Origin of the sequence: Candidimonas humi (assembly GCF_019166065.1) — a bacterium.
Classification (GTDB): domain Bacteria; phylum Pseudomonadota; class Gammaproteobacteria; order Burkholderiales; family Burkholderiaceae_B; genus Candidimonas; species Candidimonas humi.
In genome coordinates, this window is the sequence record NZ_JAHTBN010000005.1 from 113,701 (window position 1) to 170,783 (window position 57,083).

Consider the following 57,083-nt stretch of genomic DNA (forward strand, 5'->3'; position numbering starts at 1 on the left):
GCCAAGGCCCGCATCGCCGAGCCCGGTTCGCGCAGTATCCAGCGCGCGCCCTTGAAGTGGCGCGGCGCGAGCCGCGGCTGGCTGCTCAAGGGGTCGTCGCGCGCGGCGCACACCACCATGTCGTCCTCGCGCCAGGGCAGCACGTCCAGTTGCGGATGATGCACGGGGCCTTCCACGCAGCCCACGTCCAGGCGGTGTTCCAGCAGCCCGGCGACGATGGTGTCGGTGTTCTCGACGCTGACGGTCAGGGACACCGCGGGGTGGGCCGCCATATATGGCCCGAGCAGTTCGCCCACCAGGTAATTGCCCACGGTATTGCTGGCGCCCACGCGCAATTCGCCGGCCAGCGCCGCGGGCCCGCTGCCGGGCGGGCGCAGCATTTCGTGCACGCGCTCGATGACTTCCCGCGCCATCGGCAGCAGTTCCTTGCCGCGGGCGCTCAGGCGCAGCCGCCCGCGTTCCCGGTCGAACAGGGGCGCGCCGATATGCCGCTCGAGTTCGGCCAGGGCCATGCTGACGGCCGGCTGGGTCAGGAACAGTTGCTGCGCCGCGGCGCGCACACTGCCCGCCGCGGCGATTTCCACGAAGGCTTCGAGTTGCTTGAGGCTGATTCCTATCATCAATTTATTTTATTCTATGAATAAGAATTTATGAATTTTTTTATACTGATGGGAACCCTAAAATCACTGAAAGTCATATACAAATGAGTATTCGTGATGTTTCCTTGCATGGATTTCCTGGGTTTTCGTGGCGTGGCCGGCCAAGCTGGCCGCATGGCTTTCATAGGTGGCGCGGCCTCGGGCGGCGCCCCAGCCGCCGGCGGGCAGGACGCCGGCATCATGGCCTCGACGGGCCATGCCTATGCGCCGGCCGTCCCGTCCGTTGCGGGCCGGCGCGCGCGCAGCGGTTCGGCGGCGCCGCGAGATCCTTCCCGTGTCTACGGGTTGCTGCTGGCCGCGCTGGTCGGCCTGGCAGCCTTGTTCCTGGGGCGCTGGATGCCCATCATCGGCGGGCCGGTATTCGGCATCGTATTGGGCATCATCATCCGCAATGCCTTCGGCGTTTCGCCGCTCTTCAAGCCGGGGCTGGCATTCGCGTCCAAGCAAATACTGCAGTGGTCCATCATCGCCCTGGGCTTCGGCCTGAGCATAAGCCAGGTGGCGCACACCGGCGGCCAGTCGCTGGCGGTCACGGCGGTGACCATGACGACCGCCTTCGTGTCGGCCTGGCTGCTGGGCCGCTGGCTGAGCATCCCTTCCAGGCTCAAGACGCTGATCGGCGTGGGCACGGCGATCTGCGGCGGTTCGGCCATCGCGGCGGTCACGCCCATCATCAAGCCCGACGACCATGAAACCGCCTTCGCGATTTCCACCATCTTCATCTTCAACATCATCGCCGTGCTGAGCTTCCCGCTGCTCGGCCACTGGCTGCACATGAGCGATGCCGGCTTCGGGCTGTGGGCGGGCACGGCCATCAACGACACTTCCTCGGTGGTGGCGGCCGGCTACAGCTACAGCCACGCCGCGGGCGACTACGCCACCATCGTCAAGCTGACGCGGGCGACGCTGATCATCCCGGTATGCCTGGTGCTGGCCCTGTACCAGGCCTGGCGCCACAAGAAGCAGGGCGCGGGCGACTTCAGCCTGGCGCGCATCTTCCCCTGGTTCATCCTGTGGTTCCTGGTGGCTTCGGGCCTGCGCTCGGCCGGCCTGGTGCCCGAATCCTGGAACGGGGCCATACATTTCATGGCCGAGTTCCTCATCATCGTCGCGCTCACTGCGATAGGGCTGTCTTCCGACTTGCGGCGCATGGCCAGGGCGGGCCTGCGCCCGGTAATGCTGGGTTTCGGAGTATGGATGGCGGTGGCGCTCAGCAGCCTGCTGGTGCAGCACTTGATGGGAACCTGGTGATAGCGGCGGCGTCACGCCGCGCGCTGCCATGCGCCCGTGACGCTATTGCCTGCGCGTGCCGCCCTGGCCGCGATGCGGGCGGTCCTTGATCACTTCGGCCTGCAGCAGGCTTTGCGAGCGGCGCATGATCTTGTCCAGCGCGGCGTTCAGCACCCGGCGCTCTTCGGCGTCCAGATCCTGGGCAACCTGCTCGTTGAGTTCGACGATGATGGGCATGATGCGCCGGTAGAGTTCCAGGCCCGCCGGGCTGGCCTCTATATAGATGACGCGCGCGTCTCGTGTGTCGCGCTGGCGCTGCAGCCAGCCTTTTTCGCACAGAGCCGTGATGGTGCGCGAGGTGCGCACCGAATCGAGCATGGCGGCTTCGGCCAGGGCGGCCGAACCGAGCCGGCCGTGCACCACCGATGTGGCCAGTATGCGCCATTCCCTGCGCGTGATATTGAAGCGGCCCTCGCACAGGCGTGTGAAGATCGGGTTGGCGGCCGACCAGGCGCGATAGATACGGAACACCACCATATCGCGCAGGGAAGTCGGTTCATCAAGTTGCGCGCTGCCGGCCGAGGCATCCACGGTGTCATCTGCGCCGGCCTGGACGGGCGCCACGCATGCCTGCGCCGCATCGCCTGGCTGCGGCTTGCGGCGGACACGGCGCTGCGCGCCCCGATCTGGCCCGGCCTGGCTCATATTGGTAATTTCCCTTGTTTGCCCGATACTTGATTAGATCAATTAAAAGAGTGCTTGTTAAGCTCTGCGGAATTTCTTATATGGACCGGAGACAATCATGCAGGCTATGGGCACACTCTGTAAAGCATTTGCGGCCGCACTGGCGCTGGGCGCGGCCTCGATGACCGCGCACGCCGCGGCGGCCAAGCTCGACGGGCCGCTCACCGTGGTCGTGGGCTACGCCCCGGGCGGCGCCTCGGATCGCGCCGCACGCATCGTGGCCCATGAATTGCAGAACCGGCTGGGGGTGAACGTCATCGTCGAGAACAAGACGGGGGCCGGCGGGCGCATCGCGGCCAACTACGTCAAGGCCACTCCCAAGGGCAAGAACGTGCTGCTGCTGGGCAACCCCACCTTGATGATGAGCGCACCTCTGGTCTACAAGAACATCGGCTACGATCCCGAGAAGGACTTCAAGCCTGTGTCCATGGTGACCGAATACCGTTTCGGCATCGCGGTGTCGGCCAGCAATCCGATCAAGACGCTGGCCGAGCTCATCGCCTGGGGCAAGGCGCATCCCAAGCAGTTCAACGTGGGCGTGCCGGCCACCGGCAGCCTGCCGCATTTCTTCGCCTTGATGCTGGCCAGCAAGATCGGCATCAAGGGCCAGGTGGTCGGCTATCGCGGCTCGGCGCCGCTGCTGACCGACCTGATCGGCAACTCCGTTCCCGTGGCCATCGATACGCTCGACGTGCAGGCGCCGCAGCATGTGGGCGGCAAGATCCGCATCCTGGCGACGTCTGGCCCGAAGCGCGAGGCCCTGACCCCCGATGTGCCCACCTTTACCGAGGCCGGCGTCAAGCTCCAGGCCTATGGCTGGGGCGGCTTCTTCGCGCCGGCCAGCATGCCCGACGCCACGGTGGATATGCTGGGCAAGGCGATCGCGGCATCCGTGGCCACGCCCGCGGTCAGCAAGCAGATCGAGCAAAGCAACCTGATCCCCGTGGTGGCCGATGCGGCCAAGACTGCCCAGTTGCTGCGCGATTTCCGCGCCCAGTGGGTGCCGGTGGTGAAGAATTCCGGCTACGTCGTGGAACAATAGCGGTCGGGCCGAGCCGGCCGGCGTGGCCGCGATGCCGCGCCGGCCGGCAGGTGAGTGGGCTTGCAAGCCGCAAGCCGCAAGTCCGCAACCTAAGTGCGCAAGCCGCAAACCCGCCAGGCGCCGTCGCCGTCATCCAACCGAAATCACCGATGAGCCGCATCCGCAATATCCTGTTCATCATGGCCGATCAGCTACGCGCCGATCACCTGGGCTGCTACGGGCATCCGTACATCCGCACCCCGAACATCGACGCGCTGGCCGCGCGCGGCGTGCGCTTCGACCGCGCCTTCGTGAATTCCGGCGTATGCGGGCCGTCGCGCATGAGCTACTACACCGGCCGCTATCCGTCCACGCACGGCGCGACCTGGAACCGCGTGCCGCTGTCCATCGGCGAAGTCACCATGGGCGAATACCTGCGCGAGCAGGGCCGCAGGCTGGTGCTGGCGGGAAAGACGCACATCATGCCCGACCACGCGGGGCTGCAGCGCCTGGCGATCGATGGCGGCAGCGAACTCGGGCGCTTGCTGCACAGCGGCGGCTTCGAGGAAATCGACCGCTACGACGGCCATCACGAGCCGGGCGAGGAAAGCGGCTATCCCGCCTACCTGCGGCGCAACGGCTATGTGTCGGACGACCCCTGGACCGATTTCGTGATCTCCGCGCGCGACGAACGGGGGCAAGCGGTCAGCGGCTGGCACATGTGCAATGCTCGCTACCCGGCGCTGGTCGACGAGCCGCATTCCGAGACGGCCTACATGACCGACCAGGCCCTGGCCTTCATGCGCAAGAAGGGCGACGAGCCCTGGGTGCTGCACCTGAGCTACGTCAAGCCGCACTGGCCTTATATCGTGCCGGCCCCCTATCACAATATGTACGGCATGGACCAATGCCTGCCGGTGGTGCGCAACGAGGCGGAGAGGCGCGATGCGCATCCGGTGGTGGCGGCCTATCGCCAGCAGGAAGAGAGCCAGAGTTTCGCCATGGACGAGTGCGTGCGCACCGTGCGCCCCGCCTACCAGGGCCTGATCACGCAATTGGACGATCATCTGGGCCGGCTGTTCGAATACATGGAAGACGCGGGCCTGATGCGCGATACGCTGATCGTGCTGACGGCCGACCATGGCGATTTCCTGGGCGACCATTGGCTGGGCGAGAAAGAGCTGTTCTACGAAACCATCCAACGCGTGCCTTTTATCCTGGTGGATCCGTCGCCGGAGGCGGACGCTACGCGCGGCCGTGCCGAGGCCCGCATGGTGGAGTCGGTCGACGTGCTGCCGACCTTTCTGGATGCGCTGGACCTGCCGCGAGCCAGTCATCGCCTGGAAGGACACAGCCTGTTGCCGCTGCTGCGTGGCGAGCCTGGCGGGCAGTCTGGCGGGTCGTCCGGCGGGGCGCAGGGTCGATCGGCCGAGCTGCCGTCCGGTACATCGGGGGGCGCATCGGCAAGCGATCCGGCGCGTGAACTGCCGCGCGACGCCATGGGCGAGAGCCTCGGGGAATCCGGAGCCTGGCGCGACTGCGTGTTTTCGGAACTGGACTACAGCTACAGGCTGGCGCGCCTGTTGATGCACAAAACGCCGCAGACGGCGCGCGCCTGGTCGGTGCGCACCGAGCGCTGGCGCTATGTCTACTGGATGGGCGAGCCCGAGCAGCTCTACGATCTGCAGGCCGACCCGGACCAGTTCCAGGACCTGGGCCGCGAGGCCACGCACGCCGCCGTGCGCGCCGAGTTGCGGGCGCGGCTGTTCGACTGGTTCACGCGCCTGAAGCGCCGCACCACGGTCACCGATGCGGCCATAGAAAAGGGCACCAACGCCCACAAGAAGGCGGGGGTGTTCTTCGGCCAGTGGTAAGTGGCGCCGCGCCGCCGCGGGCCTCAGCTCAGCCAGGACATGGGGTTGTGGTGCAAGGCCACGCCTACTATATAGAAGAAGATGGCGATCGCCACCAGCGCCGCCAGCCCCCGTGTGCCGGCGGTCTTGCCGCGCTTGATCGCAATGGTGCCGATGCCGATATACAGCACCAGCGCTATCAGCTTGGCGACGATCCAGGATTGCAGGCTGCCCAGCATCACGGTCAGCGCGATGCCGCAAACCAGCAGCACGGTGTCGATGATGTGCGGCAGTATCTTTACCACGGGCAGCCGCAGGCGGGCCGAGCCGGTCACCGACCAGTAGGCGCGCAGCACGAAGAAAATGATGCTGAGCGCGGCCGCGGTGACGTGCAAGTGTCTGATTGCCAAATAAGTCATTTCAATCGTTTGTGTCGAAGTTCGAGTCTGGCTGGTTGGAAAGAAATCAGTAGAAGGGAGCTAGTAGAAGGATACTAGTGGAAATCGGCCGGTTTTTTGCGCGAGCCGCCTTGCGTGCCGGATTCACCCGCTTTGGGCCGCATCGGCGTTCTGTTCAGGTCAGCTCCCAGGCGCCGCCGCCCTTGATGCTGAGGCAGCGCGGGTGGAAGGCGAGCAGGGTGCTGCGGTGGCCGACGCTCACCAATATGGTGTCGGGCAATTGTTCGCGCGCCAGCCGGTACATGGCTTCTTCCAGACCTTCGTCCAGGGCCGACGTGGCCTCGTCCAGGAAAGCGGCCACCGGGCGGGCCAGCAACAGGCGGCCGAAAGCCAGGCGCTGCTGCTCGCCCAGCGACAGGATGCGGCCCCAGTCGGCCGACTGGTCGAGCTGGTCGACCAGATGGCCCAGTTGCACCTGGCGCAGCACTTGGCGCGCCGCGTCGTCGGCGCCGGCCGTGGCGGGGGAGATCGCCTCGCTGCGGCCGGCGGCCGCCAGCAGCGCGTCCAGGTTCTGTCCGGCATTGCGCGTGCGCGTGACTGTGTCTTCCTGCAGGCGTTTGGAACTGTTCACGTCCAGCACGGCGGGGCTGGCCAGATAGGGCGGATGTCCGGGGTAGTACAGCGCCTCGCGCAGGCTGCCCAGCGGCAGATAGGGCTTCTGCGACAGGAACAGGACATCGTTCTCGGGCCGGATGATGCCGCCTTCGCAATAGGGCCAGAGGCCTGCGATGGCGCGCAGCAGCGTGGTCTTGCCCGAACCCGAAGCGCCGCGGATCAGCAGCGGCGCGTGCGGCTCGACTTCGAGCGAGACGCGCTCGAGCAGCGGTTGGCGATCGGGCCGGCGCACGGTCAGCAAGTCCAGCGCGACGCGCCCGCCGTCGGCGCGCACATCGGGCGCGGGCAATTCTTGCGCAAGGGCGATGGCGGTAGTGAAACCCGTCAAACGATCGAGCGTTGCGCGATAGGCGGCGAAGCTGTCGTAGGCGTTACGGAAGAACGACAGGTTGTCCTGCAGGCGCCCGAAGGCCTGCGCGGTCTGGATCAGGTCGCCCAGGCTGATCTGCTTGGTGAAGAAGCGCTGCGCCTGGATGATAAAGGGGAACACCACGGCGGCCTGGGTTACCGTGAAGTTGAAGCCCAGGAACTTCAAGGACCGATAGACGATAGCCCATGAGTTGGCGATGACTTGCGCGAACCGGCTGCGCAGCAGCGCACCCTCGACTTTCTCGCCGGCATAGAAGGCCACGCTCTCGGCGTATTCGCGCAGGCGCACCAGCGCGTAACGATAATCGGCGTTGAAGCGTTCGTTCAGGAAGTTCAAGCTGATTAGCGGCCGGCCGATGCGGATGGCCAGCACCGTGGCCACGATCACATAGATGAACACCAGGAACACCATGGCGCGCGGAACCTCCACGCCCATCACAGCCAGCGGGCCGGACAGATTCCACAGGATCAAGGTGAACGCATAGGTCGACACCAGGGCGTTGATCACGCCCATCGACAACGTCAGCGAGCTGGTGACGAAGACGTTCACGTCTTGCTGGATACGCTGGTCCGGGTTGTCCACGGGGCGGCCCAGGTATTGGGTCTTGTAGTAGGTCTGGCCGTCGATCCAGCGGGACAGCATGCGCTCGTTCAGCCATACCCGCCAATGTATGGTGAAGGCCTGTTGCACATAGAATTCGATCAGCGAGCGCACCACATGCACTGTGGCCAGTATGGCGAACAGCACCATCGCGAACCAGAACCCGGCCTCGTCGAGCTTTTGCAGCGAGGTGTACATGCTGTTGTACCAGGACGAGAACAGCACATCCAGGCGCACCGCGATAAGGGTCAGCAGCAGGATGAACGCCAGCACCACCAGCGGCCGCCAGCCGCGCCGGGTCATGAAATAGGCGCCGGACAAGTTCCAGAACTGCCGCCCCCACACCGTGTAGCGGGCCAGGCCCCAGATCGCCGCAACCGCCAGCACCACGGTGATGGCATACGCTTTCAGTACCCACAGGGCGCTAAGCAGCAGTTCGTGATTCCAGTTCATTCATGCTCCGTAGTGGGCGCGCACGGGGCGCGGGGTCGGCGTGCGCTTCGGCCGCCCGGCGTGCGAGGCGCCCAAAGTATACGTGGAATTTCTCTATAGGATCGACGCCGCGGCGCTAGGTTCCGCAGCGGTTTGCTGCCATTGTGCCGGACGACGGTCTTTCGACTGCGCCGGCCTTTCGGCGGCGATGCCCGGATGGCGGCGGCTTGGTTATGGTAGCGGCGCGTGGATTGCAAGGGTTCATGGATGCCGATGTCCCACGGATGCCAGGTCCCACGGATGCCAGTGTCCCATGGATGGCGGTGGCGCCCGGGATTATTTATGATGGGGCGTGCCGGGCCTCGATCGCCGGGGCCCGGCTTGGCGTTTGTTTCGATCAACCCGTTTTCTTATTTACGAGAATCCGTATGCCTTACTTGACTATCACCGCGACCCAGGGTCTGTCCTCCGACCAGAAAAAACAATTGCTCGAACGTTCCAGCGATGCTGTGGTGCGCAGCATCGGCGCGCCCTTGAAGAGCGTGCGCGTCCTGCTGAACGAGCTGAGCCCTGATTCCTATATGGATGGTGGCCAGTTTGGCGGGCAAACCGTGATGTACGAAGTCGATTTCATCGAGGGGCGCAACGAAGAGCTCAAGTCCGCCCTGATTGCCGCCTTGAGCAAGACCGCTCACGAGGTGACCGGACTGTCGGAGCAGGACATCCGCGTGCGGCTGAGCGATTTCCCCAAGACGAATATGGGTATGGCCGGCGGCATCACCGCCAAGCAGGCCGGACGCTAAGCCGGATCGCCGCGTCGCTGCGGCTTGCACCGGTAGGCCCGTGGTGGCCAGGAAGTTGCGCCTGGCTGCTGCTCGTGCCTGCCGCATGTGCCTTCATCGCGCTTCCAGCGTGCGCCTCGACTGCACAAGAAGAATTTAAGAGGCCGATCGATCTTCAGCACGCACGGATTCAAAACCCACGAGCATCGAAGGGTTTTGAGGCTACTTAAACCTTTAAGTACATAAATCAAGAAGTTACATAGGCCTTGATGGCAGGCTGGTTTTGCTAGTGAAGACACCTGCAAAGTATCGGGTGGAAAGTTTTTTGCACAGGAAGAGCTACAAATAGGATCGAATGCGCATATTGGATGATGATTGAAGAAATGATATGTTTCTATTGTTACTATAAAAATAGCTGAATGTTGCTTAAATTGGTCAAAATAATTGGGGTTTACCCCTAAATATGCTACGTATTTGGTAATGAAGTTTACAAAAATTTAATCAATAGATATGATTCCAAACGAAAAGAGAGCGTTTCCAAAGTTCTGATTACGAATACGCTGGTAACGGCGCGTATATAGGGGTTTTGGCGGCGCGGGCCGAGTGAGGCGGTACGCGCATAAAAGTAGTAAATCCGAACCCCCTACCTCCAGAGCATCTTGTTTTTACCGCGGCGGAAGGGCAGCGCGCATACGCACGTCTGTTTCAAATAAAGTTCCGCCGCGGATCACGGCAGCAGTGGTGTGCAGGGCAAGTCGCCGTAGCGCACCGATCTTGACGCAAGGGGCAGCAATGCATACGGTATCGAATCGCGGGACAGCAAGGCGGAATACGGCGACACGCCATGCAACGAATGGGGCCAGGGCCGCAACAAAAAGCTCGCCAGGAGGCGGCGGCTCGCGCGCCTTGCGCGCAACCCTGCTGGCTTCAGCGCTGCTGGGGGTTTATGGCGTAGCGGCGGCCGCCGAGACCTTGACCTGCAGCAGTTCCTGTGTCCTGGATCCTGGCACCACATACACCAGCGTGGTGGTCAATGCGCCGGGCGTAGCCTCGGGCAGTGGATCCGTCATCAGCGGCTCGGCCTATGAGCTCACTAAAATCAACGCCGGCGGCAGCCTTACCCTGGACGGGGCGTCGATCAGCAACGACGTCAGCACGCCCAACGGCCAGAACGGCCGGTCGGTGACCGCGAGCGGGGCCGGCGCCACGGCTCATATCACCAATTCCGTCATCGATCTTACGGCGAATTCGGACAACAACTATGCCCATGCGTATGCCGCGGCGGTGGGCGCAGACGGCGGTGGCCATGTGGTGGTCGACGGCGGCTCCATCACGGCCACCGGCAGCAAGCGCACGGTAGGCATCGAGGCCAATGGCGGTGGCTCGATCATCGACGCGAGCAACCTCACGATCGACACCTACAGCACATTCGGCCATGCGGTGAACGCGTACACCGATCCAAACGGAGCGCCCACTACCGCGACAGTCAACCTGGACCATGTAGTGATCACCACCCACGACCCGGTCTATGCCGACGGCATCCAGTCCGCGAATGCGGGCGCAAGCGTCAATGCCGTCGATACCGATGTCGTCACGTCAGGTGCCGGCAGTTTCGGCGCCGAGGTGTTCAACGGGGCCACGGCCTCGTTCACCAACGGCAGCATCACGACCGCGGGGGCCGGAGCCGCGGGCCTGCGGGCATACAGCGGCGGTTCTCTGGGGCAAGGCAGTATCACGGCTTCGGGCACGCACATATCCACCAGCGGCAGCAACGCCGCGGGGGCGCTGGGCGGCGCCGAGAACTCGGCGGGTAACGTCACCCTGCACGGCGTAACCATCGATACGGCCGGAGACCATTCCCCGGCCCTGGAATCCGCCTACGGCGGCACGGTCAGCGTCGACAATTCCAGCCTTACCACCCACGGCTTGTACAGCTACGGCGCCTATGCGCACAACGGCGGCGCGATCACGCTGAACGGCGGCTCGGTGACCACCGCCAACGCAACGGGCCAGGTTATTCAGGACGGCGACGGCTCGCGCGCCTACGCCCTGTATGCCGACGGCACGGGTTCCAGTGTCTCGGCCACCAACGGCACGACCATACTGACTAACGGGCAGCGGGCCTACGGCGGCTACGCCCTCGGCGGCGGCAACGTAAATATTAGCGGCGGGTCGATTACGACCAACGGTTTCATGGCCTATGGCGTTTATGCCAGTGGCGCCGGGTCCACGCTGACCACCAATGGCACCAATATCACCACGACGGGCGATTCCGCCGATGCGGTCTGGGCGTACCAGGGCGGTGTGACGAATGTGAATGGCGGCGTCATCGATGTGGGCGGGGATCCCAACATCAATGCCCCGCACGAAACCGCCAATGGGCTCGTAGCCGTAGGAGGCGACTCCAGCAATAGCGCGGGCACGATCAATGCAACGGGCATCACCCTGACGACCCGGGGCGACAACAGTATTGGGGCTTTGGCTGGCGGCGATATCGGCACGGCCCAAACGTCCGGCATCATCAATCTGAATAATTCATCGATCACCAATGTTGCCACGTCTGGCGCAGGCCGTGGCATTCTCGCGTCTTACGCAGGCTCCAGCGTTTCGGGCTCCAACAATACCATCAGCATTACGGGTGCGGGCACGGGATGGAGCGACATGCCTGTGGCGGTGGCGGCCGAAAGCCAGGCGCAAGTCAATCTGACGGGCGGTTCGATCTCTGCCACGGGTGCGCAATATACGCGGGGCATCCTGGCCACGACCGGCGCTTCCGTTACGACAAACGGCACCGCTATTTCCACGACCGGCAACAACTCGCACGCGGTGCATGCCTGGGGAGCGACGTCCGGTGAAGCGCTGGTGCCCACCATTACCATCAATGGCGGCACCATTACGACCACGGGCGATAATTCCTGGGGCCTGTATTCCCAGCGTACCGGCAATATCACGAGCACGGCCGACATCACCACCAGTGGCCTGGCCGGTTTTGGCGCGTTTGCGGAAGAGGGCGCCGGCATTACTTTGAACGGCGGTTCCATCACTACTACCGGTGGGGCACTCAACGGCACGATAGGCAGTTTCGGCGTCCTGGCCAAGAACGGCAGCACCGTAAATGTGAACAACGTCGCCATCAATACCAGCGGCGCCTTGGCCGATGGCTTGCGCTCGGACAGAGATGCCTCCGAGGCGGGCGGCATCATCGTCGCGTCCAATACCACCGTCAATACGAGCGGCGCCAACGCCAATGGCGTCAGCGTGTATGGCGGGAATGGCTCGGTCACCATGACTGGCGGCAGTGTCACCACTACCGGTGCTGGCTCGTCGTCGGCGTACTTGCAAGATAACGCTACGGCCAGTTTCACGGGTACCAGCCTGAATTCCGCCGGGTCGACTTTTTCGTCGGCATTTACCCAGGCGGGCCAGTCACAGAACATTACGCTGGGTAGCGGCACCTCCGTGGCTAGCAACAACGGCACGCTGCTGGGCGTGACGCGCAGCGGTGGCGGCGCGGACGGCACGATCGCCCTGGCGTTGCAAGACGGCTCGTTTGCCCAGGGCAATGTGTACGACCCGAGCGGCGCCGATCAGGTCACGGTCACCAAGGGGGCCAATGCGCACTGGGCTGGCCTGGTGGTGGATTCCACCACACAGACTGTTGACCCGGACAGCAATCCCACGCAGACCGGCTTCAGCAGCGGCGGCAATGTCGTCGTCGACAGCACCACACCTGTGAACTTTACCGGTACGACCAGCGTGGGCGGCGATTTCTCGGGCGCCACGGGCGGCAGCACGACGTTCTCGGGCCCCACCGATATCGCCGGCAACCTGGTCGGCGCCCAAGGCTCGACGACGAACTTCACCGGCTCGGCCAATATCGGCTCGGTCACGGGCGGTTCGGGCTCGAACATCAACTTCACGGGCTCGTCGACCAATATCCAGGGCGATGTGTCGGGCAACCAGGGCACCCAGATCAGCTTCAGCAAGGGCGGCAGCACCAATATCGGCGGCTCGATCAGCCTCAGCGGCGATGGCACCAGCACGCACGGCGGCACGATCGGGAACCCCATCATCGTGCAGGGTGACGTGACTGTGGGCGATGGCGCCTTGCTGGGCGGCAACATCACATCCAATGGCTCCTTGGGCGGTTCGGGCGGTACGGTAGGGCCGGGCAATTCGGTGGGCGTGCAAAGCTATGCGAGCAGCGCAGGCTTTACGGGCAATTACTTTGCCGAAGTGAACGCGGCGGGCAAGTCCGACTTGTTGATCATCCGCTCGGGCAACTTCGATCTGTCGGGCATAGGCCTGACCGTCGGCCAGGAAAACCGCAACGGCGGCTACGTGCTGAACCATCGCTACACCATCATCCAGACCCCGGGCGGGTCGGTGGTGAACAAGTTCGCCAGCACCGGCCTGGATTCCAGCTTCGACGGCACCTTGGTCAAGCTCGATCCGGTCATCTACGACCCCCAGGACGTGCAGGTGACGCTGTCGGTGGACAATTCGGCCGTCAGCAACAAGCGCGCGGGCCTGAGCAAGAACCAGAACGCCACGCTCGATGGCGTGCTGTCGGTGGCCGGGGCAAACGCTGCGGCCGATGCGGCCCTGCAGTCCACGGATACCGGCGGCGCGCTGAACCAGTTGTCCGGCGAAGTCCATGCCAGCACGCAGTCGGCACTCTTGAGCACCGGCGACCTGCTGGTACGCACCTTGACTGATCGCATGCGGGGCAATCTCGGGGCTCCCATGGTCGCGGGCGCACCCGTGGCCGCCGCGGGCGATCTGCCAGCCGGCGCAATGCCACATTCCTCGGCGCTGCCGTTGTGGGCCCAGGTAGTGGGCGACTGGCAGACCTTCAAGGGCGGCGACGACGGTACGGCGCGCAGCAAGCTTTCGCTGGGAGGCCTGTATCTGGGCGGCGATACGCAAGTCGGCGGCGGCTGGCGTGCCGGCGGCGCCCTGGGGTACACCAATGGCCGCCTGAACGTGGACGGGCGCGACTCGCGCAGCGATCTGCAGAGCTACACCGCTTCGATATACGGCGGCAAGAGCTGGCAGACGAGCAAAGGCCGTGTCAACTTCCTGGCCGGCGCCGCCTACACCCGCAACAACGTGGACACGCGCCGCAACGTCACCGTCGGGGGCAACGAGACACTCAAGTCCTCCTACCATGCCGATGCCGCGCAGTTGTTCACCGAACTGGGCTATGCCATGCCCATGGGCCGCAGCTCCAGCATAGAACCCTATGCGCGGCTGGCCTGGATCAACCTGCGTACCCAGGGCTTCAATGAATCGGGCGGCGCGGCCGCACTGCATGGCGATAGCAGCACCGACAGCCTGACCACGACGACTCTGGGGCTGCGTGGGGCGACCGAGCTTGCCATGGGCGCGCATACCGCCCGCCTGACGGCCGGCCTGGGCTGGCGCCATGCCGGCGGTGATGTGAATCCCAAGACCAGCCTGGCGTTCATCCAGGGTTCGGGCTCGAGCTTCAACGTTTCCGGTGCGCCCATCGCCCGGGATGCGGCGGTGCTCGACCTGGGCGCCGAAATGGCGGTCGGCAAGCGCACCACCGTGGGCTTGTCCTACGGCGGCCAGTATGGCGCAGGCAATTCCGATAGCGCCGGCAACCTGTATCTGAAGATGCGCTTCTAAGCGTCTTCACTGGCCGAGCCTGCAATGGGGCGCGTCGCGAGACGCGCCCCGTTGCGTTCCAGGGCATGCGGGGCGCATACCGTTGAAGTACCGGTTGGGGGGCGATGCAGCCATACAGTAGAATAGCCAGGACAGTGTGCGGCTTCGCTGTGTCGCGGTGTCCGCGCCGCTATCCTTGTGTCCCACGCCGGAGCTCGGAATGACGCGCAGCAACCCAGCAGTATCCATCACCGATCCGCCGGCTTCGAACCCGGCGGGCCAAGCCGGTTCGGCCCATCCCGAGGCCGACGCTTTCCTCGAATTCTGGCGTCGCGCCGGAGCAGCCGCCTGGTTCACCAAGAATCCCGATTTCGACGCAGCCTTGCGCGAGCGCTTCATGGACTCGCATTGGTCCGTGGCGCGCCGCGAGCGCGAGGCGTGGCTGGACAGCGCCTACGGCGGGCTGGCGCTGGTCATGCTGCTGGATCAATTCCCGCGCAATGCCTTCCGCGGTACGGCCCACATGTATGCCACCGATCCGCTGGCGCGCCGTTACGCGCGGGCGTCGATCGCGGCCGGCGCCGTGGCCGCGGTCGACGAGGTGCTGCGGCCTTTCCTGTTCCTGCCCTTCATGCATTCCGAGTCTATGCACGACCAGCACTACAGCCTCGAGCTGTACCGTGCGTATTGCCCGCAGAACCTGGAATTCGCGCTGGAACACTGCGACATCATCGAACGGTTCGGGCGTTTCCCGCACCGGAATCCCGAACTGGGCCGCAGCACCACGCCGGCCGAGCAGCGCTACCTGGAATCCGGAGGTTTCTCCGGCTAGGCACGACGGCGCCGGCCTTGCGGCCTCGCTTGCGCCTGGCCGGGAGTTCGTCAGTCCGCCGCTGTGGCGCTTTTTTCTGGGTGTACAACGCTCTACACGGAAAGCACAAACATGGACCATCTCGATTCTTCGCGCCGCAGGTTCCTGAAGACTACCGTGATAGCCGGGGTCACCGCGTATATCGCGCCTTTCGGCTCGCAGGCCTATGCCGCGCTGTTCGACGAAAAGCTGCTGCTGCCGATTTCTTGGGATGCGGCCGCCGGGCGAGCGCGTTTCCGCGTCGACGGCATCGCCAAGGTGACGGGCTCCAAGATCTTCGCGCGCGACATCCGCGCCCGCGACCTGCCGCACTGGCCGCAGCAGCAAAGCCATGCCTTTTTCCTGCGCGCTACGCGCGCCGATGCGGTATACGAGGGCTACGACCTGGGCCGCCTGGGCGAGGCGCTGAAGCCGGACCGCATCGTCACCGCCGATGACTTGAAGCGCGATGGCGTGGCCTTCACCGATTTCTATGGCGACGACATGCTCTTGCCGGCCGGCAAGACGCCGGCGTATCTCGGCCACGCGGTGGCGATCCTGATCTATCACGACTTCGGGCGCTACAGCCAGGCCCGCGGCGCCCTGCAGTTCCGCAACGATGTGCTGCGCTACGGCAAGCAAACCGGGCCTTTGCAGCGCGACCCTTGGGGCGTGTTCCGTTTCGTGCGCGTGGGCGGCGCCACGCCGTACGCCGATGACGTGTTTTCCAGCCTGAAGGATGCGCCGGTGTTTCCCAGCCAGATGCGCAAGCACTTGCCGGTATGGCCGGACGGCAAGGATCACGGCAAGCTCGACGAAGAGGGTATGTACCACGCCCAGCGCATCCGCGACGAGCTCGATCACCCGCCCGGCGACTGGCTGGTGATGGAGCGCCGCTACCAGACCCAGTCGGTCGATACCGCGGCGCTGGAACCCGATAACGCCAATTGCTGGTACGACGCCCAGGGCCAGGCGCTGCACATGGTGGTGCCCACACAGTCGCCCACCGAGGTGGCCGAGACGGCGGCGGCCATGATGGCCAAGACGAAGTTCCCGGTGCGCAGCATCTTCCTGCATCCTTGCTACACCGTGGGCTACGGCTCCAAGGATCACTGCAATATGCCGTTCTACGGCCTGGCCTGTGCGCTGTATGGCGACGGGCGCCCGGTGCGGCTGGCCAACGACCGCTACGAACAGTTCCAGACGGCGCTCAAGCGCCATGCCTTCGACATGCGCTACCGCCTGGCGGTAGACCGCAAGACCGGCATGTTCCAGTCGTTCGCGGCGGACCTGGTGGCCAACGGCGGCGGCCGCTGCAATTTTTCGCCCTCGGTGGCGATGGTGGGCGCGACCGCGGCGCAGTCGATCTACTATCTGCCCAAGTCGGACCTGACCGCCCGGGCCGACGCCAGCCGCGCCGTCGACGCGGGCTCGGCGCGCGGCTACGGTACCTTGCAGTCCATGGTCGCCACCGAACTCATGGTCGACGAACTCGCGCAGCAACTGGGCATGGATCCTATCGAGCTGCGCCTGAAGAATGTGTTGAAGTCGGGCATGAAGAACACCCAGGGCGCGATTCCCGCCGGCGAGGTGCGCGCCGACGAGGTGTTGCGCAAGGCGCGCGCGCATCCGCTCTGGGCCGGACGCGAGCGGCGCAAGAAGGAATACGAGGCCGCTCATCCCGGGCGTTTGTACGGCGTGGGCTTCGCCTGTGTGCAGAAGGACTTCGGCACCGGCGCCGAGTCTTCGTTCGCCAAGGTCGAGATCGACCCCGATGGCAAGGTGCTGCTGCGCCATAGCGGCACCGAGATCGGCACCGGCATGAGCACTTCGCAGGCCATCGCCTGTGTGCGCTGGCTGGGCTCGCCCGCCACCGACCTGGGCTATGCCATCACCCAATGGCCCGAGCTGCCCATGAAGACCAGCGGCGACCCCTACATGATGAGCCAGGCCGACCAGGACAAGGCCCAGGCCGATCCGCTGTGGACGCCGGCCATCGCCTCGCCGGCCAGCGCGTCCAATTCGGCGTTCTACTACACCCACAGCACGCGCGAGGCCTGTCGTTTGATCTTCCGCCATGGCCTGTGGCCGGCGGCAGTGGCCTTGTGGAGCCGCGGCACGGGCGGCGGCAGTGCCGCGCCGTACGTGGTGCGCGAGGAAGACGCGCGCTGGGAGCACGGGCTGCTCACGGCCAACGGCATGCCCGGCCTGAGCCTGCGGCAACTGGCGCGCCAGGCCCACGAAATGGGCGGCGTGACCGGTGCCGTGGTGCATGCCTTCAACCGCTGGCAGTGGGCCGAGTCTGATTTCACGATAGACGGGCAGGCCGAGCGCCTGCCGCTGGACGGCATCGCGCTGCGCCATGGCGCGGGTACGGCGGCCGCCGGGGGTACGCCGCCGCCGGCACAGCCTGCGGCGCCCGCCGCGGCCGCGGCATCCGAGGGCCAGGCAAGGCCGTCCGCCGCCGCCGCAAACCCGGAACAAGCCGCGGGCCCCGGCGGCTACCGCGGCATCGGCCGCAACGCTGCCCACTATCCGCCGGTACAGCGCAATAACGCGGGGGTTACGTACTACAGCGCCATGGGCACGCTGGCCGAGCTGTCGGTGGACACTGCCAGCGGCAAGGTCGAGCTGCTGACCCATCATTCAATTATCGAGTGCGGCAGTCTGCTGTCGCGCGACCTGGTGGCCGGACAGGTCGAGGGCGGCATCGCCATGGGCATAGGCCACGCCTTATACGAATACCTGCCGCTTTACGAGGACGGGCCGGGCAACGGCACCTGGAACTTCAACCGCTATCACTTGCCGCGCGCTTCCGAGGTTGCGCTCTGGTCGCAGACCCACGAGATCCTGCCGCCGCTGTCGGACACCGATCCGCCCAAGGGCATGGCCGAGGTGGCGATGATCCCGATTGCGGGCGCCATCGTCAACGGCCTGGCGCATGCCGTCGGCCGCCGCTACGCAAACCTGCCGGTCACGGCCGACCAGATCATGGAGGCGCTGGCATGATCGCGTCCGTTTGCCCATCCACAGGATATTCCCCGGAGAGGATGTCGCGCAGCGACAGGAGGCTACACCCATGAGCGAAGCATCCAGATCCATGCCTGCCGCGACCGCAGCGGCGGATTCCGCCCCTGTTTCCGCGCAAGCCGTCGCGCCGGTTCCGAACCGCGCCGTTTCCATGACGATCAACGGCCGGGCCGTGGGCCCGTTCGAGGTTCCCGAAAGCCTGATGCTGATCGACTTCCTGCACGAATACGCGGGCCTGACAGGCTCGCGCCTGGGCTGCGGGCAAGGGATCTGCCACGCCTGCGTGGTGATCCTGGATCATCCCGACGGCACCAGCGAAGAAGTGCGCAGTTGCATCACCGGCGCCGCATATTTCCAGGGCCGCAAGATCCGCACTATAGAGGGCCACGCGCAGCGCAACGCGGCCGGCGAGCTTGTGGCGCTGTCGCCCGTGCAGCAGAAATTCCTGGAGTTCTACAGCTTCCAGTGCGGCTACTGTACGCCGGGCTTCGTGAACGCGGCCACGGTGCTGCTGGAACGTCTCAAGCGCCAGCCGGTCGAAAAAGAGCGCGTGGAAAGCGTCGTGACCGACGCGCTGGACAGCCACATCTGCCGCTGCACCGGCTATGTGCGCTACCACCGGGCGGTGCGCGAGCTGATCCTGGCGACCCCCGGCCTGACCAAGGAGAGCGGCCATGGCAAGTAGCGATAGCGCGGCGGGAAGCAAGGCCAAGGCGCGAGGCCCGCGAAGCAAGGCGCGCCGCAGGTGGCGCATAGGAAGCATCGTCATCGTGGTGGTGCTGATCGGCGCCGCCGCATTGCTGGGCGGCGCCTTCGACCCGTCGTATCAGACCTCGGACGTGGACCACAACACACCGGACGCTCAATTGCTGGCCCGCGGCAAATACCTGACGGCCGCGGCCGATTGCGCCGCCTGCCACACGGCCCGGGGCGGGGCGCCCTATGCTGGGGGCGACGCCCTGGCCACGCCTTTCGGCACCATCCACGGTTCGAACATCACGCCCGACAAGCGCTACGGCATAGGCAAGTGGACTTCCGCCGATTTCTACCGGGCGCTGCACGACGGCCTGGGGCGCGATCATCCCCTGTATCCGGCCATGCCGTATACCTCGTACCGCGGCATCACGCGTGCCGACAGCGACGCCATCTATGCGTATCTACAAAGTATCAAGCCCGTAGCCCAGCCCGACAAAGGCAATGATTTCGCCTTCCCCTTCAACCTGCGCCTGCTGATGCGCGGCTGGAACCTGCTGTTCCTGAAGAATACGCTGCCCGATGTCTCGGTCGGCGCTTCGCAGCAATGGACACGCGGCCGCTACCTGAGCAACGCGCTGGGGCATTGCACCGAGTGCCATACGCCGCGCGGCGCGCTGGGCCAACTGAAGCTGGGCAGCACGCTGGGCGGCGGCGAGCTGGGCCGCTACCAGGCGCCCGACATCACGCCCGCGGGCCTGGCCGCGCGCGGCTGGACGCCGCAGGATCTGCAGGTCTTTCTTGCCCGCGGCTATGCGCCGCAAGGTTCGGTGTACGGCGATATGTACGAGGCGTTCCATCACAGCTTGCGCCACCTGAATTCGACCGACAACCAGGCCATGGTGGCCTACCTGCTGGGCGACAAGCCGCCGGCGCCCAAGCCCGTCCCGCCTCCCGCCCAGGCCGGAGGAGGCCAGGGGCAAAGCGTGATGGCGGGCAGGCAGCACTACCTGGCGCTGTGCGCCGGCTGCCATGCCGTGGACGGCGGCGGCAAGCCCGACGTGGCAGTGGCCATGCAGGGCAATACCACCCTGCGCAACACTGATCCGCACAACCTGCTGGTGGTGATGCTCGACGGCCTGGACGCGCAGTCCTTCACCGGCTACGACGCGATGCAGTCGATGCCGGGCTTTGCCGGCAAGCTGGATGATGCGGGCCTGGCCGATCTGGCCAATTACCTGCGCCTGACCTGGGGCGGGCAAAAAGCCGACGTGCAGGCCGCCGACGTCAAGGCGCTGCGCGGCCATGGAGCGGTACAGCCATGAGCCATCTCGGCGGCACGTGGCAGGCTCGGCCTATGAGTATCGGCAATCGGCCATGAGCACCGGCAATCGCCAGGTGTCCGAGTGGCCGCGAACCGGGCGGCAAACCGGGCGGCAATCCGCGGCGCCGGCCGGTGCCGCGGCGATCATGCTGGCGGCCGGCCGCGCGCGGCGCTATGGACGCGACAAGCGCCTCGAGACGGTCGGCGCCATGCCCATGTTCCTGCATGCGGCGCTGCAATTGCAGCGCATCGCCGATACGCTGGTGGTGCTGCGGCCGGGGGATGAACAGCAAGCGCGCCTGCTGGCCGAGCACGGCGTGGATTCCGTGTATTGCCCACAGGCCGAACTAGGCATGGGGCACAGCCTGGCCTGCGGCATAGCGCAGCGCCGCGGGGCCGCCGGCTGGTTCGTCATGCCGGCCGACATGCCCTTCATACGGCCCGCGACGCTGGACGCGCTGGCCCGCGCCGCCGCGGAGCACGAACTGGCCGCGCCGGTTTACCAGGGCCGGCGCGGGCATCCCGTCTGGTTCGCGCGCCGCTATCTGCCGCAGTTGCTGGTTCTCGCCGGCGACCAGGGCGCGCGGGCGATACTGGAAGCCGAAGCGCCGCGCCTGGTCGCCGTGGACGACCCCGGCTGTGTCTGGGACGTGGACCAGCCCGAAGACCTGGAACGAATGCTGCGCAAGGGCGGCACGCCCGGCCGACGGGATTGATGCCTGCCCGGAATTGAACGAGCGTAGGGCGGCCTGCCGGCCGCCGTATCATGCGCCTTGGATCGCGGGCGACGGCCGGCCTTGGCCTGTTTGTGCGATGCATTCCCGGCTCAACAGGCCCCGCTACGCGCCGCCGCCGGGCGGTTTGTTTCTTCGGATCCCGCCGGCCTGATTGCCCGCTAGGCTGTTCCCCGGCCTTGATCCACGGCCTGGGCCGCCGCGGCTGTACGCCTGTCCGGCCGGGCACGGGTCAGCGCCGCCAGGACGAAGGTCAAGACCAGTGTGGGCAAGGCCGAGCCGAGCTGCGGCGCGCGCAGCGCCAGCGCCTGGTAGCAGACGATGCCCGCCACCCACAGCGCCGCTGCGCCGAAGTCGATATTGCGTTGCGGGGCCGCCCAGGCCTGGCAGCCCCAGCCCAGGCGCCCGAGTATCACGCCATACAGCGGCACGAATACCGAGCTCAGCGTCAGCAGGAAGGGTTCCAGGCTGTGCATGGGCAACACCAGCGCGAGCAGGGTGCCGGCGATCGACAGCAGTATTGCCCAGCGGCGCACCGGCCATGCGGGCTTCAGGCTGTGCGCCGACACCGCGCCCGAATACAGATCGCCGTAGGCATTGTCGAGCTCGTCTACCAGTATCAGGCCCAGGGCTGCCAGGCCGCCCTGGGCCAGCAGCAGCGCGCCGACGAGCTCGGCGCCCGGCGCCGAGACGCTGGCCACCAGTACGCCCAGGCCGTAGCACCAGACGTTGGCCACGGTATAGCCGACCCAGGTGCCGCCCAGCGCCGCGCCCGGCCCGCGGCCGTAGCGCGCGTAGTCGGCCACCAGCGGCAGCCAGGACACCGGCATGGCGATCACCAGGTCCAGGGCCGCGAACAAGCCCATGCTGCCGTCGCCGCCGCGCTGCCACAAGGCTTGCAGGCCCGAGGCGTGCAGCCGGCCGGCGAACTGCCAGCTCAGCCACAATAGCGACAGCACCACCAGCGGCAGGCCGAGGCGGCTGACATAGCGCCGCACCAGCGTGATCATCGAGCCGGCCAGCAGGGCAGTGAGCATCGCGCCCCAGAACAGCGTGTACAGCGCGATGGCCCAGGGGCCGTCCAGCGCGGCGCCGAAGGCCTGCCGGGCGATGGCCAGCGTGCCTTCGCGCATGATGACGATCTCGAAGGTGGTCCAGCCCAGCAACTGCACGATATTGATGAACACAGGCAGCCGGGCGAAATGGCGGCCGTAGGTCAGGTGCATGAGGCCGGCGCTGGACAGGCCGCTGGCGCAGCCCAGCCTTGCGACCCAGGCGAGCAGGCCCGAGCCGATCACCGAACCCGCGAGCACCGCCAGCATCGCCTGGGGCGTGCCGACCGAAGGAGCCAGATAGGCGCCCACCTGCATCACCAGCAAGCCTACGCCGAGGCTGAACCATAACGAGGCGTGGGCGCTCCAGCCGAATGCGCGGTCCTCGGCGGGCATGGGCGTCAGGGCTTCATTGCGCGGGCCGGGACTGGCGGGTAGTTCGGCGGTAGGGATGGACATGGTGCCGGTCTGTCACTGGAGGAGTTCGACGATGGGGGGCGCGACCTGCCGCTCACGGGGATCCGGTGCGGCCGGCTTGCATGGCAGCGGTACTGCTTCGGCGGCGCGGAAGAGTCAGGCAGGATGAAGTATTTCGAAATCCAGGCGGCCCTGTGCGTCGCGCGTTACGCTGTATCCGAGGCGCTGCCTGATGGAGTTGTCCGGATTGAACGTCAGGATCACGGGCTTGATGGCCTCGATTTCCTGTTCCAGGACATAGGCGGAATTGCAGATGATGATCTCATCGCCGCGCTGGCAGGTGCGGGCGGCGGCGCCGTTCAGGATGCAGCAGCGTGAACCGCGCTCGCCATAGATGACGTAGGTGCTGATGCGCGCGCCCGAGTGCTTGTTCCAGATGTCGACGAATTCCATCGGCAGTATGCCTGCCGTCTCGCAGTGGTCCGGATCCAGGGTGATAGATCCATGATAGTCCAGGTCGGCGCCCGTGACGCGCAGGCCGTGCAGTTTGCCGCGTACGACTTTTCTCATAATGCTTCCGGATACAGTTGCGGTGAAGTTCCGGCATTGTAGAGGGTGTCAGGCCGGGCCGCCCGGTCCCGGCCGGGCGTGACAGCGGCTTTCCAGCGCTTGCGCCAGCTTGGCGTCCAGGCGGCGGTCGAGCGTGGCGGCGATCGCGCGCTCCATGGCCGTCTGTTCGGCGGTGCTGTGCTGCAGGCTGGCTATGTCCTGCAGGTCCGCGCGGCTGATCGTCAGCAGCAGGCAGGGCAGCCGCGTGCGGCAGGTCGTGGGATGGGGCACATCGTCGAGCAGCGCGAATTCGCCGAAGAAGTCGCCTATCTCCAATACCTCCATGACGCGGGCAGTTCCCGCGGCGGTACGCACGCTGCTTTCCACTTCGCCGCGGGCGATGATGTAGAAGTTGCCCGAGCGCGAGCCTTCCTCGATCAGCACGCTGCCGGCCTGCACTTCCACGACCCGCAGCCTGCGCTGTATGCGTTCCAGGTCCGCGGCCTGCGCGGCGGCGAACAGCGGGATGCGCCTCAGGCCCTGCAGGGTGATGTCGACATCCCTGCCGGATTCGGCGATTTCGATTTGCGATTGTTTTTCCCACAAGCCGTGATAGGTGCCTCGATGCCGCAGCAGCTCGTCATGCGTGCCGATCTCGGCCAGGCTGCCGTCGCGGAACACGCATATCAGGTCCATGGCGGGGCAGGACGCCAGCCGGTGCGTGACGGACAGGACCGTGCGCGTGGCGCCGATGCGCGCCAACGTGCGGCCGATGGCGGCCGCCGCCTCGGCGTCCAGCGAGGCGGTGGCCTCGTCGAGCATCAGGATCTGGGGATCGCGAAGAATGGCGCGGGCGATGACGATGCGTTGGCGCTGCCCGCCGGAAAGCAGTCTGCCGCCTTCGCCCACTTCGGTGTCGTACCCTTGGGGCAAGGACTGGATGAAATCATGGATTTCGGCGGCGCGTGCCGCCTGCTCCACCTCTGAGTCGCCGGCATCGAGCCTGCCCAGGCGGATGTTGTAGCGGATCGATCCGTCGAACAGCGTATTGTCCTGGTTCACCATGGCGATGGCCGATTTCAGGGAGTCGGGGTCGAGGTCTCGGATGTCGATGCCGTCGAATGCGATGCTGCCCGAGGTGGTGTCATAGATGCGCGACAGCAGGTTCAGGACGGTGCTCTTGCCCGAGCCCGAAGGGCCCACCAGCGCGATCCGCCGGGGCAGGGGCGTTTCCAGGCTGATTCCCTGCAGATTGAGCCGGTCGCCGGCATAGCTGAACGAGACGTCGTTGAGGCTGACCCGGGATATGGACTCGCCCAGAGGCTTGGGCAGCGCGGGCGCGACTGCGTCCACCGGGCCCTGCAGCAGCGATTCGATGCGCTGCCAGCAGCTCAGCGCCTGGATCAGGCCGGACAACTGTCCGGCGATGCCATTGGCTGCCGAACCCAATTCGAGCAGCAGGCCTATGTAGGCGACCACCACCCCGCTCGAGACCGTGCCGCGCAGCGCCAGCACGGCACCGAGCCCGATCACGGCCATCTGTGCCCCGCTCAGGGCGAAGCCGGTGATCCGGCCCGTAAGCTCGCCCAGCAGATAATGGCGGCGCGCGGACGCACGCAGCGCCTGCAGGTGTGCGCGATGCTGCTCGCGCCGATGTCCGCCTATGCCCAGTGTGCGGATCACGGGCAGCATCTGTATGGTTTCCTTGATGAACGCGGTGAGCCTGCTTTCCGTGGACTTGCGAGCGTGCGTGGCGAGCACCGCGTATTGCGCCAGGCGGCGCGGCGCCCACAGCGAGGCGCCGAACAGCAGCACCGTGGCCAGCGCCATATGCCAGTCGAGCGTGATGGCTGCGGCCAGCGCGCCCAGCGCCATCACCAGCTTCATCGCCATAGAGGGGATGATATTGACGGTCGCGCTCTCGATGGTCTGCATGTCGGAGGTCAGCCGCGACACCAGCGTGGTGCTCTTGTAGCGGCCCAGGTGCCTGAAGGACAAGGACAGCAGCCGGTCGAAGGCGCGCTGGCGCATATCGTTCATCGCCCGCGGGCCGAGGGTCGAGACGCCGGCGTCGACCGCCATGCCGGCGCAGGCCGCTACCACGAAGCCGCCGGTCAGCAGCGCCAATGTCTGCCCCACGACATGGGCGCTGCGCGGCGCGATGCCATGGTCGAACAGGCGGTGCAGCCAGATCGGCAGCAGCATGGCATAGAGAGCCTGCAGCAGCAGGCCGCAGGCCAGCAGCAGGCAAAGCGCCCAGTAGGGGCGCAGCATGGCCAGCGTCCATCTGGCGAAGGCCCGCATGCCGCGCGACCACTCGGGGGCCCGCTGTGTGGAGTTTTCCATGAAGAGTCTGTGTCCAGGATACGTCTGCCCCGGGCATGGCTTGCCGCTCGCCGGGCCGGCCCCGTCCGCAGCGGGCAAGCGTCCGTCGCGGCGGCGCAGGCGGCCAATCGTGCCGGCCATGGTTTTGGCGAGGAGGGCGTAGGCTCGCCGGGCATCCAGGTTCCGTTCGGCCCGCGGGATTGTGCACAGATATTGTTACAGCGGTTTTACAGCAATCGCGCCCGAAACCTCTTCCGTTGTGCAGATGAGCTCCGGCGAGGCCCGGGGTTGCACGGCACTCCAGCTTGCTTCCGGAAGCGGCGAATCGCCGCCTACTATACCTGTACGGTATCAAAGCGCGATAAATAAAGTCTTGGACACGGGAAAAGGCGGCGCACCATAATGCGCAGGCCCTTTATGGCGTGAGCGGCATGCGGCGTCGGTCAAGGCCCGGTGCACCTATGGCATGCGCTGTGGCCGCGACAGATTTTGCCTGCGAACCGCCGACACGCCTCACCCGGAGACAACACATGAATCGCTACATCCGAGCGCTGTCGCTGGCAGCCGGCCTGCTTGCCATCCCGTTCGCCCAGGCCGCCGACAAGGCTGCCGACTACCCCAATCACCCTGTCCGCTGGATCGTGCCTTTCACGCCCGGCGGCGCCATGGACAATATCGCCCGCACCTTGAGCGACGCCATGACGGCCAGCACCGGGCAAAGCTTCATCGTGGAAAACCGGCCGGGCGCGGGCGGCAATGTCGGCGCCGCGTATGTGGCGCGTTCTCCCGCCGACGGCTACACCATCATGATCGTGGCCAACGGCATGGCGGTCAATCCCTATCTGTACAAGTCGCTGCGCTACGACCCGGTGAAGGATTTCACGCCGGTCTCGCTGCTGGCCGTGGTGCCCAATGTGCTGGTGACCAATCCCAAGTACAACCACGCCAAGACGGTTGCCGACGTGATCGCGCAGGCCAAGGCCGAGCCGGGCAAGCACACGTTCGCCTCGGCCGGCGTGGGCACCTCGATACACCTGGCGGGTGAACTGTTCGTGAAGATGACCGGCGTCTCGATGATGCACATCCCGTACAAAGGCAGTTCGCCGGCCATGGTCGATCTGCTGGGAGGGCGGGTCGACTATATGTTCGACAGCATCACTTCGTCCAAGCCGCATATCGATTCGGGCGAGCTGACGGCGATTGCCGTGACCACCAGCAAGCGCTCGCCCACGCTGCCCAATGTACCCACGGTGGCCGAGTCCGGCGTGCCCGGCTATGTGCTGACGCCGTGGTTCGCCGCATTCGCCCCGGCCGGCACGCCGCCCGAGATCGTCGCCAAGCTGAACAAGGCCATGCTCGACGCCATGAAGACGCCCAAGGTCCGGGCCACGCTGGATTTCATCGGCGCCGAGCCCATAGGCAGCACGCCCGAAGAACTGCGCGCCTACCTGGCGTCGGAAATGAAGGCCGGCAAGGAACTGGTGCAGTCGCGCGGCATACACCTGGATTGATGGTGCCGCGGGTCGGCGCCTTGTCGGCCGGGCTCGTGGCTGGGCGGGGTGTCGCGATTTGGTCGCGGCACCCCGTTGCGTCTGAACTATGGCTTGCCCAGCCGGTTGTATGAATACTTGAGCCACGCGGGTTTTTGTGCGTCGATCTCCCGGATCAATCGCAGCATCAGTCCGGGAGTCCCGGAGTTGTCGTTGGCGCGATAGCTCATGATGATGGGCGTGGTGGCCTGCTTGTCGTCGAGCAGGCGGTAGTGCAAGTCCGCGCGCAATGTACGGGTCGAGGCCGGTACGATGCATAGGCCCACGCCCGCGGCGACCATGCCCAGCGCCGCCTGCAATTCGCTGACCTCCTGGATTTCCCGCGGCTGCACCCGGCGTTCGCGCAGCATGCCCAGCACCTGGTCGGCATAGCTGGGGCGCGGTACCTTCGGGTAGACGATCAGGCGGTGATCCGCGAGCACGGCCAAAGGCAAGGGCGTGGCGATGGGCTGGGCCGCGTAGGGGCTGTCGGCCGGGCAGGCGAGCACCAGCCGTTCCTCGCGCAGGACCACGCGGGTGATGGCTGGAAAGTTGGCGTGGATGCGGCCGAAGCCCACGTCGATGCGCCCATTGAGCAGGGCCTCCATTTGGTGCAGCGACATCATCTCGATGAGCTGGACTTCCATGTCGGGACGTTCCTGGCGCAGCCGCCGCACCAGCGCTGGCAGGCCGCCATACAGGACCGAGGGCACGATGCCTATGGACAGCATGCTGCGCTGCCCGTGGCCGATTTGCTGCGTGGCATGCTTGAGCTGCTCGACGCGGTTCAGCACATCCATGGCCTGTTCATAGAACAGTCGGCCGGCCTCCGTGAGGCGCGCGGGGCGACTGTTGCGCGACAGCAGGGTCACGCCCAATTCTTCTTCCAGCAACTGGATCTGGCGGCTCAACGGCGGCTGGGCGATATGCAATTGCTCGGCGGCGCGAGTGAAGTTGCGTTCGCGCGCGACCGTGACGAAATAGCGCAGTTGCCGGAGATCCATGAGCGATGGCCTTTGTAGCTAATAAGTATGTCGAGCCGCGAACGGGCCGCCGCCGCCCCGTGTCGAAGTGAATTTTATACCTTGAGAATATAGTTTGAGACGTAAATAGTGTTGGACGGACCAGCGGGTTCCAGCGCTTAATACGCCCCATGAAAATTTCGTCTCCTGTCTCCTCCACGCCCCCGGGCGCCCCGATCATCGAGCGCATCGAAACACTGCTGCTGGACCTCCCGACCATTCGCCCGCACAAGCTTTCGGTGGCCACGATGAACGGCCAGACCTTGATGCTGGTGCGCGTGTATTGTTCCGACGGCATCGTCGGCACGGGCGAGGGCACCACCATAGGCGGCCTGGCCTATGGCGCCGAAAGCCCCGAGGGCATGAAGCTGGCCATCGACACGTACTTCGTTCCGGTGCTGCGGGGCCAGGACGCCACCCGTGTGCAGGCGCTCATGGATCGCGTCGGCCTGATGGTCAAGGAGAACCGCTATGCAAAATGCGCGGTCGAGACCGCCTTGCTCGACGCGCAGGGCAAGCGCAGCGGCCTGCCCTTGTCGGAGCTGTTGGGCGGCAGGCGCCGCGATCGCCTGCCGGTGGCCTGGACGCTGGCGTCCGGGGACACGGCCAGGGACATCGCCGAAGCGGAAAAAATGCTCGGGCTGCGCCGCCATAACATCTTCAAGCTCAAGATCGGCGCCAAGCCCATCAAGCAGGACATCGCCCACGTGGCGGCCATCAAGCGCGCCCTGGGCGATGCCGCCGCGGTGCGCGTGGATGTGAACATGGCCTGGAGCGAGACCCAGGCCGCCTACGGCATGGCCGCGCTGGCCGATGCCGGTTGCGAACTGGTGGAGCAGCCCGTGGCGGCGGCGGCCGCGCTGGGCCGGCTGGTGCGCCGCTTTCCGACCGTGCTGATGGCCGACGAGTCCCTGCATGGTCCGCAGTCGGCTTTCGAAATCGCCAAGACCCATGGCGCGGATGTCTTCGCGGTCAAGGTGGAACAATCGGGCGGCCTGTTCGCGGCCCAGCGTGTGGCGGCGATTGCCGATGCCGCGGGCATCGAGCTGTACGGCGGCACCATGCTCGAAGGCGCGGTCGGAACCATCGCCTCAGCGCACGTGTTTTCGACTTTCGCCAAGCTGCAATGGGGCACTGAGCTGTTCGGGCCGCTGCTGCTGACCGAAGAAATCCTGGCCCAGCCGCTGGAATATAGCGACTTCCACCTGACCGTACCCCGGGGGCCGGGCCTGGGCATTGCGCTGGACGAGGACCGCGTACGTTTCTTCCAGCGCGATGGCCTGCACAAAACGATCAGCGTGAACGAATAAATAGTTGGCTCGACCGGAGATAGAGATGCTGTTTCATGTACGCATGGATGTGAACATTCCCCTCGATATGGATGCGGCGGTGGCCGCCGAGATCAAGGCCAGGGAAAAAGCCTATTCGCAGGGCCTGCAGCGCAGCGGCAAGTGGCGCCACATCTGGCGCCTGGCGGGCGAATACGCCAACTACAGCGTCTTCGATGTCGATAGCAATCAAGAGCTGCATGACATCCTGACCGAACTGCCTCTTTACCCCTACATGCGGATCTCGGTCCAGCCGCTGTGCCGCCATCCTTCGTCCATACGCGAAGACGACCGCTGACCGGCTCGACCGCTGACCGGTTCAATTGACAGACATCGTACGTCTTGCTCAAATGTGAACCGCCCGGGTCCGGAGGCTGCGCAATCGAGGCGCAATCCGGCCAGGGCCCGTGTACGGGAGCATTTGAATGAACAGGCAAGGCGGCGCTGCGCCGCTCTATATCCGCATCAGTCCGCAGGACAATGTGGCGATCGTGGTCAACGATGGCGGCCTGCCCGCCGGCGCGGTCTTCGCCGACGGCCTGGCGCTGGTCGAAGGCGTGCCCCAGGGGCACAAGGTCGCCCTGGCCGATCTGGAAGAAGGCGCGCCGATCCTGCGCTACGGCACGGTGATTGGCTATGCGCGGCAGGCGATTCCGCGCGGCGGGTGGGTCAGCGAGGCGCGCCTGCGCATGCCGGAAGCGCCGCTGCTGGACGGGCTGCCTATGGCCACCCGGCAGGCGCCGCCGGCCGAGCCGCTGCAGGGCTATACCTTCATGGGCTATCGGAACCCCGATGGCTCGGTGGGCACACGCAATATCCTGGCCATCAGCACAACGGTGCAATGCGTGGCGGGGGTGGTGGAACACGCGGTGGCGCGCATCCGGCAGGAACTGCTGCCGCTGTATCCGCATGTCGACGATGTGGTGGCGCTGGAGCACGCCTACGGCTGCGGCGTGGCCATCGATGCGCCCGGCGCGCAGGTGCCGATACGCACGCTGCGCAACATCAGCCGCAACCCGAATTTCGGCGGTGCGGTGCTGCTGGTCAGCCTGGGCTGCGAAAAGCTGCAGCCGGCGCGCCTGTTTCCCGACGAGGCTGCGGCCCTGGAGAGCGGCGGGCAGGGCGCCCGCGGCCTGGTGCGGCTGCAGGACGACGAGCACGTGGGCTTCCAGTCCATGGTCGATTCGATCATGGAGTCGGCGCGCGTGCGCCTGGCCCAACTGGACCAGCGCCGCCGCGAGAGCTGCCCTGCGTCGGAGCTGGTGGTCGGGGTGCAGTGCGGCGGCAGCGACGCCTTTTCCGGCATCACCGCCAATCCCGCGGTGGGCTATGCCAGCGACTTGCTGGTGCGGGCTGGCGCCACGGTCATGTTTTCCGAGATCACCGAGGTGCGCGACGGCATCGCCCAGCTTACCGCCCGGGCCGCCACGCCCGAGGTGGCGCAGGCGCTGGTGCGCGAAATGGATTCCTACGACCAATATTTGAAGCGCGGCGGCGCCGACCGCAGCGCCAACACTTCGCCCGGCAACAAGAAGGGCGGCCTGTCCAATATTGTCGAGAAGGCCATGGGCTCCATCGTCAAGTCGGGCTCCAGCCCCATCGTCGACGTGCTGGCCCCGGGCGAGAAACTGCGCCGCAAGGGCCTGGTGTATGCGGCCACACCGGCCAGCGATTTCATTTGCGGCACCCTGCAACTGGCCGCGGGCATGAACATGCACGTGTTCACCACGGGCCGCGGCACGCCGTACGGCCTGGCCGCGGTGCCGGTGGTCAAGGTCGCCACACGAGACGACCTGGCGCGCCGCTGGCACGATCTCATGGACATCAACGCGGGCGGTATCGCCAGCGGCCGCGCCAGCATCGAGGACGTGGGCTGGGAACTGTTCCGCTACATCCTGGAGGTGGCCAGCGGCCGCAAGAAGACCTGGGCCGAACAGTGGAAGCTGCACAACTCGCTGGCGCTGTTCAACCCGGCGCCGGTCACCTGATGATGCCATCTGCATCGAGCCGAGGGCGCGCCCCGCGCGGGTATGCGTGGATGGGGCCGGCAAACCGCGATGACTATAATCGGGCCACAGGCTCGAATGGACATCGAACAAACATAATCGATACGACACGACTATGACTCCAAGTGCACCGCAGCGCAGGCGCTCGCGCAGCTTGACCGACGATGTGGTTGCCGCGCTGTCCGAACAGATCCGCGCGGGGCGTTATCGTCCCGGGGCCAAGCTGCCCACCGAATCGGCCATTATGAGCGAGCAGTCCGTCAGCCGCACGGTGGTGCGCGAGGCCATATCCCGCCTGCAGGCCGCCGGCCTGGTCGAGACGCGGCACGGCATAGGCACCTTCGTGATGGAGTCCGATGCCGGGCATACGGTCAAGCTGGCCGCCAGCCAAGTCTTCACCATGCTCGACACCATGGCGGTGCTGGAACTACGCATCAGCATCGAGACCGAGGCGGCCGCGCTGGCGGCGAGCCGCCGCAGCGACAACGACCTGCAGAGCCTGCGTACTTTGCTCGACGAGTTCCGCGACCAGCTCGGGCAATCGGGCGGAGGCTCGGTGCCGGCCGACCAGGCATTCCATCTGCGCATCGCGCAGGCCACCGGCAACCAGTATTTCCTGGACATACTCGGGCAACTGGGCAAGAACCTGATTCCCCGCACCCGCATCGATACCGCGCACCTGGCGGCGGACGACCAGCAGAACTACCTGCGGCGCGTCAACCAGGAACACGAGGATATTTTCTTTGCCATCGAGCGCGGCGACCCCGAGGCCGCCCGCGCCGCCATGCGCACGCACTTGAGCAACAGCCGCGAACGCCTGCGCAAGGCCTACGAACGCATGACGCGCGAGCCGCAGGCCTGATCACCCAGGGCCTCGCCCTCGGCCTCAGCGCGATCTCTGCCGTGGCGTGATCGAGGGCGGCATCGCCAGGATGCTGCGGGCGATTTCTTGCCACGATTCCTATGGGTATTCGCAGCGGATTTGCCGCAACTGCTGCAGTGCGCCTTCCCTATAAGTCATCGTATATTTGATGATGGCCAAGGCGTCAAATACCCATCAAAGCCATGGGATATCCTGATTACCATAGGGAAAATTCATAAGACAGGGCAGGTTTTTCGTTTTTCCAGCCTTGAAATACATGGCATATATGTTGTACGATGACATGCTTGAAGCTCATCATGTAAACACGCGATAAGGACGCCCCCGATGAACCCCTCCGAACTGAAGCGCATCGTATCCGACGGTCTGCTTTCCTTCCCGGTCACCGATTTCGACCAGAACGGCGATTTCCGCCCGGATACCTATGCCAGCCGCCTCGAATGGCTGGCGCCCTATGGGGCCAGCGCGCTGTTCGTGGCCGGCGGCACCGGCGAATTCTTTTCCCTGGGGCTGGATGAATACGCCGACGTGGTCCGCGTGGGCGTGCAGGCTTGCAAGGGCAAGGTGCCCATCATCGCCGGGACGGGCGGCGCCACGCGCAATGCCATCGCTTATGCGCAGCATGCCGAGAAGCAGGGCGCGCAGGGCCTGCTGCTGATGCCGCACTACCTGACCGAAGCCAGCCAGGACGGCGTGGTGCGCCATGTCGAGCAGGTGTGCAAATCGGTTTCCCTGGGCGTCATCGTCTACAACCGCGCCCAGTGCCAGCTCGACGCCGACCACCTGGAAGAGCTGGCAGCACGCTGCCCGAACCTCATCGGCTTCAAGGACGGGCTGGGCAATATCGAGCTCATGATTACGATACGGCGCCGGCTGGGCGATCGCTTCGCCTATCTGGGCGGGCTGCCTACCGCCGAGTTCTACGCTGCCGCCTATCGCGCGCTGGGCGTGCCGGTTTATTCTTCGGCCGTCTTCAATTTCATACCGCGCACCGCCATGCAGTTCTACCAGGCCGTGGTCGCCGGTGACACCGCCACGCAAGGCCGCATCATGGATGACTTCTTCATCCCTTACGCCCGCATCCGCAATCGCTGCAAGGGCTACGCGGTCAGCATCATCAAGGCCGGCGCGCGCCTGATCGGCCGCGATGCGGGCCCGGTGCGCGCGCCGCTCACGGATCTGACGCCGCAGGATTGCTCGGACCTGGCTGCCCTGATCGAAAAGCTCGGCCCGCAGCAATAGCCTACAAAAGCGTTTCGGCGGCCGTGGCCGTGGCTGCGCGCCGCAATTCGGCGCCCAGCTCGCGCAGGAAATCCGGGCGCGCGATGCCGGCGTCCGGCGGCAGGAAGTCATACAAGGCCGCCACGCGCCGCGGATCATAGCGCTTGCCGCTGCCCAGCGCGCGTTCGAACACATTGGCCTTGCGCGTGAGCGCCGTGGTGTCCGCGGTCGCCAGCAATAGCGCGTGCGCCAGCACCACCTGGACGCTGGAGCCGTCTTCGCGCACCCGCCGCCACAACTGGGCGGTGCCGGCTACTTTGCGCGGCGCGCTTGCCGGCCCGCAGGCCAGGTTGTAGCGGCCGTCGCAGAACGAACCTTCCACCGCCTGCGGGCGGGCCTCTATGCCGAAGGCCAGCAGGGCTTTGCGCAGCACGGCGCACAAGAGCTCGTAGGCGGCATCGGAATGGCGCAGCGGCGGCGCGTCGCAAGCATAGGCCAGGCTCAGGTTGAGGATGCCCGGCCCTTGCGGCACCACGCCGCCGCCCGACATGCGCACAGTCACGGGCCAGCCGCGCCGCGCGTGGCGTTCGCAGATTTCTTCGAATCCCGCATATCGGCGGTAGGTGCGCGGCACCACCAGCCCCTGCGCGGCCTCCCACACGCAGGCGACGGGGCCGCTGCGCGCGGCCAGGCCGATCAGGTCTTCGTCATGAGTGGCGTCCAGCGTCCGGCGCGCCTCGCGTTCCAGCAGCCTGAACTTGCGAGCCTCGGCCGAGGCGGCGTCATTTTCATCCGTGGAACGGGCGGGTCCTGCCGCAGCGGCCGCGGTATCGGGAGGCATGCAGGGCAGGGCTTTCGCCGCGGGCCGAGCCGGCTCCGCGGCGGCGGGCGCGCTAGACGTGCCCAGGGGTGAATTCTTCATCGCTCATGAAGGCGTAGCGTATGGCGTCTATCAGGCTCAGGACCACCACCAGCGGGGTGAAGACATAGAACAGGACCAAGTACACGATGCCCCAGCCGATCTGGCCCAGGTAGAAGCGGTGCCCGCCCAGCCAGCCGAGGAAGATCGCCAGCACGATGGCGATCTTGCGCGGGCTGGCCTTGCGTTCGAGCCCGGCGCCCTTGTTGCGGATGATCCACAGGCTGACCGGTATCGTCAGTACCAGCGCGATGAGTACCCTCATGGGGTGTACGTGCACGTAGGCCGAGGCCAGCGTGTATACATCGGTGAAGTTCTGGATGACCAGCCCGCTCAAGTAGGAAATCCAGGCGAATACTTGGTGGAACAGGGTTTCGCCGAAGGTCAGCGCAACCAGTATGACGATGAATACGACGCAGGCCAGGATGATTTTCTGCAGCATGGACTGATGCCTTCGAGCGCATGGACACGCCCTAGTTTACCCGTTGGCGCGCGGCGTGCGGCGGGTGTGCGGGGCGTGGCGGAAACACGCTACGGCGGAACTTGCATTGCCGTAACACGCTTTACCGATGGCTACATGATGGGCCGGTGGCCAGGCCGGTTTATGGCTATGTCGGCCGGTGGCGGCATCGGTCGGCGGGCGCGGCGGCTCGGGTCTCGTTCGCGGCCTTATTCCATTTCTAAATCGATCGTGAACGCGAAAGCGAAGCGCAGACAGTACACGTAGTACGGCAAGCGAAGCTGACAAAGTGCACGGTTGATTTAGAAATGGAATTATTGCCGTAGCGGCGCGAGCCGCCACAGGCTCGTCAATTCGGCGCGGCGCGCCGTATGCAACGGGTCGTCTGGGTTCGTCGCCTTGGGGTGGCGCGGGCGGATGTCGAGCCGTTCGAGCACCTGCAGGCCGGCCGCGGCAATGGCGTCGGCCAGGAAGCCCGGTGCGCGCAGGCCCAGGTGTTCGGCCAGGTTCGACAGGATCAGCCAGCCCTCGCCGCCGCTGCGCAAGTGGCTGCGCAGGCCCGCCAGGAAGCCCAGCAGCATGCGGCTGTCGGGGTCGTAGATGGCTTGCTCCTGGGGCAGAGTAGGACGCGCGGGTAGCCAGGGGGGATTGCAGACGATCAGCGGGCTGCGGCCCTCGGGGAAGAGATCGGCTTCGAGCAGTTCGACGCGGCCGTCCAGGCCTTGATGCCGCAGGTTTTCGTGCGCGCAGGCCAGGGCGCGCGGGTCGATGTCAGTGGCGACGATGCGCTTTACGCCGCGCGCGGCGAGCAGGGCGGCGATCACGCCGCTGCCGGTGCCGATGTCGAAGGCCAGGTCGGTGGCGGGCAGCGGCGCCCGCAGGAGCAGGTCCAGGTATTCGCCGCGCAGCGGCGAGAACACGCCGTAGTGCACGTGGATGGGGTGTTCCAGGCCCGTCACGGCCACGCCCTTGCGGCGCCATTCGTGCGCGCCGATGATGCCTTGCAGGGCGCGCAGCGGCAGCAGCATGGGCTCGCTGGCCGCCGCGGGGCCGGAGTGGGGCGCCTCTTGGGCATCTCGTCGTGCCATCCCGGAGGCTTGCGGCGCGCCGGAGGTGTCCGTTGTGCCGTGCCGGGCTTGCGGCGGGGTGGGCATGCCCAGCGCTTCGGCGCAGGCCTGCCGCACGTCGGGCGCGCGCCGCAGCCCGATGCCGAAGCCGGCGTCCAGCTCGATCAGCAGGCTGTTGAGCAGGCGGGCGCGCTGTGATTGTGCCAGGCGGTAGAGATGGAAGGCCTCCGGGTTGACGGCATGGAGGGCTTCGGGGGCGGCAGTGGCCGCGCCGGGGCGTTCTTGCGTTTTCGGTGGCGTGCGCCCCGCTTCTTCGTTTTTACCTCCGCCTGCTTGATGCCGCCGGCCGCGGGCGGGCGCATGCCGCTTGCGGTCGCGGTGCTCGTCCACGCGGCGGGCCAGGGCCTGCAGTAGCTGCACGGCATTATGGAAGTCGCCGCGCCACAGCATGCAGGTACCGGCATTGGCCAGGCGGAACGCCGCGTCCGCGTTCAGGGTGTCGTCCACTACCTCGATGCGCCGCGGCGGCGCGCCGCCGCCCGGCGCGCGCCACAGGGCGCGGCGCGGCGCGCCGTTCTCGGTCCAGGCGGCTTGGGCAGTGCCGCAAGACGCGGCGGGGGCGGAAATGGCGGAATCGTTCGTGGCGAAGGCGGGCGCGCTTTTCATGTCGGGCGGCTGTATCAGATGGCGCAGGTTTTCCGGACGGCGAGTTCCCAGCCCTGCATCAGTTCGGCGGCGCGCGCGCGATCCATTTGGGGCGTGAAGCGATGCTCCATGCGCCACAGCCGCGCCAGGTCGTCCTGGCTGCGGTACACGCCGCAGGCGAGTCCCGCCAGGTACGCGGCGCCCAGGGCCGTGGTCTCGACCACGGCCGGGCGCACCACCGGTATGCCCAGCAGGTCGGCCTGGAACTGCATCAACAAGTCGTTGACGCAGGCGCCGCCGTCCACGCGCAGTTCGGTCAGCGCCGCCGCGCCGGCGGCTACCGCGTCGCGGCTCATGGCCTGCAGCAGCGCGGCGCTTTGGTAGGCAATGCTGTCGAGCGCGGCGCGGGCGATGTGCGCCACGGTCGTGCCGCGCGTCAGGCCGGTGAGGGTGCCGCGCGCGTCGGGCCGCCAATAGGGCGCCCCCAGGCCGGTGAATGCCGGCACGATGATCACGCCACCCGCGTCCGGCACGCTGCGCGCCAGCGCCTCGATGTCGCTGCTGTGCTCGAAGGCGCGCAGACCGTCGCGCAGCCATTGCACCACCGCGCCGCCGACGAAGACACTGCCTTCGAGGGCGTATTCGGGTTGACCGGAGGCCTGCGCGGCGCTGGTGGTGATCAGGCCGTTGTCCGAGATGTGAAATTTGCCGCCGGTGTGCATGAGCATGAAGCAGCCGGTGCCGTAGGTGTTCTTGGCCATGCCTTCGGTGAAGCAGGCCTGGCCGAACAGGGCGCTTTGCTGGTCGCCCGCGACCCCGCAGATGGGCACGGCGTGTCCCAGCAGGTCGGGGTGCGCGGAGCCATATTCGGCCGCCGAAGGCAGCACGCGCGGCATCAGCGAGGGCTCGATGTTCATGGCGTGCATCAGCCCGGCGTCCCATTCGTTGCGGTGCACGTCGAACAGCATGGTGCGCGAGGCATTGCTGACGTCGGTGGCATGCACCTGGCCGCGCGTCAGTTGCCAGATCAGCCAGCTGTCGATGGTGCCGAAGGCCAGCTCGCCCTTGCGGGCCAGGGCTCGCGCCGAGGGCACCTTGTCGAGTATCCAGCCCAGCTTGGTGGCCGAGAAATAGGCGTCGATGCGCAGGCCGGTGCTGGCCTGTATGGTGTGTTCCAGGCCCCGTTCGCGCAGCTGGCGGCAGGCGGGCTCGGTGCGGTGATCCTGCCAGACGATGGCGTTGTAGACCGGCTGTCCGGTCTTGCGGTTCCAGACCACGGTGGTTTCGCGCTGGTTGGTGATGCCTATGGCGCGGATGTCGCTGGCCTTGAGGCCGGCCTGGGCCAGCGCCTGCCGCGCGGTATCGATCTGGGTCTGCCAGATTTCCAGGGGGTTGTGCTCGACCCAGCCGGGCTCGGGGTAGATTTGCGTGAATTCTTTCTGCGCCATTGCCACGATGCGGGCTTCGCCGTCGAAGACAATGCTGCGCGAGCTTGAGGTGCCTTGGTCGAGCGCGAGTAGATAGGACATGGCGGTGGCGGATTCCTTTTCGGTGGCCGGCGGCGCGGCGGGCCGCGCAGGCTGTTTAGCATACTTGAAGCCCTTGCCTTACACTAGCGCATGCCCCGGGCGCGTGCCTAGGCACGGAGATCGCCGCCCTGGGCAGCGGGCGTCCCGGGGGTGGCGGAACATCCGCCCGGCCGCCGCCGAGCTCCGCTATCCGAAGGCGGTATGCGTATTTCCTGGATGGCCGATGCCGCATCGGCCGGTACGTCAAACGAATTTCCCGCGCCCGCGCTATGCCGACATCCGCCCATCCCCAGCCTCGACTCACCGATCGGCCCAGACTGCTGGAGGCCCTGGCCCAGCCGCGGGAATACGATCTCGCCGTCATCGGCGGCGGCGCCACCGGACTGGGCGTGGCCCTGGACGCCGCGCTGCGCGGACTGTCGGTGGTGCTGCTGGAATCCCACGATTTCGCCAAGGGCACTTCGTCGCGCGCCACCAAGCTGGTGCACGGCGGCGTCCGTTATCTGGCCCAGGGCAATGTCTCGCTGGTGCGCGAGGCCCTGCACGAGCGCACCACCTTGCTGCACAATGCGCCGCACCTGGCGCAGCCGCTGGCCTTCGTGATGCCCAGCTACAAGTTTTGGGAAACGCCGTTCTACGGCGCCGGCCTGAAAATCTACGACATGCTGGCGGGCAAGGCGGGGCTCGGGCCCACCGAATTCCTGGGGGCCGCCGGCGCCAGCCGCTGCCTGCCCGGCATCCGCGTGCGCGGCCTGTGCGGCGGCGTCAAATACTGGGACGGCCAGTTCGACGATGCGCGCCTGGCCCTGGCGCTGGCGCGCACGGCGGCCGAGCGGGGCGCCCTGGTGGTCAATTACTGCGGCGTCACCGGACTGCTGCACGAGCATGGCCGCATCGTGGGGCTGCGCTGCCAGGATGCCGAATTCGGCTCGGAATACACATTGCGCGCGCGTGCGGTGGTCAACGCGGCGGGGGTTTGGGTCGACGAGATCCGCCGCCAGGACGGCGCGGCCCTGGGGCGCAGTGTCAAGCCCATGGTTGCGCCCAGCCAGGGCGTGCACCTGGTGGTGGATCGGGAATTCCTGCCCGGCGAGCATGCGCTGCTCGTGCCCAAGACGCGCGACGGCCGCGTGCTGTTTGCCGTGCCCTGGCTGGGCAAGCTGGTGCTGGGCACGACCGACACGCCGCGGCACGACCTTGCGCTCGAACCCGACGCCTACGCCCGCGAGGTGGAATTCATCCTGAGCGAGGCCGCGCATTATCTGCAGCGCGCGCCCACGCGCGCCGACGTCAAGAGCATCTGGGTGGGGCTGCGGCCGCTGGTGCGCCCGCCCGACGACGAGGACGGCGAGAGCACCAAGAAGATCAGCCGCGAGCATACCGTGCTGGCCAGCCCCAGCGGCCTGGTCACCGTGACGGGCGGAAAGTGGACCACCTACCGGGCCATGGCCGAGGACGTGTTGGACAAATGCGTGCAGACTGGCCTGTTCGATTCCCTGGTGCCCAGTCGTACGGCCGATTTCAAGCTGGTCGGCGCCATCGGGGCCAAGCGCCGTACCCGCATCAGCCAGCCTCCGGGCCTGGACGCCTATGGTTCCGAGGCCGCTTGCGTACAGGCGCTGGAAGGCAGCGACGTACAGATCGTGCCGGGCCTGAGCGCCGCGATGGTGCGTTTTGCTGTGCGCTACGAATATGCCCGCTGCGTCGAGGACGTACTGGCGCGGCGTTTTCGCCTGTTGTTCCTCGACGCTCGCCTGGCGGCCGAAGTGGCGCCCCGCGTGGCTGGCATCGTGCAGCAGGAAACCGGGCTCGATCCGCGGCTCGGCCAGTTCCTGGACCTGACGCGCCACTACCTGAATCTGCCCTCCTGAGCCGGGCTTGCTCGTGTGGCTGGTGATAACGGGTTGAAGCAAAAAAACCTAGGGTTGCCGCTCAGGACCGGCGGCGTTCGTCATGGCCTTGCGTCTATTCGGCGGTGGCGCTTGCACAGACTCGCTCGATGATGGGCCGGGCGGCGGGCATCTCCTCGGGAAGATACGCCTGAGGCCCTAAAGGTTTTCCCCGCCGGCTGTCAGAGTACAGGCGGAGCCAGCGCCTGCGGCAGCCGCTCCAACCAAATATTCCGCGGTTTGTAGCGGCGCGCCGGGGATGTTTTGGTGCTGGGCCATGCCGGTAATCGTCGCGGCTTTCCCCTTGCGGTTTTCGCTTACACCATGCACTTGGCCATATCTATCCCGCGCAAGATGTGCGCGGCGGTTTCGGCGAGCTGCCGTTCCTGGCCGTGGATGGGCGTGGCCAGCACCAGGTTGTTGCGGATGGCCGGGTCGTGGATGGCGGAGCAGGCCAGCGCGCGGTACTGCGGGATGTCGTGCAAGGCGGAACGGGGCACGATGGTGCAGATCCGGTCGTAGGCGATGGTTTGCACCGCCGTCTGCACCACGTCGACCTCGGCGACGATCTGCAGGGTCACGTCGAGATCGGTGCAGGCGTCTTCGACCAGCATGCGTATGGAATTGGGCCGGCTGGGCAGCACCAGTGGGTAGCGCCCCAGGTCGCGCGCCGCGATGCGCCGCGGCGGGGCCGGGCGCAGGCTGCGGGCGTAGGCCAGCACCATGTCCTCGCGGTGCAGGGTCTCGCACGACAGCGTGGCCGCCGGCAGCGGGTCGTACAGCAGCGCCAAGTCGATGCGGCCCTTGATGAGCCAGCCGCGCATGTCGGCGCTCAGGCCTTCGGCGATGCTGATCGACGAGCCCGGCGCCTGGGCGCGAAAGGCCTGTACGATCAGCGGCGTCAGGCGCCGCGCCACGCGCGGCGGCAGGCCCAGCCGCAGCCTGCCGCGGCCGGGCGAACGGAAATTGCGCAGATCCAGCCTGGCCTGGGCGGCCAGCCGCTGCAGGGCGCGGGCGTGGTTGAGAAAGCGCAGCCCCGCCTCGGTGGGCTCGACCCCGCGGCCTGTGCGGCGCAGCAGATGCTGGCCCAGTTCCTGTTCCAGCGCCTGCACCCGGCGGCTGATCGAGGGCTGCGACACTTCCAGGATGTCCACGGCCCGCGAAAAGCTCCGCTGCTCGCACACGACGATGAAATAGTCGATCTGTTTCAGGTCCATACGGAGATGATATACGTTTTCCGTATATCAGAAATCCTCTCCGCCTGCTTGCCGCCGCCGCCGTGGCCGGGGCATCATGGCGTCATTGTCACAACGGAACAGCCATGGTCGATTACGCCCCTCCGCGCACCGATATCCAGGCGCCGCTGCGCGCACTGCCGGCGCGGTCCTGCGATGCGCACTGCCACATCTTCGGCCCGGCCGCGGTGTTTCCCTACGCCGAGCCGCGGCCCTACACGCCGCCCGATGCGCCCTATGAAAAGCTGCTGGCCATGCACGCCAAGCTGGGTCTGGAGCGCACCGTGCTGGTCCAGGCCGCCTGCCATGGCTACGATATGTCGGCGGTGCTGGCCGCCATTGCCTCCAGCCGTGGCCAGTGCCGCGGGGTGGCGCTGCTGGCGCCCGGGGTGCAGGCCGACGAGATCGCCCGCTTGCACGAGGGCGGCATACGCGGCGCGCGTTTTCATTACATGTCGCACTTGGATGGCACCCCGCGCGCCGAGGTCGAACGTGTCGCGGGCCTGATCGCGGCCCACGGCTGGCACCTGTGCCTGCACGGCGACGAAGATTCGTTGGCGCGAGTGCTGCCCTGGTTCCTGCAGCTGGGCGCGCCCGTCGTGGTCGACCATATGGCGCGGGTAGCGTCCGACAAAGGGCTGGACAACCCCCATTTCCAGGCCTTGCTGGCGCTGCGGGGCCGGCCCGGCGCGTGGGTGAAGATCTCGGGCATAGACCGCGTCTCCAGCAGCGGCAAGCGGCCGTTCGCGGACGGCCGGCCCTACGTCGGCGCGCTGATCGAACACATGCCCGGGCAATTGCTGTGGGGAACCGACTGGCCGCATCCGCGGGTGCATGGCGACATGCCGGACGACGGCGAGTCGATCAATACCTTGCTCGAACTTTGCCCGGATGCGGACACCCTGGAAGGCATACTGGTGCGCAACCCGCAGGCGCTCTATGGCTTCGACGACCCCGTATAGCGAAAAGCGTGCGGGACAAAGCGCACCGGTAGACGCATTGCCGCGCGCAAGACGTGCAAGGGTGTGCAAGACGTACACGCATAAAGACATGGCCCCGATCCGGGGCCGATGCAGACACGATACAGGCAGGAAAACGAATATGGCTACCATGCCCGATACTTTGATCAAACTCGCGGGCCGGCACTCGCCGCAGGCCCTGCGCCTTGCGCTGGGCGCGGTGCTGAGCCCGGCACAGCTGCAGACGCTGGATGTGCTGCATGCGGACGAAGCCGATCTGACCTACGTCTACCTGGCCCTGGCCGCCGATGCGGGGCAAGCTGCGGTGGATGCGGGCCCGGCGCTGCATGAGGCCCTGCGCAGCGCCTGCATGGCGCTATGCCCGCAGCCCGAGCTGGTCGGCCTGCACAATACACTGGACCTGGCCGGGCATGCTTCCGGCAGCCATGCCGAATGGCACTACATTGTAGAAACAGACGTGCGGCCGGAGGCCGAAGACGATTTCAATGCCTGGTACAGCACGGAACATATGCCAGGCCTGGCCGCTGTGCCCGGCACCGCGCGGGCACGGCGCTACCTGGGCACGGGCGCGCCGCGCCATTACGCCACCTACGACCTGGCGGAACGCGCGGCCTTCGGCTCCGAGCCCTGGCTCGCGGTAAGGGCTACGGCCTGGAGCAGCCGGGTCCGGCCCAATTTCTACAACACCCGGCGGACCATGTTCCGGCGGGCCGACGACTCGACTCGAGGGTGAGGCAATGAGCGACGCCAGCAAGACCAATCAGGCACGGCACCCGAGGCTCCAGCCGCCGTCCGCCGACCAGATGGACGTACACCAGCGGCGCGTATACGAGGCCATCGCATCGGGCCCGCGCGGCCGGGTGCGGGGGCCTTTGGCCATCTGGCTGCATCGTCCCGGACTGGCGGAACCGGCGCAGGCCCTGGGCCAATACTGCCGCTACGATTCCAGCCTGCCGCCGCGCCTGTCCGAGCTGGCCATCCTGACGGTGGCGGCGTGCTGGAATTCGGAATTCGAATGGTGGGCGCACGAGCCCCTGGCGCGCCAGGCGGGCATCCCCAAAGAAGCCACCCAGGCGCTTGCCGCGGGCGAGGCGCCGCCCTTGCTGCAGGCCGACGAACGCGTGGTGTACGAATTCGTGCACACCCTCATAGAGCGGCGCTCGGTGCCGCAGGCCTTGTACGAAACCGCGATCGAGACCCTGGGCCGGGACGCGGTGGTCGACCTGGTGGGCCTGGCGGGTTATTACACGCTGATTTCCATGACACTGAATGTGTTCGAAGTAGAGCCGCAGGAAGCGGGCCGGCTGCCGGTGTTCGGCGGCGCGGCGGATGCCTGACGCAGGCGCGACAAGGAGAAAGATATCGTGGCGGGTCGATTACAAGACAAGGTGGCGATCGTGACGGGGGCCGGCAGCGTCGGCCCGGGATGGGGCAACGGCCGCGCCATCGCTTGCCGTTTTGCGCAGGAAGGCGCACGGGTGTTTGCGGTGGACCGGAATCCGCAAGCCCTGGAAGAAACGGTGCAGCGTGTGCGCGAGGCGGGCGGCAAGATCCTCACCCATATTGCCGACGTCACTGCGGATGCGGCGATCCAGGGCATGGTGCAGGCCTGCATCCAGGCCTGGGGCCGCATCGATGTGCTGGTCAACAATGTCGGCGGCTCGCGCAAGGGCGGTCCGGTGGCGCTGTCCGAGGCCGACTGGGATGCGCAGCTCGACTACAACCTCAAGAGCGTTTTCCTGGCCTGCAAGCACGTGCTGCCGCACATGCAGGAACAAGGCGGGGGCGCCATCGTCAATATCGCGTCCACCTCAGGCATACGCTGGACGGGCTCGGCGCAGGTGGGCTATGCCAGCGCCAAGGCCGGCGTAATCCAGTTTTCGCGCGTGATGGCGGTGGAATACGCTCCTCAGCGCATACGTTCCAATTGCGTGATCCCGGGCCAGCTTCATACGCCCATGGTCGAAGTCAGGCTGGCCGGGCAGCGGGCGGGCGGCGATGTCGACCAGTTGCTGGCGCAGCGCCAGTCGCGCATTCCGCTGCCTTTCATGGGCGACGGCAGGGATACGGCCAATGCGGCGCTGTTCCTGGCCTCGGACGAAGCCAGGTTCATCACCGGCACCGAGCTGCGTGTGGACGGCGGCATGAGCGCGCGCTGCGACTGACTTACAAACATCACAAGCTGACAAGCACCACAAACCTCGCCATTAGCGGGGAAGGGAGACATCATGATCAAACTGCATAAGACATTGTTGCGCAGGCTCGCACTGGGCCTGTGCCTGGGCACGGCGTCGTTGGGCGCCCAGGCGGCCCCGCCTACCACCATCGTCGTGGCGTTCCCGCCCGGCGGCCCGGCCGATACGCTGGCCCGCGTGCTCGCCAAGGAACTCGAGCCCAGCCTCGGCGCCACGGTCATCGTCGAGAACAAGCCCGGCGGCAACGGCGCCATCGCGGCCAATTTCGCCAAGCGCGCCGCGCCCGACGGCCGCACGCTGTTCCTGAGCTCGGCCGGCGCCATCGCCATCAACCCGACTCTGTATGCCCACTTGAGCTACGATCCGGCCAAGGATTTCTTGCCGATTTCCCTGCTGGTCTCCACGCCCGAGGTGCTGGTCGTGCCCGAATCCAGCAAGGCCACCTCGGTCCAGCAGTTCCTGGACATGGCAATAAGCAAGCCGGGCGGCGTGACGCTTTCGTCCTCGGGCATAGGCAGCATGCCGCACATGGCGATTTCGCTGTTCCGCATCGCTACCAAGGCGAATATCCTGCATGTGCCCTACAAAGGCGCGGCGCCGGCCATACGCGATACCGTGGCCGGCCAGGTGGGCGGCTTCTTCGGCGATATTTCCGGCCTGCTGCCCTTTATCCACGACCACAAGCTGCGCGCCATCGGCATCGCCGCCTCCAAGCGTTCGCCCCGGCTGCCCGATGTGCCGACTTTCGATGAACTGGGCATCAAGAACGTCTACGCCAGCAACTGGTACGGCATTTTCGCGCCGGCCGGCACGCCTGCCGCCACCATCGCCAGCCTGAACAAGGCGGTGGCCACGGCCATGAAGAGCCAGGCCGCGCAGCACTATGCCGATACCTCGGGCGTCGAAATCGCCACCGGCACGCCGGCGCAGTTCCAGCAATTGATCCGCGACGACACCAAGAAGTGGGGCGGCCTCATCAAGGCCGAGCACATTACCGTCAACGAGTGAGCGCGGGGTTGCGGCACGTAAGCCGCAACGGCAGGTCGCGTAGGCAGGCCGCAAAGGTAGACCGCAAAGGTAGACCGCAAAGGTAGACCGCAAAGATAGGCCGCAAAGATAGGCCGCAAAGATAGGCCGCAAAGATAGGCCGCGAAGCCTGCCGTGTTCATAAAATCGTATACAAACCAGGGAAAATTCTGCTTAAATAGGCAAAATTTTCCCTGGATCGTATGCAAAATCTGGAAGCCCCCACCCACTTGATGAGCTCGTCGGTGCATGCCGCCTACGAGCACATCACCCGGGAAATCGAGGAAGGACGCCTGCCGGCGGGGGGCTTCGTTCGCGAAGAGGCCATTGCCGAGCGCCTCGGCATCAGCCGTACTCCGGTGCGCGAGGCGCTGCGTATACTGGCGGCCGAAGGCTGGCTGGAAATCAAGAAGAACCAGGGCGTGCGCGTCAATACGTGGAGTGCGCGGCATGTGCAGGAAATCTTCGACGCCCGCGCGCTGATCGAGCCTTATCTCGTGGGGCAGTCGGTGCCGCACATCACGGCGCAAGACCTGGACGAGCTCACCCGCCTGGCCGAAGACATGGCCGAGAATCGCGGCTCGACGCCCGAGGCGGTCACGCGCCGCCAGCTTGCAAACGACCGCTTCCACATGCTGCTCACCGAGCGTTCCGACAACCAGGTGCTGTGCGCCTCGCTGAACGCGATCAAGAAGATCCCGCTCATCAAGTGGACCTTCCGCGGCTATTCCGAACAAGAGCGGCTGCGCAGCAACGCGCAGCACTTCGACATGATAGAGGCGATACGCGCCGGCGACGCAGATCTCGCGCAGGCCGTCATGAAGAGCCACATTCTGCATGGCAGGAGTTCGATGCTGGGCAATCTGGCAAAAGAGAGCCGCCCGGCGGCGGAGCGACCGGCCGTGCCCAGGCGGCGCGGCGGGCGGGCATAGCAAGGCTTGGGCCCGGATGGCGGCCCAATACACATAACGGCTGAACACCAGTAAAAACCTACAGGAGGAAGACGATGCAAACGGGTACGGGTACGGCAGACATCGGGGCGCGGCTGGACCGGCTGCCGATAGGGGGTTTCCACAAGCGCATCATCTGGCTGATCGGCGCAGGGATGTTCTTCGATTCTTTCGACATCTATCTGGCCGGGGGCGTGCTGGGGGCGCTGGTCAAGAGCGGCTGGTCGAACATCAGCTCGAACGCTTCGTTCCTGTCCATGACTTTCATCGGCATGCTGGTCGGCGCCTTCGTCGCCGGCTACCTGGGCGATGCCAAGGGCCGCAAGTTCAGCTACCAGTTCAATCTGGCGATATTCGGCATCGCCTCGCTGGCGGGGGCATTTGCGCCCTCGATGGACTGGCTGATCGTATGCCGGTTCTTCATGGGCCTGGGCCTGGGCGCCGAGATCGTCATCGGCTACGGCTGCCTGGGCGAGTTCGTACCGCCCGGTGTGCGCGGCAAATGGTCCGCCTATCTGTCGCTCATCACCAATTCGGCGTTGTTCTTCTCGACGCTGCTGGGCTATCTGATCATCCCGCACCTGAGCTGGCGCGTGATGTTCGCCATCGCCGGCGTAGGGGCGCTGATCGTGTGGTACCTGCGCCGCAAGATGCCCGAATCGCCGCGCTGGCTGAAGTCGCGCGGGCGCGATGCCGAAGCCGAGCGCATCATGGCCGAGATCGAGAGCGAGTACGATGCATCCCGGCTGCCCGTGCCGCGGCCCGTCGCCGCCGCTGCGGAAAAGCGGCTCGGCAGCGCGGCATTGTTCAAGCCTCCTTATCTGCGGCGCACGGTGCTGGGCATATGCGTGCACGTCGTGGTCAATATCGTCATTTACGGCTTCATCGTGTGGGTGCCGACTTTCCTGGTCAAGCAGGGCCTGGGGGTGTCTTCGTCGCTGGGCTACGCCACGCTGATGTCGCTCGGCGGCCCGGCGGGCGCGCTGATCGGCGCCTTGATCTCGGATCGCGTGGGCCGCAAGTACGGCATCGCCGTGGTGTGCCTGCTGGCGGCAATCACGGGCTGGCTGTACCTGTCATCGTCGTCGATCTACATGGCGACGCTGCTGGGCTTCATTCTTTTCACACTGACCTACCTCTTGGTGGCGCTGGGCGTGGCCACCTACGTGCCCGAGCTGTTCCCCACCGATGTGCGGCTGCGCGGCAACGGCGTGGCCAATACGCTGGGACGCGTAGCCGGGATCATCACCCCGCAGGTCATCGTCACCTTGTTCGCCACGGGTGGCGTCAACGGCGTGCTGACCCTGATCATCGGGGCGCTGCTGTTCCTGGTGGTCGTGATGCTGCTGCTGGGCATCGAGACCCGCAAGCGCACCCTGGAGGAAATCGACAAGCTGTAATTTTTGCAAGCAGGAGCAAGCATGAACACTCTGAAACAGAAACTCGAGGGCGATGAGATACTCGTCGCCCCCGGCATTTACGACCTGATCTCGGTGAAACTGGCCGACCGCATGGGCTTCGATTGCCTGTACATGACGGGCTTCGGCTCGGTCGCCTCGTACCTGGGCCTGCCCGATGCGGGGCTGGCCTCTTATACTGACATGCTCAACCGCGTATCGGCATTCTGCGGCGCCAGCAGCACACCCATAATCTGCGACGGCGACACCGGCTATGGCGGCCTGCTGAACGTGGCGCACACGGTACAGGGCTATGAGCGTGCCGGCGCGGCCGGCATACAGCTCGAGGACCAGGAATTTCCCAAGAAGTGCGGCCACACGCGCGGCCGGCGCGTTACGTCGGCGCAGGACATGGTCAAGAAGCTGCGGGTGGCGGCCGAAAGCCGCAGCAGTTCCGACTTCCTGATCGTGGCGCGCACCGACGCGCGTAGTTCTCTCGGCCTGGACGAAGCCTTGCGGCGCGCCGAGCAATACGCCAAGGCCGGCGCCGACGTGCTGTTCATCGAATCGCCCGAGTCCGAAAAAGAGCTCGAAATCATCGGCAGGTCGTTCGACCTGCCGCTGCTGGTCAATATCGTCGAGGGCGGCCGTACCCCACAGCTCACCCCGCAGGAATTGCAGTCGCTGGGTTTCTCGCTGGCCATCTATCCCGTCGCCGGCCTGCTGGCCGCCGTACAGGCGCTGCAAAAGGCCTACGCCCCGATTCTCGCGCGTCGCGGCACCCGCGAGCTCGAAGGCAAGGACCTGTACCCGTTCGAGGAACTGTGCCTGCTGATGGGCTTCCAGAAAGTCTGGGACTTCGACGCGCGGCATGCAGAAGACAGCGCGAAATAGGGTGCTGCGCGATTCGTCTTGCCCCTTCCCGGCGGAAGGGGGCATGCGGGCCCGCCGCCTGGCGCGTTTGCGTGCGGGCCATGGCGCACGCATCCCCGGTGCCAGAGCCCGAGCGTTCGGGATGCTACGTGCTGTCTGTCAAGCCCGGCTGCGCCGGGGGAATCGAGATCCGTTCAATAGCGCTGCAGCAGCCATTCCCCGACTCGCTGCGCGATCTCGTCGCTATTGTCGTCCATCATCAGCATGTGGGAATTGCCCTGGATGCCCATGCGCGGCAGTTCCCACCAGTCGGCCTCGATGCCGGCGCGCAGCAGCGCGTCGCGGAATTCGATGCCGCGGCGCGTGAGCATTTGCCAGGTGGACGTGGCGTCGAGGTAGTCGCCGTAGACGAACAGGCAGGCGCGCGCGCCCAGGGCCGGCACTTCTGCGGGGATGCAGAAGCCCGAGGGCTCGATCGCCACCATGCCGCGCACCAGGTCGGGGCGGCGCGCCGCGGCGCGGAAGGCCACCTCGCCGCCGTGGCTGTGCGTCATCAGCAGGCAAGGGCCGATGCGTTCCAGCGCCGCGCACAGAGTGTCGACTGCGGTGTCGTTGTTCGACAGCCAGCGCGGCACGGCGGTCTGGATGAAGGTGTCCAGGTGTTCCACAGGAAAGCGCTGGCCCTCGAAGGGCCGGCGCGCCTGGAAGTCGCCGGCAGTGCCGAAGCGGAACAGGCTCCAGGCTTCTTCGGCGCTGCGCACGATGGGGGCGTCGGGCCAGATGCCCGGAAAGGGCGCCCAGCCGGCGCGACCGCGCTCTACATTGTCGATGACATATACCGGGAAGCCCTGCGCCACGAAGGCCTGGACCCAGCCATCGCGCCCGTCGGGCGTGTGTTCCCACATGGTGCCGCACATGCCGCCGCCGTGCAGCATGGCCAGGGGCAGTTCGCAGCCAGGCTCGGCCGGTATGAAGTACTGCACATATGCCTGCTCGATATGGAACAGGCCATTGGGGTCGTATTCGTAGGGCGCGGTCTGTGTGAAGGAAATGGTGCGCACCGGCTGGCCGCTGACGCGGATCTGCCTGCCGCCGGCGTAGAAGCTGCCGAAACGAGCAAGGCCGCGGGTTTTCGGGTTCATCTCTGGCTCGGTGGTGTTATGAAGATGTTCATATGCATGGTATCAGGCATGCGCATGTGCGCATACCTGCATGCCGTGCATGTCCATGCGTGTGCATGCGTGTGCGTGCGTGTGCGTGCGGCTGCGGCCGGCGCGCGCCCGCCATGCCCGCCCGCATGCGCCCCTACTTGCCTGCGTGCTTGAGCAGGGGGCAGGTGCTGTCGGCCAGCGGCCATACCAGGTCCTCGCCGGGGATGGTGGCGACGATATGGTAGTAGTCCCAGGGTTTGGTCGATTGTTCGGGCGTCTTGACCTGGGCCAGCAGCATGTCGCGCACCACCAGTCCGTCGGGGCGCAGGTGGGCATGGCGGCTGAACGGGTCGTCGATGGGTAGCTGGCGCATCTTGGCCATGACCTTGTCGGAATCGTCGGTGCCCGCAGCCTTGACGGCTTTCAGGTAGTGCCGCACCGAGCCATAGACCCCGGCTTGCAGGAAGGTGGGGGGCTTGCCCATGCGCGCCTCGAACTTCTTGGTGAAGGCGCGCGTGCCGTCGTTGGCGTCCCAGTACGACGGGGTGGTCAGGTAGGTGCCTTGCGCGGCTTTCAGGCCCAGGCTGTGCACGTCGGTGATCATCAGCAGCATGGCGGCGAGCTTCTGGCCGCCCTTGCCGATGCCGAATTCGGCGGCCTGCTTGATGGCGTTGATGGTGTCGCCGCCGGCATTGGCCAGGGCGATGATCTGCGCCTTCGAGCTTTGCGCCTGCAGCAGGAAGGAGGAAAAGTCCGAGGCGTTCAGTGGGTGGTAGATGGTGCCCAGCACCTTGCCGCCGTTGGCCTTGACCACGTCGGACGTGTCCTTGGCCAGTTGCTTGCCGAAGGCATAATCGCTGGCCAGGATGAACCAGTTCTTCTGGCCGGTCTTGACCACGGCGCTGGCCGTGCCGCGCGCCAGCGCGTAGGTGGTGTAGGTCCATTGCACGCCGTAGGGCGAACACTGCGCCTGGCTCAGCGCGGTCGTGCCGGCGCTGGAGAACATGACGATCTTCTTCTTGGCCCGCGCGATGTTCTGTACCGCCAGGGCCACCGAGGAATTCGGCAGGTCGACGATGACGTCCACGCCGTCGACGTCGTACCACTGGCGGGCAATCGATGCGCCCACATCGGGCTTGTGCTGGTGGTCGGCGGCGATGACTTCGATGCGCCGCCCCAGCACGCTGCCTCCGGCTTCTTCCACGGCGATGCGGGCGGCTTCTACCGAGCCCTTGCCGGTGGCGTCGGCCACCACGCCGGACAGGTCGGTGAGCACGCCTATCTTGATGGGCGGGGCGTCGGCGGCGGCCTCCGGGGCGTTTTGTGCGGGTTTGTCGGCTGCCGTTTGTGCCATGCCGGGCGCGCACAGGCACAACAAGGCGCCGGCCGACAGCGCGGCGGCATATGCGTTCAGTTTCATCTCGGGTCTCCTCCTGGACGAACTATCTTATATTAATAATCGTTTGCCGGAACAGGATTGCCGAAACGAGATTGCTGGCATGAGGTTTCCGGCATGGAAGGTTCGAGCGTCGGGGTCGCAGCGTGGCTTGCACGCCGCTGCGGCCCGCAGGCGTTTATTCCTGGAACAGGGTGCGCGCGCCTTCGTAGCGGCGCGCGAAATAGGGGCTGTGCAGGGAATCGATGCGTACGCGCCCGCCGGTGGAGGGCGCATTGACGAATTGCCCGTTGCCCACATAGATGCCCATGTGCGAATAGGAATGGTGCAGGGTGTTGAAGAACACGAAGTCGCCCACGTTCAGTTCGCCGCGCGGCACCGGGCGGCTGATCGCCGCGATGTCTTCGGTGTTGTGCGGCAGCGCATGGCGCGTGGCGTTTTCGAACACATAGCCTATCAACCCGCTGCAGTCGAAACCGGAATCGGGACTGGAGCCGCCGTAGCGGTAGCGTGTGCCGATCAGGCCCATGGCGGTCAGGGCCACGTCCTGGCGCTTGCTGGCATCGATGGTGATATGGCGGTAAGAGGCCAGGTTGCTGCCGCGCCTGAGCCCCGATTCGCCGGCGCAGCCGGCCAGCAGCGCCGCAACCAGGCCCGCGGTCAGCAGTCGGCAGAATCGGGCGCGCGTCGCGCGCTGGGGTTTCTCCATATGCGAATTATGGTAGCGTTGCTGCTGATAGACAATAGCCCGACAGTCCAATAGCGCAATAGCTCAATAGCCGGCCGGGCAATAGGGTGGCTGGCGGACTATGACTGACTGTCTGTGGACCATGGCCAGCTGTGGGGCGACTCTTATCTGGTGACCCTTGTCTTCTTGTCCGCGCCGCTATCAAAGACCCGCTTGCCGCGACCGGCATGATCGGCAAGGCTCAATATGTCCGATACCTCGATTCCTTCCGATACGCTGCGCGCCTACCGGGAAACGCATTACCTCGTGACCGAGTTGCCGCAGCCCTTCGCGCTGCGCATAGGCATGCCGAGCATCGAGCTGGACGCGCTTTACCGGCGCCGCGGCGTGGACAGTGCGGCGTTTCTCACGGCCTGCAATCCCTATGGCAAGCTGCTGGACGAGGCCTCCAATGCGGCCGCCCAGGAACGCCTGCGCGGGGAACTCGAAACGCTCGGCTTGGCGTATTTCGGCGGAGAAGGGCGGCATCCAGGCGGCGGCTGGCCGGCCGAGGCGAGTTTCCTGGCGCTGGGCCTGTCCCGGCAAGAGGCGGCCGCGCTGGGCCGCCGCTATCGGCAGAACGCCGTGGTCTGCTGCGGCCCCGATACCGTTGCGCACCTGGTGCTGCTGCGTTGAAGCTTGCGGCACCAGACGCGGCGGCAAGGGCCAGGGCCGGCCCGAAGCCCGGCCGGTAGACCGGGCGCCGACAATGCGTCAGGCAAGGCAATAAACAAACCGATAAACAAACCGGCAAATAGACCGGCAAATAGACCGGCAAATAGACCGGCAGGTCCGGCGCTGGGCGGCATATCCCAGGGACCTCGCGCCGCGCCGGCCGCCCGCAGGATAAAATTCATCCACCAGCCGCCTCCGGCGGGCACGATGACCAGGAGCACGACACATGAGCCTTGCCCCACTTACTTCCGCGTCGGCCGTCATACAGGTTCACGCCTGGGCCGCGATATTCGCGCTTGCGCTGGGCGTCGTGGTGCTGGCGCGCAGAAAAGGCACTCCCAGCCATCGCTGGTCGGGGCGCATCTGGGCGGCGGCCATGCTGGTCGCCGTCCTGTCGTCCTTCTTCATCCACGAGTTGCGCACCTGGGGGCAGTGGAGTCCCATCCATATCCTGTCGGTCATTACGCTGGTCTTGCTGGTGCGCGCCTACGTCGCCATCCGGCAGCGCAAGGTCCAGTTGCACGCCGAGCTCATGAAGGCTACGTTCTACAACGCGCTGCTGCTGGCCACCTTCTTCACCTTCCTGCCCGGCCGCATCATGCACGACGTGGTGTTCGGCCCATCCCCGGAGGCGGCAGGCGCCGTGCCCATGTGGGTATGGATCGTCGGCGGGGTGGTCGTGGTGATGGGCGGGCGGCATCTCGCGGCCAAATGGCACCGCAAGACCAGGGCTGCCGCTGGCGCGGGCTGATTCCGGGTATGCCGCGGCGCGCCGAGCCGCCTGCCTCTCAAGGCTGGTGGGCCTCGATCTCGTCCACGATGGCCTTGACGTGCTCGATGAAGGCGCCGATATGCGGCGGCAGCAGCCGTCCTTCCATGACCTGGATCTGCATATTGCGGGACTGCAGTTCGGCGCTGGCGACCGGGCGGGCGACCAGTCCGTCGGGCTTCAGGCGCGATGCCACAGACATATAGCCCGCGAACACGATCGCGTCCGAATGGCGCACGAAGACATGCAGGGCGGGGGAATAGTTCGAGGACAGCGCCGCCTCGAGCGTCAGGCCGTCCAGGGCGCAGACCCGGTCCAGCAGGTGGCGCGCGGTGCTGCTGCCATCGGTCAGGGCGAGGGGATAGTCCATGATTTCCGGCAAGGTGACCGACGCGCGCCCCGCCAGGGGATGGCCCGCCGCCATGATCGCGTAGACGGGAGTACGCCAGGAGTGCAGCACTTTGACGCCGCGTCCGGGCGCCACCGAGAACGACACCGCCAGGTCGACTTCGCCCTCGGCCGTCATGCGCATGGCTTCGCCGGGCGTCGCGACGTGCATGCGGAAGCGCGTATTGGGATGGCGTTTGCGGAATACGGCCATGGCTTCTGCCAGGAAGCCCCGGGCCGCGCCTTCCGAGGCGGCCAGCCTGATCTCGTCGCGCGGCGCCTCTTGCAGGCTGGCGATCTGTTGCAGCACTGCGGCCGATTCCATCAGCGTGCGCCGCGCATGGGCCAGCAGCAAGCGGCCCGCCTCGCTGAGCACCATGCCGCGCGCCGCGCGCTCGAACAGCGGCGCCCCCACTTCTTCTTCCAGGGCCGCGATCTGGCGGCTGATGGCCGACACCGCAACATGCAAGTGCCTGGATGCCGCGCTGAGGCTGCCCTCCTGGGCGACCTCCACGAAATATTTCAATGCGATGCCATGCATGGATAGGGATGAGGAGGGCTGGGTTGGGTTTTGCGCCGGCCTTGCGTAGCCCGGCGCCGTCTCTTGCGCGGGGGCAGGAATCCGTGTCGTTTATGCGGCCCTTGCGGACTGCACAAGTCTATCGGTCCATGCAATCTTATCTTTGCCGAAAAGGCAAGGACATTCCATAATATTCTAATTGTAGAGAAAGCATAAGGCCCCTAGAATGCTTTGGTCGAAGCTCACACGGGGCCTGTTGATGAACTCTACCGCTACACCGCTGCGTCCATTCGAACTCGCCTGTCCGGACTTGTCCGCCGAGCGCCAGGGCAATACCGGCACCGCCGGCGTCTGGCATTTCGACTCGGGCGTACCGGGCAAGCCGGTCATGCTCACCGCGCTGGTGCACGGCAACGAATTGTGCGGCGCCTGGGCGCTCAAGACCTTCCTCGGCAGCGGCTTGCGGCCGCGCCGCGGCGCCCTGACCCTGGCCTTCTGCAATCTGGCGGCCTTCGATCGCTTCGACCAGCAGGACTATCTGCCTTCGCGTTTCGTCGACGAAGACTTCAATCGCGTCTGGAGCCCCGACAAGCTGTCCGACCCGAGCAGCAGCGAGCGCCGCCGTGCCGCCGAGATCCTTCCCTGGGTCGAGCGCGCCGACTGGCTCATGGATTTCCATTCCATGTCCGTGTCCGAAGTCCCTCTGCAAATGTCCGGCGTGCAACAGCGCAATATCGACCTGGCGCTCAAGCTGGGCACCCCCGCCACCATCATCGCCGACGCCGGCCACGCCGCGGGCGTGCGCATGCGCGACTACGGCCGCCACGCCGAACCCGGCGAAAACGGCACACGCTCGCTATTGATCGAATGCGGCTTTCATGGCGCGCCCGAAGCGCGCGGCGTCGCCATCGACCAGATGGCGCGCTTCCTGGTCGAGGCCGGCACGATCGATCGCGCCGATGTGCCCGCCGACTGGTTCACGCCGGACGCCCCGCGCCAGCGGGCCTTCAAGGTGACCGAGGCCGTCGCCACGCCCAGCGGCAAGTTCCGCTACGCACAGCCCTGGAAGGGCCTGGAAATCCTGCCCGCCGGCACGCTCATAGGCTGGGAAGACGAGCAGCCCGTGGCGGCGCCTTACGACGACTGCGTGCTGATCATGCCGGCGGCCAATTTGCGGCCCGGCGTGACCGTCGTGCGGCTGGCCCGGATCATCGCCTGAAGCAGGCCTGGAATCAAAGAGACGGCAGCATTGCAGCACCTCTTCGGCTTGCATGGCCTGCGGCTTCGCGCCTCGTGCTTTTTTGATTCCACGCTCCCGCCGGGCGTGTTGCGCCGGAGCCCGGCCGCAGCCGCAAACATATAAAAATCCAAGCATTCCTAGGAGACTGACCGTGTACGACTTCCACCTTCGCTTTCGCATGCATGCCGCGGCCGCCCTGGCCGCGGCGCTGGGTTTTGCGGCCTGCGCCCATGGCCAGGGCCATGGCGACACGCTCAAGATAGGCCTGGCGTCCGAACCCACCGCGATCGATCCGCACTATCACCAGGCCACACCCAACGGCGCCCTGGACTCACAGATTTTCGACACACTGGTGGGGCAGGATTCCAAGGGAAACCTGGCGCCCTTGCTGGCCACTTCCTGGAAGACATTGGACGACAAGACCTGGGTGTTCAATCTGCGCCAGGGCGTCAAGTTTTCCAATGGCGCGCCGTTCAGCGCGCAGGACGCGATCTTCACGTTCTGCCGCATGGTCAACAACCCGCAGGCCATATCGGGCGCGTTCAAGTCCATCGTGAACAAGCTGCAGGACGTGCAGGCCTCCGATCCACATACGCTGCGCATCACCACGCGCGCGCCTTATCCGCTGCTGCCCCACGACCTGACGCGCGCCGCCATCCTGTCCAGCGGCATCGTGCAGCACGGGCCCATCACCTTCGATCTGCCGCACAAGTGCGGCGTGACCGGCCCCTGGCCCCGGGTTGAAGACTTCAACGACGGCAAGGACGCGATCGGCACTGGCCCCTACAAGCTGAAGTCCTATGTGAAAGGGGTGGGCATAGAACTGGTGCGCAACGACGGCTATTGGGGCAAGAAGCCCGAATGGAAAGATGTGAAATTCGTTCCCGTGCCCAACGCCGGGCCGCGTCTCACGGGTTTGCTGGCGGGCGACTTCGATGTGATCGAGAGCCCCGCCGCGCGCGACCTGCCGCGCATCAAGAAGACGCCGGGCTTCGGCTACGTGGCCACGCCCTCGGACCGCGTCATCTTCCTGCAGCTCGACGTGGGCCGCAGCCCGAGCCCGATGGTGAAGGCGCCCAACGGCAAGAACCCGCTGCAGGACGTGCGCGTGCGCCGCGCGATCTCCATGGCCATAGACCGCAAGACCATCGCCGAGCGCATCATGAGCGGCATGGCGACGCCGGCCTATCAATTCATCCACAAGAACATGTTCGGCGCGCTGCCCAATCCGCCGGTGCTCAAGTACGACCCGCAAGCCGCCAAGAAGCTGCTGGCCGAGGCCGGCTATCCGGACGGCTTCGACCTGACCATCTCGTCGCCCAACGACCGCTATATCAACGACGGCCAGATCGCCCAGGCGGTGGCGCAATATCTTTCGCGCGTGGGCATCCGCACCAAGGTCGACGCGATGACGCGCGCGGTGTATTTTCCAAAGCGCGCCAAGCGCGAGTTCAGCTTCTCGCTGGGGGGCTGGTCCTCGGATGACGGTTCGTCGTTCCCGCAATACTGGATCACTTCCTATGCGCCCGACCTGGGGCTGGGCACCAGCAACTATGGGCGCTACAGTAATCCGGAACTCGACCAGGCGTTCCGCAAGGCCCTGACCACCATCGATCCGGACCAGCGGGCGGCCCTGCTGCGCAAGACGCTGAACCTGGCGCTGGCCGACCTGCCGTGCATCCCGCTGCATTTCGA

The 57,083-nt window shown here is 66.0% G+C and carries 46 protein-coding genes (2 of these 46 only partly in view); 29 read left to right on the plus strand and 17 right to left on the minus strand.

Translation table 11 applies throughout. The features are described from left to right. A protein-coding gene (locus tag KVP10_RS13355) for a LysR substrate-binding domain-containing protein (RefSeq protein WP_217965252.1) crosses the window boundary here: on the minus strand, positions 1-620 show its 5' portion. 319 nt of this gene lie to the left of the window's left edge; 620 of the gene's 939 nt are visible here — the first part of the coding sequence; the start codon lies at positions 618-620; its stop codon lies off the left edge, out of view. A 96-nt stretch (positions 621-716) separates the two neighbouring features. Between KVP10_RS13355 and KVP10_RS13360 the strand changes: the two genes are divergently transcribed. Next, on the plus strand, positions 717-1,910 hold the full coding sequence (locus KVP10_RS13360; protein WP_246600675.1) for a YeiH family protein: 1,194 nt from the start codon (positions 717-719) through the stop codon (positions 1,908-1,910). 42 nt (positions 1,911-1,952) lie between these two features. On the opposite strand, the gene KVP10_RS13365 is transcribed toward KVP10_RS13360, so the two are convergent. Next, positions 1,953-2,594: a MarR family winged helix-turn-helix transcriptional regulator gene (locus tag KVP10_RS13365; protein WP_246600654.1), complete on the minus strand. Its 642-nt coding sequence runs from the start codon at positions 2,592-2,594 to the stop codon at positions 1,953-1,955. A 97-nt stretch (positions 2,595-2,691) separates the two neighbouring features. Here KVP10_RS13365 and KVP10_RS13370 point away from each other — a divergent pair, with 97 nt between their 5' ends. Beyond that, positions 2,692-3,675 carry a tripartite tricarboxylate transporter substrate-binding protein gene (locus KVP10_RS13370; RefSeq protein WP_246600655.1) on the plus strand — a complete coding sequence of 328 codons (984 nt, stop codon included), beginning with the start codon at positions 2,692-2,694 and terminating at the stop codon, positions 3,673-3,675. A gap of 149 nt (positions 3,676-3,824) precedes the next feature. Further along, positions 3,825-5,528, plus strand: a complete 1,704-nt coding sequence (locus KVP10_RS13375) for a sulfatase-like hydrolase/transferase (RefSeq protein WP_246600656.1) — start codon at positions 3,825-3,827, stop codon at positions 5,526-5,528. 23 nt (positions 5,529-5,551) lie between these two features. Here KVP10_RS13375 and KVP10_RS13385 read toward each other — a convergent pair whose 3' ends face one another. Together KVP10_RS13385 and KVP10_RS13390 are read right to left on the minus strand one after the other, a co-directional pair. Further along, positions 5,552-5,926: a SirB2 family protein gene (locus KVP10_RS13385; RefSeq protein WP_217965103.1), complete on the minus strand. Its 375-nt coding sequence runs from the start codon at positions 5,924-5,926 to the stop codon at positions 5,552-5,554. Between the two features lie 154 nt (positions 5,927-6,080). After that, entirely contained in the window at positions 6,081-8,003 is a 1,923-nt protein-coding gene (locus KVP10_RS13390) for an ABC transporter ATP-binding protein/permease (RefSeq protein ID WP_217965104.1), read from the minus strand. A 407-nt stretch (positions 8,004-8,410) separates the two neighbouring features. Here KVP10_RS13390 and KVP10_RS13395 point away from each other — a divergent pair, with 407 nt between their 5' ends. The 7 genes from KVP10_RS13395 (at position 8,411) to KVP10_RS13425 (ending at position 21,011) form a co-directional block, all read left to right on the plus strand. Further along, on the plus strand, positions 8,411-8,785 hold the full coding sequence (locus KVP10_RS13395; protein WP_217965105.1) for a tautomerase family protein: 375 nt from the start codon (positions 8,411-8,413) through the stop codon (positions 8,783-8,785). Between the two features lie 885 nt (positions 8,786-9,670). After that, on the plus strand, positions 9,671-14,419 hold the full coding sequence (locus tag KVP10_RS13400; RefSeq protein WP_217965106.1) for an autotransporter domain-containing protein: 4,749 nt from the start codon (positions 9,671-9,673) through the stop codon (positions 14,417-14,419). A 199-nt stretch (positions 14,420-14,618) separates the two neighbouring features. Then, positions 14,619-15,230 (plus strand): DUF924 family protein, encoded by a 612-nt coding sequence (locus tag KVP10_RS13405; RefSeq protein WP_217965107.1) that lies wholly within the window; start codon positions 14,619-14,621, stop codon positions 15,228-15,230. 111 nt (positions 15,231-15,341) lie between these two features. Further along, positions 15,342-18,257, plus strand: a complete 2,916-nt coding sequence (locus KVP10_RS13410) for a xanthine dehydrogenase family protein molybdopterin-binding subunit (protein WP_217965108.1) — start codon at positions 15,342-15,344, stop codon at positions 18,255-18,257. A gap of 70 nt (positions 18,258-18,327) precedes the next feature. Then, complete coding sequence (locus tag KVP10_RS13415) at positions 18,328-18,963, plus strand: (2Fe-2S)-binding protein (RefSeq protein ID WP_217965109.1); 636 nt, start codon at positions 18,328-18,330, stop codon at positions 18,961-18,963. Beyond that, a complete protein-coding gene (locus KVP10_RS13420) occupies positions 18,953-20,296 on the plus strand; it encodes a cytochrome c (RefSeq protein WP_217965110.1) in 1,344 nt (447 codons plus the stop codon). The genes KVP10_RS13415 and KVP10_RS13420 overlap by 11 nt, the downstream gene beginning before the upstream one ends. Positions 20,297-20,348: 52 nt before the next feature. After that, positions 20,349-21,011, plus strand: coding sequence for a nucleotidyltransferase family protein (locus tag KVP10_RS13425; protein WP_217965111.1), 663 nt, complete (start codon positions 20,349-20,351; stop codon positions 21,009-21,011). 179 nt (positions 21,012-21,190) lie between these two features. Here the strand turns inward: KVP10_RS13425 and KVP10_RS13430 are convergent, their stop codons facing one another. From KVP10_RS13430 to KVP10_RS13440, 3 genes are all read right to left on the minus strand, one after another. Continuing rightward, positions 21,191-22,540 (minus strand): purine-cytosine permease family protein, encoded by a 1,350-nt coding sequence (locus KVP10_RS13430; RefSeq protein ID WP_217965112.1) that lies wholly within the window; start codon positions 22,538-22,540, stop codon positions 21,191-21,193. Between the two features lie 114 nt (positions 22,541-22,654). Next, a complete protein-coding gene (gene panD / locus KVP10_RS13435; protein ID WP_217965113.1) occupies positions 22,655-23,068 on the minus strand; it encodes an aspartate 1-decarboxylase in 414 nt (137 codons plus the stop codon). A 48-nt stretch (positions 23,069-23,116) separates the two neighbouring features. After that, positions 23,117-25,393: an ATP-binding cassette domain-containing protein gene (locus KVP10_RS13440; protein ID WP_217965114.1), complete on the minus strand. Its 2,277-nt coding sequence runs from the start codon at positions 25,391-25,393 to the stop codon at positions 23,117-23,119. Positions 25,394-25,902: 509 nt separating this feature from the next. Between KVP10_RS13440 and KVP10_RS13445 the strand changes: the two genes are divergently transcribed. Then, positions 25,903-26,883 carry a Bug family tripartite tricarboxylate transporter substrate binding protein gene (locus tag KVP10_RS13445; RefSeq protein WP_217965115.1) on the plus strand — a complete coding sequence of 327 codons (981 nt, stop codon included), beginning with the start codon at positions 25,903-25,905 and terminating at the stop codon, positions 26,881-26,883. Positions 26,884-26,969: 86 nt separating this feature from the next. Here the strand turns inward: KVP10_RS13445 and KVP10_RS13450 are convergent, their stop codons facing one another. Further along, entirely contained in the window at positions 26,970-27,905 is a 936-nt protein-coding gene (locus KVP10_RS13450) for a LysR family transcriptional regulator (RefSeq protein WP_217965116.1), read from the minus strand. 149 nt (positions 27,906-28,054) lie between these two features. Between KVP10_RS13450 and KVP10_RS13455 the strand changes: the two genes are divergently transcribed. From KVP10_RS13455 to kdgD, 5 genes are all read left to right on the plus strand, one after another. Next, positions 28,055-29,233 (plus strand): muconate/chloromuconate family cycloisomerase, encoded by a 1,179-nt coding sequence (locus KVP10_RS13455; RefSeq protein ID WP_217965117.1) that lies wholly within the window; start codon positions 28,055-28,057, stop codon positions 29,231-29,233. 25 nt (positions 29,234-29,258) lie between these two features. Continuing rightward, positions 29,259-29,549: a muconolactone Delta-isomerase gene (gene catC / locus KVP10_RS13460; RefSeq protein WP_217965118.1), complete on the plus strand. Its 291-nt coding sequence runs from the start codon at positions 29,259-29,261 to the stop codon at positions 29,547-29,549. A gap of 127 nt (positions 29,550-29,676) precedes the next feature. Then, positions 29,677-31,239: a galactarate dehydratase gene (garD, locus tag KVP10_RS13465; protein ID WP_217965119.1), complete on the plus strand. Its 1,563-nt coding sequence runs from the start codon at positions 29,677-29,679 to the stop codon at positions 31,237-31,239. 133 nt (positions 31,240-31,372) lie between these two features. Next, positions 31,373-32,119 (plus strand): FadR/GntR family transcriptional regulator, encoded by a 747-nt coding sequence (locus KVP10_RS13470; RefSeq protein WP_217965120.1) that lies wholly within the window; start codon positions 31,373-31,375, stop codon positions 32,117-32,119. A 345-nt stretch (positions 32,120-32,464) separates the two neighbouring features. Continuing rightward, complete coding sequence (kdgD, locus tag KVP10_RS13475; protein ID WP_217965121.1) at positions 32,465-33,379, plus strand: 5-dehydro-4-deoxyglucarate dehydratase; 915 nt, start codon at positions 32,465-32,467, stop codon at positions 33,377-33,379. Position 33,380: 1 nt separating this feature from the next. Here kdgD and KVP10_RS13480 read toward each other — a convergent pair whose 3' ends face one another. From KVP10_RS13480 to glpK, 4 genes are all read right to left on the minus strand, one after another. Next, positions 33,381-34,199: a lipoyl protein ligase domain-containing protein gene (locus KVP10_RS13480; RefSeq protein WP_217965122.1), complete on the minus strand. Its 819-nt coding sequence runs from the start codon at positions 34,197-34,199 to the stop codon at positions 33,381-33,383. A 52-nt stretch (positions 34,200-34,251) separates the two neighbouring features. Beyond that, a complete protein-coding gene (locus tag KVP10_RS13485) occupies positions 34,252-34,719 on the minus strand; it encodes a TM2 domain-containing protein (RefSeq protein WP_217965123.1) in 468 nt (155 codons plus the stop codon). A gap of 332 nt (positions 34,720-35,051) precedes the next feature. Further along, positions 35,052-36,254, minus strand: a complete 1,203-nt coding sequence (locus KVP10_RS21340) for a methyltransferase (RefSeq protein WP_376810922.1) — start codon at positions 36,252-36,254, stop codon at positions 35,052-35,054. A 230-nt stretch (positions 36,255-36,484) separates the two neighbouring features. Further along, on the minus strand, positions 36,485-37,978 hold the full coding sequence (gene glpK, locus KVP10_RS13495) for a glycerol kinase GlpK (RefSeq protein ID WP_217965124.1): 1,494 nt from the start codon (positions 37,976-37,978) through the stop codon (positions 36,485-36,487). Positions 37,979-38,247: 269 nt separating this feature from the next. Between glpK and KVP10_RS13500 the strand changes: the two genes are divergently transcribed. Then, a complete protein-coding gene (locus KVP10_RS13500) occupies positions 38,248-39,849 on the plus strand; it encodes a glycerol-3-phosphate dehydrogenase/oxidase (RefSeq protein WP_217965125.1) in 1,602 nt (533 codons plus the stop codon). Between the two features lie 335 nt (positions 39,850-40,184). Here KVP10_RS13500 and KVP10_RS13505 read toward each other — a convergent pair whose 3' ends face one another. Then, the gene (locus KVP10_RS13505; RefSeq protein ID WP_217965126.1) at positions 40,185-41,084 is read right to left on the minus strand and encodes a LysR family transcriptional regulator; all 900 of its coding nucleotides are present in this window, start codon (positions 41,082-41,084) and stop codon (positions 40,185-40,187) included. A 104-nt stretch (positions 41,085-41,188) separates the two neighbouring features. Between KVP10_RS13505 and KVP10_RS13510 the strand changes: the two genes are divergently transcribed. The 8 genes from KVP10_RS13510 (at position 41,189) to KVP10_RS13545 (ending at position 48,544) form a co-directional block, all read left to right on the plus strand. Next, complete coding sequence (locus tag KVP10_RS13510; RefSeq protein ID WP_217965127.1) at positions 41,189-42,064, plus strand: amidohydrolase family protein; 876 nt, start codon at positions 41,189-41,191, stop codon at positions 42,062-42,064. A gap of 139 nt (positions 42,065-42,203) precedes the next feature. Further along, complete coding sequence (locus KVP10_RS13515; protein ID WP_217965128.1) at positions 42,204-42,815, plus strand: DUF4286 family protein; 612 nt, start codon at positions 42,204-42,206, stop codon at positions 42,813-42,815. Positions 42,816-42,819: 4 nt separating this feature from the next. Beyond that, on the plus strand, positions 42,820-43,419 hold the full coding sequence (locus KVP10_RS13520; protein WP_246600659.1) for a carboxymuconolactone decarboxylase family protein: 600 nt from the start codon (positions 42,820-42,822) through the stop codon (positions 43,417-43,419). A gap of 27 nt (positions 43,420-43,446) precedes the next feature. Further along, positions 43,447-44,247: an SDR family NAD(P)-dependent oxidoreductase gene (locus KVP10_RS13525; RefSeq protein WP_217965129.1), complete on the plus strand. Its 801-nt coding sequence runs from the start codon at positions 43,447-43,449 to the stop codon at positions 44,245-44,247. Positions 44,248-44,310: 63 nt separating this feature from the next. After that, positions 44,311-45,285 carry a Bug family tripartite tricarboxylate transporter substrate binding protein gene (locus KVP10_RS13530; RefSeq protein ID WP_217965130.1) on the plus strand — a complete coding sequence of 325 codons (975 nt, stop codon included), beginning with the start codon at positions 44,311-44,313 and terminating at the stop codon, positions 45,283-45,285. A 221-nt stretch (positions 45,286-45,506) separates the two neighbouring features. Next, on the plus strand, positions 45,507-46,235 hold the full coding sequence (locus KVP10_RS13535) for a GntR family transcriptional regulator (protein WP_217965131.1): 729 nt from the start codon (positions 45,507-45,509) through the stop codon (positions 46,233-46,235). A gap of 74 nt (positions 46,236-46,309) precedes the next feature. Beyond that, entirely contained in the window at positions 46,310-47,653 is a 1,344-nt protein-coding gene (locus KVP10_RS13540; protein WP_217965132.1) for an MFS transporter, read from the plus strand. A gap of 21 nt (positions 47,654-47,674) precedes the next feature. Continuing rightward, complete coding sequence (locus KVP10_RS13545; RefSeq protein WP_217965133.1) at positions 47,675-48,544, plus strand: isocitrate lyase/PEP mutase family protein; 870 nt, start codon at positions 47,675-47,677, stop codon at positions 48,542-48,544. Positions 48,545-48,717: 173 nt separating this feature from the next. Here KVP10_RS13545 and KVP10_RS13550 read toward each other — a convergent pair whose 3' ends face one another. The 3 genes from KVP10_RS13550 to KVP10_RS13560 all read right to left on the minus strand — a co-directional run bounded on the left by KVP10_RS13550 (position 48,718) and on the right by KVP10_RS13560 (position 51,779). Continuing rightward, a complete protein-coding gene (locus KVP10_RS13550) occupies positions 48,718-49,665 on the minus strand; it encodes an alpha/beta hydrolase (RefSeq protein WP_217965134.1) in 948 nt (315 codons plus the stop codon). A 163-nt stretch (positions 49,666-49,828) separates the two neighbouring features. After that, complete coding sequence (locus tag KVP10_RS13555; RefSeq protein WP_217965258.1) at positions 49,829-51,028, minus strand: ABC transporter substrate-binding protein; 1,200 nt, start codon at positions 51,026-51,028, stop codon at positions 49,829-49,831. Between the two features lie 220 nt (positions 51,029-51,248). Next, positions 51,249-51,779 (minus strand): C40 family peptidase, encoded by a 531-nt coding sequence (locus tag KVP10_RS13560; protein ID WP_217965135.1) that lies wholly within the window; start codon positions 51,777-51,779, stop codon positions 51,249-51,251. 225 nt (positions 51,780-52,004) lie between these two features. On the opposite strand from KVP10_RS13560, the gene KVP10_RS13565 reads away from it, so the two are divergent. After that, entirely contained in the window at positions 52,005-52,433 is a 429-nt protein-coding gene (locus KVP10_RS13565) for a DUF3293 domain-containing protein (RefSeq protein WP_217965136.1), read from the plus strand. Between the two features lie 265 nt (positions 52,434-52,698). Continuing rightward, positions 52,699-53,223, plus strand: coding sequence for a DUF2306 domain-containing protein (locus tag KVP10_RS13570; RefSeq protein WP_217965137.1), 525 nt, complete (start codon positions 52,699-52,701; stop codon positions 53,221-53,223). 37 nt (positions 53,224-53,260) lie between these two features. Here KVP10_RS13570 and KVP10_RS13575 read toward each other — a convergent pair whose 3' ends face one another. Continuing rightward, positions 53,261-54,154 (minus strand): LysR family transcriptional regulator, encoded by an 894-nt coding sequence (locus KVP10_RS13575; RefSeq protein WP_246600660.1) that lies wholly within the window; start codon positions 54,152-54,154, stop codon positions 53,261-53,263. A 253-nt stretch (positions 54,155-54,407) separates the two neighbouring features. Between KVP10_RS13575 and KVP10_RS13580 the strand changes: the two genes are divergently transcribed. Continuing rightward, positions 54,408-55,367: a M14 family metallopeptidase gene (locus KVP10_RS13580; protein WP_217965139.1), complete on the plus strand. Its 960-nt coding sequence runs from the start codon at positions 54,408-54,410 to the stop codon at positions 55,365-55,367. A 199-nt stretch (positions 55,368-55,566) separates the two neighbouring features. Next, on the plus strand, positions 55,567-57,083 hold the 5' portion of the coding sequence (locus KVP10_RS13585) for an ABC transporter substrate-binding protein (RefSeq protein WP_217965259.1). Its footprint extends 91 nt past the window's final position; the window shows 1,517 of its 1,608 coding nt (coding positions 1-1,517); it begins with the start codon at positions 55,567-55,569; the stop codon falls past the right edge of the window.

What these genes read in the sequence shown, in the direction of transcription:
- KVP10_RS13560 (WP_217965135.1), bottom strand. Translation starts at nt 51,779, where the DNA reads ATGGAGAAACCCCAGCGCGCGACGCGCGCCCGATTCTGCCGACTGCTG.
- KVP10_RS13455 (WP_217965117.1), top strand. Translation starts at nt 28,055, where the DNA reads ATGAAAATTTCGTCTCCTGTCTCCTCCACGCCCCCGGGCGCCCCGATC.
- KVP10_RS13390 (WP_217965104.1), bottom strand. Translation starts at nt 8,003, where the DNA reads ATGAACTGGAATCACGAACTGCTGCTTAGCGCCCTGTGGGTACTGAAA.
- KVP10_RS13395 (WP_217965105.1), top strand. Translation starts at nt 8,411, where the DNA reads ATGCCTTACTTGACTATCACCGCGACCCAGGGTCTGTCCTCCGACCAG.
- KVP10_RS13405 (WP_217965107.1), top strand. Translation starts at nt 14,619, where the DNA reads ATGACGCGCAGCAACCCAGCAGTATCCATCACCGATCCGCCGGCTTCG.
- KVP10_RS13370 (WP_246600655.1), top strand. Translation starts at nt 2,692, where the DNA reads ATGCAGGCTATGGGCACACTCTGTAAAGCATTTGCGGCCGCACTGGCG.
- KVP10_RS13580 (WP_217965139.1), top strand. Translation starts at nt 54,408, where the DNA reads ATGAACTCTACCGCTACACCGCTGCGTCCATTCGAACTCGCCTGTCCG.
- KVP10_RS13360 (WP_246600675.1), top strand. Translation starts at nt 717, where the DNA reads ATGTTTCCTTGCATGGATTTCCTGGGTTTTCGTGGCGTGGCCGGCCAA.
- panD (WP_217965113.1), bottom strand. Translation starts at nt 23,068, where the DNA reads ATGAGAAAAGTCGTACGCGGCAAACTGCACGGCCTGCGCGTCACGGGC.
- KVP10_RS13420 (WP_217965110.1), top strand. Translation starts at nt 18,953, where the DNA reads ATGGCAAGTAGCGATAGCGCGGCGGGAAGCAAGGCCAAGGCGCGAGGC.
- garD (WP_217965119.1), top strand. Translation starts at nt 29,677, where the DNA reads ATGAACAGGCAAGGCGGCGCTGCGCCGCTCTATATCCGCATCAGTCCG.
- KVP10_RS13470 (WP_217965120.1), top strand. Translation starts at nt 31,373, where the DNA reads ATGACTCCAAGTGCACCGCAGCGCAGGCGCTCGCGCAGCTTGACCGAC.
- KVP10_RS21340 (WP_376810922.1), bottom strand. Translation starts at nt 36,254, where the DNA reads ATGCTGTGGCGCGGCGACTTCCATAATGCCGTGCAGCTACTGCAGGCC.
- KVP10_RS13510 (WP_217965127.1), top strand. Translation starts at nt 41,189, where the DNA reads ATGGTCGATTACGCCCCTCCGCGCACCGATATCCAGGCGCCGCTGCGC.
- catC (WP_217965118.1), top strand. Translation starts at nt 29,259, where the DNA reads ATGCTGTTTCATGTACGCATGGATGTGAACATTCCCCTCGATATGGAT.
- KVP10_RS13375 (WP_246600656.1), top strand. Translation starts at nt 3,825, where the DNA reads ATGAGCCGCATCCGCAATATCCTGTTCATCATGGCCGATCAGCTACGC.
- KVP10_RS13500 (WP_217965125.1), top strand. Translation starts at nt 38,248, where the DNA reads ATGCCGACATCCGCCCATCCCCAGCCTCGACTCACCGATCGGCCCAGA.
- KVP10_RS13480 (WP_217965122.1), bottom strand. Translation starts at nt 34,199, where the DNA reads ATGCCTCCCGATACCGCGGCCGCTGCGGCAGGACCCGCCCGTTCCACG.
- KVP10_RS13565 (WP_217965136.1), top strand. Translation starts at nt 52,005, where the DNA reads ATGTCCGATACCTCGATTCCTTCCGATACGCTGCGCGCCTACCGGGAA.
- KVP10_RS13555 (WP_217965258.1), bottom strand. Translation starts at nt 51,028, where the DNA reads ATGGCACAAACGGCAGCCGACAAACCCGCACAAAACGCCCCGGAGGCC.
- KVP10_RS13365 (WP_246600654.1), bottom strand. Translation starts at nt 2,594, where the DNA reads ATGAGCCAGGCCGGGCCAGATCGGGGCGCGCAGCGCCGTGTCCGCCGC.
- KVP10_RS13415 (WP_217965109.1), top strand. Translation starts at nt 18,328, where the DNA reads ATGAGCGAAGCATCCAGATCCATGCCTGCCGCGACCGCAGCGGCGGAT.
- KVP10_RS13515 (WP_217965128.1), top strand. Translation starts at nt 42,204, where the DNA reads ATGGCTACCATGCCCGATACTTTGATCAAACTCGCGGGCCGGCACTCG.
- KVP10_RS13530 (WP_217965130.1), top strand. Translation starts at nt 44,311, where the DNA reads ATGATCAAACTGCATAAGACATTGTTGCGCAGGCTCGCACTGGGCCTG.
- KVP10_RS13535 (WP_217965131.1), top strand. Translation starts at nt 45,507, where the DNA reads ATGCAAAATCTGGAAGCCCCCACCCACTTGATGAGCTCGTCGGTGCAT.
- KVP10_RS13485 (WP_217965123.1), bottom strand. Translation starts at nt 34,719, where the DNA reads ATGCTGCAGAAAATCATCCTGGCCTGCGTCGTATTCATCGTCATACTG.
- KVP10_RS13550 (WP_217965134.1), bottom strand. Translation starts at nt 49,665, where the DNA reads ATGAACCCGAAAACCCGCGGCCTTGCTCGTTTCGGCAGCTTCTACGCC.
- KVP10_RS13540 (WP_217965132.1), top strand. Translation starts at nt 46,310, where the DNA reads ATGCAAACGGGTACGGGTACGGCAGACATCGGGGCGCGGCTGGACCGG.
- KVP10_RS13445 (WP_217965115.1), top strand. Translation starts at nt 25,903, where the DNA reads ATGAATCGCTACATCCGAGCGCTGTCGCTGGCAGCCGGCCTGCTTGCC.
- kdgD (WP_217965121.1), top strand. Translation starts at nt 32,465, where the DNA reads ATGAACCCCTCCGAACTGAAGCGCATCGTATCCGACGGTCTGCTTTCC.
- glpK (WP_217965124.1), bottom strand. Translation starts at nt 37,978, where the DNA reads ATGTCCTATCTACTCGCGCTCGACCAAGGCACCTCAAGCTCGCGCAGC.
- KVP10_RS13430 (WP_217965112.1), bottom strand. Translation starts at nt 22,540, where the DNA reads ATGTCCATCCCTACCGCCGAACTACCCGCCAGTCCCGGCCCGCGCAAT.
- KVP10_RS13425 (WP_217965111.1), top strand. Translation starts at nt 20,349, where the DNA reads ATGAGCACCGGCAATCGCCAGGTGTCCGAGTGGCCGCGAACCGGGCGG.
- KVP10_RS13440 (WP_217965114.1), bottom strand. Translation starts at nt 25,393, where the DNA reads ATGGAAAACTCCACACAGCGGGCCCCCGAGTGGTCGCGCGGCATGCGG.
- KVP10_RS13385 (WP_217965103.1), bottom strand. Translation starts at nt 5,926, where the DNA reads ATGACTTATTTGGCAATCAGACACTTGCACGTCACCGCGGCCGCGCTC.
- KVP10_RS13520 (WP_246600659.1), top strand. Translation starts at nt 42,820, where the DNA reads ATGAGCGACGCCAGCAAGACCAATCAGGCACGGCACCCGAGGCTCCAG.
- KVP10_RS13450 (WP_217965116.1), bottom strand. Translation starts at nt 27,905, where the DNA reads ATGGATCTCCGGCAACTGCGCTATTTCGTCACGGTCGCGCGCGAACGC.
- KVP10_RS13545 (WP_217965133.1), top strand. Translation starts at nt 47,675, where the DNA reads ATGAACACTCTGAAACAGAAACTCGAGGGCGATGAGATACTCGTCGCC.
- KVP10_RS13505 (WP_217965126.1), bottom strand. Translation starts at nt 41,084, where the DNA reads ATGGACCTGAAACAGATCGACTATTTCATCGTCGTGTGCGAGCAGCGG.
- KVP10_RS13570 (WP_217965137.1), top strand. Translation starts at nt 52,699, where the DNA reads ATGAGCCTTGCCCCACTTACTTCCGCGTCGGCCGTCATACAGGTTCAC.
- KVP10_RS13410 (WP_217965108.1), top strand. Translation starts at nt 15,342, where the DNA reads ATGGACCATCTCGATTCTTCGCGCCGCAGGTTCCTGAAGACTACCGTG.